Genomic DNA, 57043 nt, shown 5'->3' with positions numbered 1-57043 from the left:
GACTGAAAGGCACGTTGACGGGTGTTCCAGGATTCCCCCATCTACGACCGGCTCGTCGCCGAGCGCGGTGACGTCCCCCTCCAGGCCCGCAGCGAGGCCGAACGCGTCAGCAGGGAACTGGAGTTCGCCATGCGGCCACTGCAGTCCCACGGGCACGGGCACGGCCACGGGCACACGCCAGGCCTGGAACAGCGCCCGTCGCATCCGGGCGCGGGGTGGCAGCGCGCGGCCCTGCCTCCTGGTCCGCGGCCGCACTGACCGTCAGGGCCGCGAGGGCCGTGAGGGCCGTCAGGAAACCGCCGTGTTCGTGCCGTTGATCTGCGAGCGCCGTTCCGGACCGGGACGCGCCAGCCACTCCGCGATGCTGCGGGCGATCGGCTGACCGGTGTCCACCTCGACGAAGCCGAACTGCCCCGACTGGTTGCACTCCAGGAACCACCAGGTGCCGTCGGTGTCCTCGGCGAAGTCGAAGGCGCCGTAGGCCAGTTCCGCCTCGCGGAGGTAGAGGCGGACGGCGGCGGCGACGCGCGGCGGCACATCCGCGGGCTGCCACGGGGAGTCGGAGGGAGCGAAGCGGACATCCACCTGCTCGGGGTCGGTGTCCGCGGCCGTGACCTTGCGGGCGGCGAGCATCCGGTCGCCGACTGCCGTGAGGCGGATGTCCGCCCGCTTGGCGATACGCCGTTGCAGCAGGGTGGGGCCGAACGCGACGGCGGCGAAGTCCGTGCCCGGTGCCACCCGGCTGGTCGGCACCGCCCGCGGCGGGTCCTGCGGGTGCGCGCCGGAGACCGGCTTGACGACCAGATCGGGGTAGCGCTCGGAGAACTCGCGGGCGGCCTGCGGGAACGTCGTGATCAGGGTGGCCGGCACGGGCAGGCCGCACCGTTGGGCCAGCCGGAGCTGCCAGGGCTTGTGGCGTGCCCGGCGAGCCGCGTCCGGGTGGTTCATCCAGCGCGCTCCCGCACCGCGGAGCATGCCGTAGAGAGCCTGTGACGCCTCCTCGGTCAGCCAGGGGGACGGCACAGGGGCACGCGTGGCCGGAGCCCCCGGCCTGCGCACCCAGATCGAGCGCAGCCCCTCGATGCTCACCAGCCGCCCTCCGGCCGACAGATGGCCGCGGAACGCGCCGTGCACATACTCGCCCGACAGCGCGACCCCGCCGGTCAGATCGGCGGGGTCGATCCGGACGACCGGTATCCCGGACGCGTTGAGGTGCACCACCACCAGATCGGCCGTCACATCCGCTTCACAGGTCAGGATCAGGACGGTCATCGTCGCCGGTCCGTGTTCAGTCGTCGAAGTGAGTCTTCGAGCCCGCGGTGGACGTCGTGGTCCCCAGCTCTCTCAGCAGAGCGAGATCACGGGCGGCTATCTGGCCGTCCATGAGCACGTTCAACTGCAGCCCGGAGTCGTAGATGTACGGAATGGTGGCCTGCAACTCTGCTGCCGGACGTGCGTAGTTGAGCGCGAACGGTTGCATCGTCTCTCCCTCGTCGGTGCTGTGCCGATCAGCTGCGGTCGGCTGGCGGCAAAGCATGGTCCGCCGACTTCCTTCGCCTTCCAGAGACTTATACGAATCGAACGAGTGAATGGTTTCCTTACGCTGCGTAATCACAGCCTTTTCCCGTTCATGAGACGCGAAAAGACGTCCTGGGGTTCATGCGGGACCATTCCGGCCCTCGGCGCGCGAAGCGCCGAGGGGCGCGCGCAAGGAGCGCAGGGCGAGGAGCAGTACGCCGATGTCATCCAGGTACACCGGGTCCGGCACCAGGTCGGCGGGCAGTACGAAGTAGAGCAGGGCACCCCAGAACACCCAGCGTGGCCCGGTCGGCAGCCCGGCTCGGCGCAGTGCGCGCCGGGCCCGGACCAGCCGTACCAGCAGTGCGACGGCCACGGCGAGCAGGGCCGCCGCGAGGACCGCCGCCACGACGATCCATTCGGTGGTCGAATCCACAAGACCTCCTCGCGCCGTGCTTCTCCTTAGCGGATTTCCCGTTTGCGGTGCTTATATCGCCTGTCGGGAGCAGAACAGTCATACCTGTGGCCCACCTGAGTGGCAGGGTGCGGCGCGTGCGCCTGGAATGGTCAGCGATACGTCGCGTGTCGCGCGTCGGGGGCGCGAGAGCAACCGCACTCTTCCCAGGGAGCCGACCATGACGACCAGTTCCGCATCGCCGGGTTCGAACGGACCTGTGATACCCGTCACAGGGGCGCGGTACGGCGATCCGCTCGGCGGCCTCGTACAAGCCGCCGTCGCCGACCGGCCCCTGGAGGAGGTCGCGCACCTCATCACGCTGCTGGAGCAGTCGCCCCAGTACGCGCAGGCCACGGTGGACGCGCTCCGCGCGGTGGGAGTGACCCGGTCCGTGGAGGACGTCACCCGGCTCGTCGTCCTGCTGACCCGGCCGCCGCGCGACGCCGCCTGCGCGGACGAGGCGATCCGCGCCGCGGTGGGGTCCCGCCCGGTGGAGGAGGTGACCCGGCTGATGGACCTGATGCACAGGGCGCCCCTGGAACCCCACTGCGGGCAGGAGGCGGTACGGGCGGTCGCGACCGGGCGGCCTGTCGAGGAACTCGTGGAGCTGATCGGGCGGCTGGCGGTCGCACGCAGCGCGGAAACCGCCGACGGGCCGCCCGACGGGCCGCCGCTCGTGCAGGGGCTCGACGGCGAAGCGACCCCGGAAGCGGTCTTTCCGCCGCCCCCCGGCCGTCCGCCCACGGTGAACGGGGCTCCCCGCTGGCCGAGTCGGCTCGCCGTGGTGGCCCTCGCCGTCTGCGGCCTGCTCTGGTTCCCGCTCCAGCGCGAGGGCACCTCGCTGCGGGTGTACGGCTGCGCCCTCGGCGTGTCCGCCCTGTGCCTGGTCCTGGCCCTGCTGCTGACCATGCGGGCCGCGCCGCCGGTGCTGGCGGCGGCCGTCGTGGTCCCGGCGGTGCTGGCCGCGGCCCAGGTGTTCGAGGCGTGGCTGGACTCGGCGGGACTGTCCCAGGCACTGGATCTCACCCTCGCACCGAGCTGGGCCACCGGTCTGACCGCCGTATGCGCGGCACTGGCCGCGTTGATCGCCTTGCTGGTGAGCCTGGCGGCACAGTCACCCGGCGCGGACTCGGTGGCACGACTGATGGCGGAGGCGCAGCGTACGACGGACGCGCGCCGTACGGCGTCCGCGTACCGTACGGCGGACTGACGCCGATCCCGCTCAGCCGGCGTCGTCCTCGTCACGCCGCCGCGTCCGGGCGGTGCCCTTGAGGCGTTCGAACGTGCGCGTCAGCTGCTGGAGCGGAGAGCTGGTGTGCGCGTCGGGCGCGACGGGTTCCCGGGGAGCGGCGGCGGAGGACTCCCGGTACGCGGCCAGTGCCTCGTTGGCGCGCTCGGCCGCCTCCCGGTACAGATCCCGGGACTTGGTCATGGCGTCGAGTGCTTCGGCGTACATGGCCACCAACTTGCGCTCGCGGGCGAGTTCCTCTTCGAGCGTCAGCAGCCGCCAGTCCTCCCGGAACGCGGTGACGGCCGTTTCGGCGCCGTCCGGCAGCGGTCTGGCGGAGACGGCGTACCGCGTCAGGGTGCCGATGAGTTCCGCCGGCTCCGACCCGTCCAGGAAGACGCTGCGTACGGTCAGGTCCTGGGCCTCGTCCCGGTCGGGGGCCGGCGCCTTGGACAGCACCAGGGCACCGCCGCGCGGCACCTCCGCGCCGAACTCGCGCAGGGCCCAGTTGACCGCGCGCAGCTGGTGCGGAGCGGCGCGGTGCTCGACCACGCAGTGCCGCAGGCTCGGCGGCAGCAGCCGGGCCAGCGGCAGCAGTCCGCGCTCGTCGGGGGTCATGGCCTCGTGGACGACGACGTGGAGGCTCCAGCTGCCCCGCACGGAGTCGCGCAGGACGCGCCGCAGGGCCTTGTCGTCCGCGGGCAGGCGGTTGATGTCCCGGAAGCGCAGTCCGGTGACCGGTTCGTGGTCCCAGGCGGAATCCGGTGCCTCGGGCCAGAACATGGTGACGGGCGAGGGCCAGCCGGGGTCCCACAGCTGGTCCGCCTCAGCGACCAGGACCCACTCCCGTCCGCCCGCGGATTCGGGGGCGAACGTCAGCCGGGCCCGTACGGTCACGGCGTCGGCGACCTGCCAGCGGGCCTCGAAGATCCCCTCGGAGGCGTCCTCGGTGACCTCTAGATAGTCGTCCAGGACTCCGTTCTCCTTGCGGCGCCGGAGCGTGAGCCGGACAACTGCGTCCGCCTCGGGGCCGGCGTAGCGGCCACGGCCGAGCCACACGGTGGGCGGAATCGTGGGGTGGACGGTGGGGGAAATCGTCATGAGTCCATCTGTATGCGGGGTGAACGTACATCTGCCAGTATCGTCGCCGCAGGTCGCGCCGGAACACGCGGGGGTCCCGGACCCGCGTGGGCGCACGGGAGACGCGGCACGCACACGGGGTGTGATCGACGCGCTTCGGCCGACGGCCCTTCACTCATGGTCCGGACCCGGCCCGGCCATGACAATGACTCCCGGCGAACAGGGCCTGCCCACCATCCGCTTGGGGCGGGACCTGTTCGCCGCCCCGGCCGGCGACGGAGCGGACCATGACGGGCGGTCGACCCCGGCCGGGTCCACCAGGCGCACGGCGGCTCATCGGCACGTAGAAGACGGCATTTTGACGGTCACCGGCATGCAGACCCCGAGGAACGTTGCCGGGAGCCGGCAATGCGCCGTTGTGCTCCCGGCGTTCAGGATGGGCGTGGGGAGCACGACGGATCGGCTCCGGTGTCAGGGGCCGACAGGTGCCCGCACCGGAGCCCGGAGGGGAGCCGTGCCCCCGCGACACAGGAGCGGGGGCCGGCGGATGCGGACGATTCTCATGGCCGCCACCGGCATTCCCACCCTCTTGTTCACGGCAGCCCTCGTGGTGGTCGCCGGCTTCTGGCTGCTGGTCGTCGCGGGCGTCGCCGAACCCGGCTGCTTCGACCGGGATGTGGATCTCGGCGCCTGGGGGATGGGCGGGGTGCCGGTGGCGGTCGCGCTCTCGCTGCTGACCGTGGGGGCCTGGCTGATCGGCGTCGGTGCGGTCGTCCTGCTGGAGACGTTCGGCCCCGGCGGCGTCCCCGGCGGTCTGCTGCGCCTGGTGGTGCCGGTCGGCGCGCTGCTCGTGGCCTGGCGGCTGACCGGCCTGTCCGTACGGCCGCTGCGCCAAGGGGCCCGGGAACACAGCGACGCCGCCGACGAATCCCGCGCGACGGGAGCCGGCTGCGCGCTCGGTCTCAGCGACAGGCCGCACGCACGGCCTGTCGCTGAGACCCGGACAGCAGTCGCCGGCCGTCGGCTCGATTCGCCGACAGCGTCGCACAGCCCCCGGACCCCTTGATCACGCGCTCTGTCAGGCGCCGCTGGCCCCCAGCATGTCCTCACGCTCGACGATCTTCACGCGCTCGCGGCCCTGCGGCTCGCCCAGGGCCTTCTCCGCGGCGTCCAGCTTGTACCAGCCCTCCCAGGTGGTGAACCGGACGTTCCGCTCGGCGAGGAACGCGTCCACGGCGTCCGGATCGGGCGAAGCCGGCGTGTGCAGACGGCCGCTCGCGTGGTCGTCCAGCAGGCTGGCCACGGTCTCGTTGGCGTCGCCCTTGGTGTGGCCGATCAGACCCACCGGACCGCGCCGGATCCAGCCGGTGACATACGTCGACTGCAGGTGCTCGCCGCTCTCCTGGATGACCCGGCCGCCCTCGTCCGGGACGGTGCCCGACTCCAGGTCCCAGGGCAGCTTGGGGAGCTTGTCGGAGAGGTAGCCGACGGCGCGGTAGACCGCCGTGACGTCCCAGTCCTTGAACTCGCCGGTGCCCTTGACGTTGCCGGTGCCGTCGAGGGCGGTGCGCTCGGTGCGCAGGCCGACGACCTCGCCGTCCTCGCCGAGGATCTCCGACGGCGACTCGAAGAAGTGCAGGAACAGCTTGTGCGGCCGGTCGCCGACGTCGCGGATGGCCCAGTTCTCCAGGGTCTTGGCGACCATGTCGGCCTGCTTGTTGCCGCGCCGGGTCTCGATCGAGCCCTCGTCGTAGTCGATGTCCTCGGGATCGACGATGACCTCGATGGTGGGGGAGTGGTCCAGCTCCCGCAGCTCCATCGGGGAGAACTTCGCCTGCGCCGGGCCGCGGCGGCCGAACACATGGACCTCCACGGCCTCGTTGGCCTTCAGGCCGTCGTAGACGTTCGGCGGGATCTCCGTCGGCAGCAGTTCGTCCGCGGTCTTGGCCAGGATGCGCGCCACGTCCAGCGCGACGTTGCCGACGCCGAGGACGGCGACCTTCCTGGCGGTGAGCGGCCAGGTGCGCGGCACGTCCGGGTGGCCGTCGTACCAGGAGACGAAGTCCGCCGCGCCGTACGAGCCGTCGAGTTCGATACCGGGGATCGACAGCTCGCGGTCGGCCGTGGCGCCGGTGGAGAAGATCACGGCGTCGTAGAACGCGCGCAGGTCGTCCAGGCTGATGTCGGTCGGGTAGTCCACGTTGCCGAACAGACGGATCTGCGGCTTGTCCAGCACCTGGTGCAGGGCGGTGATGATGCCCTTGATCCTGGGGTGGTCGGGGGCGACGCCGTACCGGATCAGCCCGAACGGGGCCGGCATGCGCTCGAAGAGGTCGATGGACACACCGGGTTCGGCGGCCACGTCGGACTTGAGCAGTGCGTCGGCGGCGTAGATCCCGGCGGGGCCGGCTCCGACGATGGCTACCCGCAGGGGGCGGGGCATGATCAGGTTCCCTTCGAGCGGTGACAGACGATCTCGAACGGGAAGCTTAAACTAAGGTAACCCTAAGTCGGTACGCGGGTCCGTTCTATGAGCTCATAAGGCTACGTTATGAGGGGTACGGGCCTGGCGGCGCCCCCTGCGAGCTGCCGCCCCGCGTCCGGTGCGGCAGCCGCGCGGGCGTGCTCAGCGTGTTCAAATGTGTTCAAATGTGTTCAGCCGATGTGGTAACTGTCCCCGTACACCTTCCAGTTGAGCGGCGGATCGAGGTCCAGGTTGCCCTCACGCAGGAAGACGCGCTGGGCCGTGTCGACCCGGCTGGTGTCTCTGTGCGCCTTCTCCTGCTTCATCGCCCACACCCGGGCGTCGAGGAAGGCGTCCAGGTACGCCACCTCGTCCCCGCCCCGCGCCGGCGGCCGTGCGCTCTGCAGGGCCCGCCTGCGGATACTGCCGAAACCGGCTCTGTCGGATCCGTTGCCGTGCATGACGAGGGCGTCGTAGTACGCGAACTGGCCGAGCACGCGCAGTCCGTCCGCCTTCCCCTGCCGTACGGCCGGATCGAAGTACCCCCGGTCGCGTTCGTCGTCCTGCGCCTGCCGGAAGGCGCGGTCCTGTGCCGCCCGGCGCCAGTCCCGGGGGTAGTACGGGTCGAGACCCTCGTGCGAGTCGGAGCCGTCGACCTCGCGCAGCGCGGGCAGGTACCCGGCGAGCACATTGCCCGGACGGCGGTCGGCGTAGAGCTCCACCACGCCGAGCATGTCGCCGGTACCGGAGCAGAAGCCGACGATCCCGGCGGTGTAGCCGCGGCCGTCGCCGATGTCCTCGATGTACTGGTACTGCGCCTTCCAGTCGAGAGAGGAGTTCTCCGCGCTCGACACGAGCTTCATGGCGATCTCCTTCTTCGCCGGGTCGTCGAGGCCGGGCGCGCGGACGGTGCCGGCGTGCGGGACGTTGAGCAGGAGGATCCCGGTGGCCGACACGCCGGTCACGGCGAGCAGGACACGGCGAGTGGGGTGCCTCACGGGTGCTCCAAGGGGTGGTCGGGGGAGGCCGGTGTCACGTCAGCGGCTGCTCCGCCCAGATGACCTTGCCGTCGGGCGTGTAGCGCGTGCCCCAGCGCTCGGCGAGCTGCGCGACGAGGAACAGGCCCCGCCCGCCCTCGTCCGTCATGGCCGCGTACCGCAGATGCGGCGAGGTGCTGCTGCTGTCGAAGACCTCGCAGATCAGGGTGCGGTCGCGCACCATTCTGACGTGGATGGGGTCACCGCCGTACCGGATCGCGTTGGTCACCAGCTCGCTCAGGATCAGCTCCGTGGCGAACGTCAGCTCCTGAAGCCCCCAGCGGGCCAACTGGCGGGTGACGGAAGCCCGTACGTCCGCGACGGCCGCCGGGTCGGGCGGCACCTGCCACTCGGCGATCCGGCCGGCGTCCAGCGCCTGGGTGCGCGCCACGATCAGGGCGATGTCGTCGCTCGACCGGGCCGTGAGCCGCGAGTCCAGGACGGCTCGGCAGGTGTCCTCGGGTGAGTCGTCGGCCTGCTCCAGTGCGGCACGCAGCAGCTCCAGACCGACGTCGATGTCCCGCTCCCGGTCCTCGACGAGCCCGTCCGTGTACAGCACGATCCGGCTGCCCTCGGGCAGTTCGAGGTCGACCGTCTCGAACGGCAGACCGCCGAGGCCGAGCGGGGGACCGGCGGGGACGTCGGCGAACTCGACGCTGCCGTCGGGGTGGATGAGAGCCGGTGGCGGGTGCCCGGCGCGGGCGACGGTGCAGGTGCGGGAGACCGGGTCGTAGATCGCGTACAGGCAGGTCGCGCCGGTGACCGGAGCGCTGCCGTCCGCCGTCTCGTCCTGGTCGATGCGGCCGACCAACTCGTCCAGCAGGGAGAGGAGTTCGTCGGGCGGCAGGTCGAGGGAGGAGAAGTTGTGCACGGCCGTGCGCAGCCGTCCCATGGTGGCCGCGGCATGCAGTCCATGGCCGACGACGTCGCCCACGACGAGGGCGACCCGGGCGCCGGACAGCGGCAGTACGTCGAACCAGTCACCGCCCACGCCCGCCTGGGCGGGCAGATACCGGTAGGCGACCTCCAGGGCGTTCTGCTCGGGCAGGCTGCGGGGCAGCAGACTGCGCTGCAGCGTCACCGCCATGCCGTGCTCGCGCGTATAGCGGCGGGCGTTGTCGATGGACATGGCGGCCCGCGCCACCAGCTCCTCGGCGAGGGCGAGTTCGTCCGCGTCGAAGGGCTCCGGCTTCTCGGCCCGCCAGAAGGTGACCAGGCCCAGCACGAGGGAGCCCGCACGCAGCGGCACCGCGATCAGCGAGTGGATGCCGTACTCCACGACCTGCGCGGACCGCTCCAGGTCCTGGGCCCGCCAGCCCGGCGCCCGGCTCAGCTGCGGTTCGAGGACCGCCTGTCCGGAGCGCACGGCGCGGGCCTGGGGAGACGAGGCCACGTACCGGATCTGCTGGCCCAGCGGATAGAGCGGAGCGTCCTTGCGGATCCCGCTGACCGCCGTACGGAGCACATCGGCGCCCGCGTCCGGCTGGCCGCCGCTCAGCACGGCCTCGAACAGGTCCACGGTGGCGAAGTCCGCGAACCGCGGGACGGCCAACTCCGCCAGTTCCTCGGCGGTACGGGCCACGTCCAGGCTGGTGCCGATCTCGACCCCGGCGTCGTACAGCATGTTGAGCCGTTCGCGTGCCGTCTCCGCCCGGCCGGACAAAGCCCGCAGCTCGGTCGAGTCGCGGAGTGTGGCCACGCTGCCCGCCGGCGCTCCCTGGAGGTCGGTGGGCCGCTGGTTGACCGCGAGCAACCGGTCCCCGACCAGGTGGACTTCGTCGGTGGCGATCCGGCCGGAGGCCAGCAGGTCGGCGGTGTCGGGAGTGAGGCCGAGGTCCCGCACCTGCCGCCCCGTGGCGTCCTCGGGCAGGCCGAGGAGCCGGTGCGCCTCGTCGTTGGCGAGCAGCAGCCGTCCCTCGTCGCCGACGATCATCACGCCCTCGCGGACCGCGTGCAGCACCGCGTCGTGATGCTCGTACATGCGGGTCATCTCGTTCGGGCCCAGACCGTGGGTCTGCCGCAGCAGCCGTCTGCTGACCAGCGCCGTACCCGCCGTGGCGAGGGCGAGCCCCGCCGCCCCGGCGGCCAGTATGACCGGCAGTTGATCGTTCGCGGTCCCGCCGACGTTCTCCGTCGTGATGCCCGCCGACACGAGCCCGACGACGGACCCGTCGTCGGCCTTGACCGGTACCACGGCCTGGACCAGGGGGCCGATCGTGCCGTCGATCTCCTCGGTCACGATGCCCCCGGCCAGCGCGGGTTGGAGGGTGCCGACGAACTTCCTGCCGATGCGGTCGGGGAGGGGGTGGGTGTAGCGGGTCCCGTCGGTGTTCATGACGACGATGAAGTCGACCCCGGTCGCCTCGCGGGCCGCCTCGGCCCGGGGTTGCAGCACGTCCGTGGGATCGGGGTCGTCCAGCGCCTCGCGGGTGCCCGGCGCGTTCGCGAACGCCTCGGCGACGGCGACCGAGCGGTTGCGGGCCTCGATCGTGCTGTCGTGCCGCACCTGCAGCACCAGCGCCACCACGGCGGCCACGACCAGCAGCAGCACGATGACGACCTGCAGGACGAACACCTGCCCGGCGACGCTGCGCCCGCTCAGCGCCGACCGCAGCGCCGCGGACGGCTTCCGTCGCTGGTGCGCCGCACGCGCACGGCCCGGCGCGCGCGGGGCGCGCGGACCACTGGGGCGACGGGTCTTCCCCACCTCGGATCGACCCCCATGCCGGACCATGCGCCCATGTCTACACTGCGGGACCCCAGGAGGCGAGGGCCGTCACACAGCGTGACGGTCCCGCAGCGCGGTCACGGGCGTGGACGCCCGGGCCGACGTGTGGCCAGGGGCAGTCCGATGTCGCCCGGTCGGTCGCGGATGTGGCGGGCTCGGGTGGTGAGCCGGTCGGCGTGCGTGGCGTGGCGGGGGTGATCCGGAGTTCCGTGGTGCGGTTACGTGCGTGGGTCGGCGGGTGGTGAGGAGTAGGCGGTGTCGGCGGGGTGGTCGTGGGCGTGGTGGGCTGGGGTGGTGAGTGGGTGCGTGTCGGTGGTCGGTTGTGTGGCGTGGGTGAGGCGGTGGGGGTGATGGGCTGTTGTGTGGTGCGGGTCATGGGTGTGGGTGTGTGGGTCGGCGGGTGGCGAGGAGTAGTGCGATGTCGTCGGGGCGGTTGTGGGTGTGGCGGGCTCGGGCGGTGAGTCGGTCGGCGATGCCCGTCAGGGGGCGGCTGGTCGGTGTGCCCGACTCGGCGAGGGCCACCCGGAGTTCCGTGATGCCGTCGTCGATGTCGGCGCCGGGCCGTTCGACCAGGCCGTCCGTGTAGAGCGCGAGCACGGCGCCCGGCTCCAGCCGCAGCTCCGTCACCGGGTAGTCGGCGTGCGGGTCGACGCCGAGCACGACACCGCCGGGCAGGTGCAGGACGTGCGTGCTGCCGTCCGGGTCGCGCAGCAGCGGCGGCGGGTGTCCCGCGCGGGCCGCACGGGCGGCACCGGTCGCCGGGTCCAGCCGGATGTAGCAGCAACTCGCGAACTGTCCCGGATCGAGGTCGATCAGCAACCGGTTGACGCCGCTCATGACCTCGTCCGGCGGACGCCCGCCGAGCGCGAACGCCCGCACGGCGCTGCGCAGTTGCCCCATCGTGGCCGCCGCCTGCACCCCGTGCCCCTGGACGTCCCCGATGACCAGGGCGAGCCCGTCACCGGCCTCCACGACGTCGTACCAGTCCCCGCCCACCTCCATGCCCTGCGTACCCGGCAGATAGCGTCCCGCCGTCTCCACCCGCGGATGCGACGACAGGCGCCGGGGCAGGAGGGCCTGCTGCAGTCCGCGGGCCAGGGCCGCCTCGCTCTCGTAGCGCTGGGCCTTCTCCAGGGCGTGCGCGATCAGCCCGGCGAGCGCGGTCAGCACCGTCCGTTCCTCGGAGCTGAAGCTGCGGGGACGGTCGAAGCCGAGGATGCAGGAGCCGACGGGGCGGCCGGAGGCGATCAACGGCAGGAAGGCGCGGGCCCCTTTCGTGGCGTCGAGTGCGATGCCCGGGTACGCGGCGGCCAGATCCTGCATCGAGTCGAAGAACAGCGGCCGGCCCGAGGTCAGCGTCTCCACACCGGGCAGGCGGGTGTCCAGGCTGACTCCGTCGTACGGGGCCAGGAACCCCGGTGGGAAGCCGCTCTCCCACGCCAGATACAGGTGCCGCTCCTGCAGCAGGTAGATGGCGAGCCGTCGGCCGCCGAACGCGGGCAGCAGCTCCCGCATGACCACCGCGGACACCTGACGGGCGGTGACCGCCTCCGTCAGCGCGATGGCGAGGACGATGGGCCGGTACAGCGGAGCCATGGAGGGGCTGCCGGACGCCGGCGCCCGCTCGGCCGGTGAGTCGGTGATCCGCCCGGCCGGCTGGAGCGTGCAGGTCAGATGATCCGCGCCCGGGTACACGGACAGGGCGAGCCAGTCGCCCTCGTACTCCCCGCCGCCGTCCGCGGGCCGGCGGACGTGGCAGTGCACCGGATCCGGTGCCAGCAGGGCGCTGCGCAGATGGTCCTCGCAGGCCGGCTGGTTCAGCCAGGGCACGGTCTCCCACAGCGAACGGCCCAGCAGTTCGTCCCGCGACCGGCGCAGCAGCCGCGCCGCCCGCGGATTGACGTACACCACCAGCCCCAGCCGGTCCAGGCAGAACACGCCGTCCGGCAGGAGGTCGGCGGCCGTGTCCGCCCCGGCACCGGGATCCGGATCCAGCACCACGCCTCTCACCCGGTACGGGTCCGGGGGCCCGGCCGGCGGTGTGTCGTACGCCGTCCACAGCTCCACGAGTCGCAGCGCCCCGTCCTCGGCCCGCACGTACAGCGGCAGCGACGGAGGCTTGCCGGCGGCCGTCTCCCGCAGCGCGGCCAGGACGCGGGGTGCGTCGGCCGGTGTGGCCACCGCGTCGGCGAGGTCCCGCACGGACGGCGCGTCGTACGGCCCGCGCAGCAGGGCGTGCAGTCGCTCGTCCGCCGTCACGGCCCCGGTCGCCGGATCCCAGGCGAACCGGGCGATGCGCCCCGCGGCCGGGAGCGCGCTCGGCGGCTGGACGCACAGCGGCTCACCGTCCCAGGCGACCGGCGGGAGGGCCCCGGCCTCCAGACCCCGCAGGTCCGCCCCCAGCTCCTCGGCGAGCCGGGCCAGGCGATCGCGGACGGGCAGCAGTTCGGTGGCTTCCGGGGCAGCGGGGCGCAGGACGGTCAGGACGCCGTAGACCCCGGCCGATCCGGCCGATCCGGGCGCCGCCACGACGGGCACGTACAGCGAGCCGAACGGGAACGGCAGCCCGGCCGCGAACTGGGGGTAGCGGCGCATCGTCTCGGTGGCGTTCGGCAGGGCCACCTGCACGCCGAGCCGATAGGCGTCGGCGACGGGGAACGGACGGTCGACGTGCATCCGCCACCACGGGCGGAACAACTGCCCGGGCAGGCCGCAGAGCACCGCCAGGCGCAGCAGCCCGGGTGTGCTGGAGCGCAGATAGATACCACCGGCGCGACCGCCGGCCGCGCCGACCGCCTCCGTCGAGGCGTCGGCCAGCAGCGCGGCAAGCCGTCCGGGCATCCGGTGCGTGTCCTCGGCGCTCCGAGTCATCGGCCCTACCTCGTCCGTGTGCTGCCACTCGGGCGACACAGCAAGAATGCGCCACGACGCGCCCGGTTCGCACCTGGGCGAGGGGAACCGGACGTCCTGGTCCGCGCGGGGCGGAACGGGAGCCGGTTCCCGGACCGGTCGGCGCGCGCTGCGACGCCATCGCCGGATCACATCCATCGATACTGGAATGAATACGTCGGAAAGGGATGTGGTGGAAGACGACCGGGCTGTCCGACCCGCAACGGCCTCGGCCGACCGATTCGCCCTCGCGGAAAGGGCCGTGGCCGCCATCGGCACGACTCTCGACGAACGCAGGACGGGCGCCGAACTGGCCGCCTTTCTCGCCGAGGTGCTCTGCGACGCCGTGGCCGTCGACCTGTTCCCGCAGGACCGGGAACCGGACGACCCACCGGGTTCCCTGCGGCCCGTGGCGGCGGCGGGCCGGGGCGATCTGCTGGACGACCTGCGCCGGACTCCGCGCGGCGATGTTCTGGTCCGCGCCCTGGACGAGGGCCGCCCGCTCACCGCGTCGTTCACCCGGGCGGGCGGCAACCGGCTGGCCGCGCTGTCCGTTCCGCTCCTGGCCCGGGACCGCGCCTTCGGGGTGGTCCTCGCCGTCCGCACCGACCATGTCTTCACCGACGACGAAGCGGCCGTGGCCCACTACGCCGCCCGCCTGGCCGCCGCTCACCTCCACCACGCCGCCGAGCACCACGCGGCCCGCAAGACGGTGCTCGACCTGCAGGAGGTCCTGCTTCTCGCGCCCAGCCAGCCGCACCCGAACCTGGACGTGGCCACCCGCTACCTCCCCCTCGGCAGCGGCGCCCTCGTGGGCGGCGACTGGTACGAGACCGTGCGCCTGCACTACGGCCGCACGCTCCTCGTCATCGGCGACGTCATGGGCCACGGCCTGGACGCGGCCGTCGACATGAACGCCTACCGGTCGATGCTGCGCTACGTCGCCTCCACCGACCTGCCGCCGCACCGGATCCTGCGCCAGATGGACACCTCGATGTCCGAGGACGGCAACCGCAGGCCCGCGACCTGTCTGCTCGCCCTCCTGGACCCCGCGCGCGGGACCGTCGCCTTCTCCAGCGCGGGCCATCTGCCGCCTGCCGTCTTCCACCGGGACGGCACCGGAGAGCTGATCGGCCTGTCCGTCGGCCCGCCTCTCGGCACCGGCTTCTCCGACTACGACTCGGCCACCGTGCCGCTCACCCCCGACGACACCCTGCTGATGTTCACCGACGGTCTCGTCGAGCGCCGCGGCGAGGACATCGACGCCTCCCTGGCCCGGCTGGCCCGCCTTCATGTGCAGCCCGGCCTCGACGTCTCCCACCTTCTCGACGAGGTCCTCGACCGCCTGGGCGCCGACGCGGCGGACGACGACGTCGCCGCGCTGGCCGCACGCCTGCGACACCGAGTCGGTTGACACCGAGTCGGATGACACCGGTCCTGGCACCGGCAGGTGATCGAGTGGTGGTCCGCCGGGCGGCGGCGTACGGTCGAATGGTGGCCTGAACCGACCACTGGCTCGCCACGTCGCCACCCCGCCACCCCGTCATGACCAGCCCGCAGCCCGCACCCTCAGCACGGACCACCACTCAGCAGGAGCAAGAGGGCGGTGGCCGGGGCAGTGCGATGGCGCTTCTGGTCATCGCCTCCTGCCAGTTGATGGTGGTGCTCGACATCACCATCGTGAACATCGCGCTGCCGGAGATCCAGCGGGACCTCGACTTCTCCACCACCAGCCTGTCCTGGGTGGTCAACGCCTACACGCTGACCTTCGGCGGACTGCTGCTGCTCGGCGGGCGGGCCGGTGACATCCTCGGCAGACGGCGCGTGTTCGTCTTCGGCGTGCTGCTCTTCGTCCTCGCCTCGCTGCTGGGGGGACTGTCGCAGAATTCCGGCCAACTCCTCGCCGCGCGCGCCCTGCAGGGTGTCGGCGGCGCCATCGCCTCCCCCACCTCGCTCGCCCTGATCAGCACGACGTTCCGCGAAGGCCCTGAACGAAACCGGGCGTTCGGTGTCTTCGCCGCGGTCTCCGCGGGCGGCGGGGCGATCGGCCTGCTGGCCGGCGGGATGCTGGTGGAGTGGCTCAACTGGCGCTGGGTGCTGTTCGTCAATGTGCCGATCGGGCTGCTCATCGCGCTCGCCACCCCGCGCTGGATCCGCGAGTCCGAGCGACATCCGGGCCGCTTCGACCTGACCGGCGCGCTCACCTCGACCGTCGGCATGGTGCTGCTGGTGTACGGGTTCATCCGGGCCGCCCAGGACGGCTGGCTGGACGCACTCACCCTGGCCTCGTTCGGCGCGGCTGTGGTGGTCCTGCTGCTGTTCGTCCTCGTCGAACGCCACTCCAAGCAGCCCATCACGCCCCTGCGCATGTTCGCGGACCGCAACCGCGCGGGCACCTACGGGATGATGCTGAGCCTGGCTGCCGCGATCTTCGGCATGTTCTTCTTCCTCACGCTCTTCGTCCAGAACGTGCTGGACTTCAGCCCGCTGCTGACCGGCCTGGCCTTCCTGCCGGTGAGCGCGGTCATCGCCGTCGGCGCGGGCCTCGCCTCCCAACTCCTGCCGAAATACGGGCCGAAGCCGTTCATGGTGACGGGGGCCGTCCTGGCCGCGGCGGGACTGGCCTGGCTGACCCTCACCGACGTCCACTCCACCTACGCGGGCAGCATCCTGGGCCCGATCCTCGTCTTCAGCCTCGGCATGGGCATGGAGTTCGTGTCCCTGACCCTGATGGCCCTGTCCAATGTGCCCGTCCACGAGACCGGTGCCGCCTCCGGCCTGCTCAACGCCACCCAGCAGGTCGGCGGCTCGCTCGGACTGTCCATCCTGGTCACGATGTACGGCACGGCCAGCAACAACGAGGCCGACCAGCAGATCCCGGACTTCCTCTCCCAGGCGACCCCCGCCGAGCGGCTGCGCTTCGAACGCACCGGCCTGCTCCCCGCCCCATGGGCCGACGAGGTCCTCACCTCCGGTGTCTCCGCCGCCTTCATCATGGCCGCGATCTTCACCGGTATCGCAGCGTTGATCGCCCTCCTGGTCATCCAGGTCCGCCCCTCCGACCTGGAACGCCTCAAGGGCGGGGTCGGCCCGGTCCCCTGAGGCACCTCTCCGCGGCTCGCGGCTCGCGGCTGACGGATCCGGACGGCAGGGCTCGCTCCGCGGCCACTGCGCTGCTCCTGCACGGCGGGCGGCGCTGTCCGCCACGGCGTCCGACGTGCCCGCCGCGGCCGACGCACACCTGCCCGGCCCTCCCGCGATCCTTGACCGCCACGCGCGCGTGCACCCCGAGAACGACCGCCGCGTGAGCTGAAGCGGCGTGGCGTGCCAACCGTCCGGTCCACGCGCCACGCCGGACCGTTCACACGACGCGGTGGACGCGCTGGCTGGTCAGCTCGTAGCGGGCGCCCACGATGGCCAGTTGACCGCCGGAGACCTTCGCCGCGAGGTCGGGTTCCGCGGCGAGCCGCGCACGGACGAGCCGTACATTCGCGTCGATCGTCGCGTCGATGCGGGCGTCGCCCTCCACGGTGTGATCGATGGCCGGGTCTATCTGGTCGGCCAGGTACTGGATATGGGCGGGCAGCAGCTTCCCGGACCCGTCCGCCTCGACGGCTGCCTTGACGGCACCGCACGACTGGTGCCCGAGCACCATCACGAGCGGGATGCCGAGTTCGAGCACTCCGTACGCGATGCTGCCGAGCACCGCCTCGTCCAGTACCTCTCCGGCCGTCCGTACGGTCATCAGGTCGCCCAGACCCTGGTCGAAGACCAGCTCCGGCGGCACCCGGGAGTCGATGCAGCCGAGCACGACCGCGAAGGGATGCTGACCCGACGTCAGCGACTGCCGCACGTCGGGCGTCTCGTCCGGGTGCCGTTCACGGAAGGTGCGCCAGCGCGCATTCCCCGCGGCGAGTTCACGCAGGGCCTGTTCGGGGGTACTGGGCCGGGTTCGCGTGCTCGGGGCGGGTGTGGTCGCGGACGCGGTGGAGGCGCCGGCGGACACGGCACCGAGGACCGCGGCCCCGGTCAGCCCGGCGCGCAGGAGGTTACGTCGGGCGGGCGTCGTGGCGGGCGGCTGGACGCCGACGGAGCCGACGGATCTGTAGGGAGTGTTCACGTCGCAGAACGTATGTGCGGATCGGGGGCCGACGCCTCGCGTTGCCGAATCATGGCCGGACGTGACGCAATCATGGGCGAGCCCGGACCCGCATTTGGGGTTGGCGAGGGCTGCTCTTGGCAGACCGCGGGGCGAGCCGGTCGCCCGGCTCGCCCCGCAGATACAGGTTGTTGACCCAGGCGACGTCACTGCCGGCGAACTCCTGGACCGCGGTCCGCCGGCTGTCCGTGCCGACGGCCGGGTCGGGCCCGGTCTGGCCCCGCTGCTGGCACACGGCGGCCAGCCAGTACTGCGAGCGGACCGCGAGCACGTCGGACGAGGCGTTCGCGACCTTGGGGTCCGTCAGCGCACCCGCGGCACCTGACAACCGTCAGGACGGGGAAGGCTCCGCCGGGCAGCCCGGCGGAGCCTTGTGTCGTCGTGCGGTCAACCTTGTGTCGTCGTGCGGTCAACCCTGTGTCGTCGTGCGGATCGGCCTTGTGCCGTCCTGCTGATCAAGCGGTGTGCAGGGTCAGCCCGTAGCGGCCCAGGATCTCGTTCACGGGCTGGAACCAGGTCTCCCCGCCGCCGGAGCAGTTGCCCCAGCCGCCGGAGGTGACGCCCTGTGCCTGGTCACCGCTGATGAAGGAGCCGCCGGAGTCGCCGGGTTCGGCGCAGACGCTGGTCTTGGTCATCTGGTGCACCGCGCCCTCGCTGTAGTTGACGGTCTCGTTCATGGCCAGCACGGTGCCGCAGTGCCAGCGTGTGGTGGAGCCGGAGCGGCAGACGGAGCTGCCGACGGGCGCCACGGCCGAGCCGCGCACCAACTGGTCGGGGACCGTGCCCCAGCCGAGGACCACGGGCACCGTCCACCACCCGCTGCCGACGTTGACCCAGGCGTAGTCGTTGTCCGGGAACGAGGACCCCTGGAAGTTGCCTATGTACGAGCCGTCCCAGCCGCGCACCCCGGCCCCGGCCCCACCGCAGTGCCCGGCAGTGATGAAGCCGCCGTGGACGGAGAAGCCGATGGAGCAGCGGACGTTGCCGGTGTAGTAGGGGTCGCCGCCGACGGTGCCGGCCACGAAGGTCTCGGGCGCGTCCGGGACGGTCCGCACGGTGACCGGGCCGGTCTTGCGGGCCTGGGTGAGGAACCGCTGGACATCGTTGTCAGCGCGTTCGTCGCCGACCACGTTCACCACGACGGCGTTGCCGGCCGGATCCACGTGCCAACTGCTCACGCCCGACGGTGCGGACAGCCGGTCGATGCGTGCCTTCGCGGCGTCGAGCTGCCGCGCACTGCGCTCGACGCTGCGGACGGTGGCGCCGGTCGCCTCGACGGCGCGTACGGTCGCGGGGGCCGCGTCCGAAGTGACGGCCACGGTCAGTCGCTCGCTCTCGGCGTCGAACCATGACCCGCCGTACGCGGCTCCGGCGGCCCGGCGTGCCTCGGCCTCCAGCTCCGTGGCGGTCCGCTCGGCCTCCAGTCGCGCTTCGGCCTGGTCCTTCGACAGCCCGAAGTCCCGCTGCATCGCCTGCAGCAGGCCCGCCGAGGCGGGCGGTGCGCCGGGGGAGTCGCTCGCGGAGGCCGGCAGTGTTCCGGCGGCGGCCCAGCTGCCCAGCATCAGGAAAGCGGCCAGGCCGGCAGGCATGAGTCTGGTGCGTCTCATGGAAGTTGCCCTTCGTCGTTCCAACTAGGTGGGGGTGGAACAACCGCAACTGAGAGCGCTCTCATCGGGGTTGAGCAGAGCTTAGCCACACGGCGCTGTCAGGTCCATACCAATGCGGGGACTGTTCTGCGCGGGACGCCGCCCGACGCCGACCCCGTTTTGCGGAACCGGCAAAGAAGCTTTGCGGCGGATGCCGCTCAGGCGCAGGCTGCACTCCTGGATCGCTCAGCACCTTACGGAGGCACCATGACCGACATCCCCGCCACGGAGCCCGCCGCGTTCTGGGAGGCCCGCTACCGCGACAGCACCCGAGTGTGGAGCGGGCGCCCGAACGAACTGCTGGTCCGTGAGGCGGCGGACCTACGCCCGGGAACCGCCCTCGATCTGGGGTGCGGTGAGGGCGGGGACGCCGTGTGGCTGGCGTCGCGCGGCTGGCGCGTCACCGGCGTCGACATCTCCGCCACCGCCCTCGAACGCGCCGCCGGGCACGCCGTCGCGGCCGGTGTCGGCGACCGGGTCGTCTGGGAACGGCACGAACTGGGCGACACCTTCCCGGAGGGACGCTTCGACCTGGTGAGCGCGCACTATCTGCAGTCCCCGGTGGGACTCGACCAGGAGGGGGTGCTGCGGCGGGCCGCCGAAGCGGTCGCCGCCGACGGCACCTTGCTGCTCGTGCTGCACGCCGCCTGGCCGTCGTGGCAGACCGAACCGCCCTTCGACGCGGAGTTCCCCACACTCGACGGCGTGCTCGCCCAACTCCCTCTGCCCGAGGGGAGCTGGACCGTCGAGACCCGGGAGACGGTCCGCAGGCCGAGTGTCTCTCCCGACGGCATCGAAGGCCACCGGGACGACAACGTGTGGCGCATCCGACGCACCGGCCCCTGACCGGGGCAGCCGGCTGAGGGCTCCCGCTCGCAGTGCACGAACACGGTCTCGGCGTCCTCGACCGTCGCCGCGGCGGGCGCCATCTGCCGGGCGGGCCAGATGCATTGCCCTGTGAGGTCGGGGACGAGCCAGGCGCCGTACTCGCGGCCCGGCCCGCATCACCGGGAGCCGGCCGTCGTCACCGGCCCGAGAGGTGCGGATGCCCGGGGCGAGCAGGCTGCCGGGGCCCGCACCGGCCCGGGTGAAGTGGATCGCCGTGTGCAGCGCCCCGAAGGGGGCGCGAGGAACTGTGCGACCAGCCCCCACCGGCCCGCAGCAAGCGCATCGCACATCCGGCCAAGCGCCCGGCGTGCCCGCACCGGTTCAGCGCAGGCTTCCGAGCCGGGCGTCCTGCCACAGGTCGACGCCGCCGTCACCGGCGTACTTGTCGATCTCGGCGAGTTCCCCACCGCTGAAGTCGAGGTTCTGCAGCGCGGCGACGTTCTGTTCCAGCTGTTCGGCCCGTGAGGCGCCGATGACGAGGGAGGTGACGCGTCCGTCGCGCAGCGCCCACGCGAGAGCTATCCGGGCGAGGGTCTGCCCGCGGCGGGCGGCGATGTCGTTCAGCGCCCGCAGCCTGTGCGGCATCTCCTCGGACAGCCAGCCGGTGTCGAAGGACGTGCCCTGCGCGGCGCGCGAGTCGGCGGGAACGCCGTCGAGGTAGCGGCCGGTCAGCAGTCCCTGGGCGAGTGCCGTGAACCCGATGACCCCGAAGCCCTCCTCCTGTGCCGCGTCAAGCAGCCCGTCGGTCTCGATCCACCGGTTGACCATGCTGTACGACGGCTGGTGGATGAGCAGCGGCGTGCCCAGTTCCCGGAGGACGGCGGCCGCTTGCCGGGTGCGCTCGGCGTCGCTCGGGGGCCCGGGTGCCGCGCGTGCGGCGGCGGGCCGCTTGGGCAGGCTGAGAAGTTTCCAAGAATCCGTGAGGGGTTTGAACACGCGAGGGCCGCGTTCCGTATGGGGCGGGGGGATTCCATGCCGAGCAGACCCACACGCGTAGGAGTACTTCCTTGACACGCACTTCGCGCAGACGTCCAACGGGCAAGCGGCGCGCGACCTTTGCGGCGGTCGCGCTGATGCTGGGTGGAGGGGGACTGATAGCCGCGAACGTCTACGCGTCGGCGACCGAGGACGGCGCCACGCAGAGCGGGACCGATCAGGTCCTCGCCTCCGGAGCCGCCACGATCGACTGCCCGGACGTGGGCAGCCGGCTGACGACGGTGCCGGATCCGGCGCGGCCGGACGTCGACCGTGAACTCGCCGTCCTCGATCAGCAGATTGCCGACGCCTACCAGCGTCTGAGGGAGGCCCAGGCCGCTCAGCAGGACGGCGACTCCGTCGACGGCGCGATCATGAACCCGCTGCAGGAGGACCGGGCCGCCACGATCGAGCGCATCGCCCGGTCCATCGACGGCGCCGGGGACCGCCCCGACGGACTCGACACGCTCGCGGCCTGCGAACTGCGCGCCCCCGAGGCCCCGATCGAGAACGGGGACCAGAACGGCCAGGACCAGGCAGAAGCAGAAGACGGCGAAGGCCAAGCGGGCCAGGAACAGGAACAGCAGGAGGACCAGGGCGGGGGCGACCAGCCGGCCGGCAACGGCCCCGTGGCCGGGGACTACGCGGACATCACCGCCGTCCAGCCCGATGTGCCGAGCCCGGCCCGCCAGGCGAACGCCTCCCGCGGCACCTTCACCACCAGCTGCGGCGTCAACGAGAACGGCCTGTTCAACTCCGACAACGTGATCGTCGCCCCGGGCGTCACCAACGGCGCGCACCACTTCCACGACTACATCGGCAACCAGGCCAACGACGCCTTTGCGAGCGACGACGACCTGGCCGCCGCCGACACCAGCTGCGAGGACCAGGGCGACAAGTCCACGTACTACTGGCCCGTGCTGCGTCTGCAGAACGGTGTCCAGGAGCAGGACGCGAACGCTCCCGGTGGCGGCATCGAGGGCAACGCCGGTGAGATCGTCACGCCCAAGCAGGTCACGCTGACGTTCGTCGGCAGCCCGCAGAGCGAGGTCACGGCCATGCCGCGGTTCCTGCGCGTCATCACCGGGGACGCCAAGGCGTTCGTCAACGGAACCGCCAACGCCAACGCCTCATGGAGCTGCACCGGCTTCGAGGACCGGCAGCTGAAGGACAAGTACCCGCTCTGCCCGCAGGGCAGCGATGTCGTGCGCACGTTCAAGTTCCAGAGCTGCTGGGACGGGCAGAACATCGACAGCGCCAACCACCGCACGCACGTGGCGTTCGCCGCGGCCGACGGCAGCTGCCCGTCCGGCTTCCAGGCCATCCCGCAGCTGGTGCAGCGCATCGTCTACGACGTCGACGCGCCCAGCCTGGACGACGGCGGCCGTACGACGCCGCTGTTCGCGGTGGACTCCTTCCCCGAGCAGCTGCACAAGCCGGTCACGGACCACGGCGACTTCATCAACGTCTTCGACGAGGACCTGATGACGCAGATGGTGGACTGCATCAACGGCGGCCGGCAGTGCGGTGCGGGAGCCGACCCGGGTGCCGGTGACGGTTCGGGTGAGGAGCCCGGGCAGCCGTCCCCGCCCGCCGACGATCCCGAGGAGCCGGCGCCGCCCGCGGATGAGCCCGAGCAGCCGTCCCCGCCCGCGGATGAGCCCGAGAAGCCGTCGCCGGGCGCCGACGATCCGGCCGGCGGCGACAACGGCGGGGCCGCTCCCGGCGACCCGGGTAACGAGCAGCCCCCGGCGGAAGAGCCGGGCACCGAGCCGGAGAACGGCGCCGCGAACCCGCCGGCCGACGCCGACGAGCCCAAGGCGTACGCCACGCCGTCCCCGGAACAGTCCGACGCTGCCGCCCCCGCCGAGGCCGGCGGAGGACAGGACGAGGAGATCGGAGACGCGACCCAGCAGCCGGTGGCCAACGACGACGGATCCGAACAGCAGGCGTCGGGCCAGACCGAACCGCAGACCGTCGGCGGCGGACTCGCCGAGACCGGCGCGCAGTTGTGGCCGGCAGCGGCCGGCGCGGTCCTCGTGATCTGCGGCCTGCTGCTGTTGCGCCGTATGGCACGCGACTCGGCCTGACACCGCCCGCCCCTGCGCGCACATGAACGGCGGCCGGACCTGCGAGCCAGGCCCGGCCGCGGCCCTTCTCACAGCGAAAACCCCCGGCCGTGACGATCGGGGAGCACGTAGCGGCCGACGTCGATACGCTCGCCACCCGACTCGTCCCGCAGCGGGCCAGAGCGCCGAGCCGCACCGGCTGGGTGCGGACCGCGGCCGAGCCGAGTCGCCGACCGGCCATGACCACCGCGGGGCGACCCGTCTCTCCCCGCATGTGCAGTGTGATGCGGGCCGGCAACTGCTGGAGCCCAGGCAGAGAGGGCGGTCCACGACAACCGGCCGCGGCCGACCGCGGTGCGCGAGACGGCCCTGACCAGGAAGGGCAGGGCCGGCTGGAGCTCGTCCGGCACGACCGCGTGGACGCCGTCGCCGGAGTGCCGGCCCTGAGCTGCGGCGCCGTGGGCCCGGGGAGGATGGCGCGCACATGCGGAGAAACGCTGGGATCCTGAGGAGAAGAGCGATGCCCATGCCCTGAGGGACCGTGGGGGTGAGCGACGTGGCCGGCGCCGAGAAGCAGGGGGCGGGACCGACCAGCCCGTGTGTCGATCCGCTGGGAGATCCGTTCCTGCCCGCGAGCTTCGCCGTACCGGCGCGACCGGCCACCTTCCTGCGCAGGGACAGGTTGGTCAGCCACCTCGACCAGGCGCTGCGGACCCCGTTGACCGTGGTCAACGGAGCCGCCGGGGCGGGCAAGACCCTGCTGGCCGCCGACTGGGCGGCAGGGCTGGACCGGCCCGTCGCCTGGCTCACCACCGACGCGGTGGACCAGGGTCCCGGAATGTTCTGGGCGTACCTGATACAGGCCCTGCAAGCCTCCGGCACGCCGGTGCCCCCGTCGGTGGGCAAACCCTCGGACACGAACCGTGTGGACCACATGCTGCTCGCGCGGCTCGCCACCCATCTGAGCGGCTGCGACCCCGCTGTGGTTCTCGTACTCGACGAATACGACCGTGTGTCCGCGCCCGAGATCGCCGACCAACTGGAATTCGTCCTGCACCACGCCGGGGCGGGCCTGCACCTGATCCTTGTCTCCCGTACCGAACCGCTGCTCCCGCTGCACCGCTACCGGGCCGCCGGGGCCATGACGGAGATCCGGGGGGCGGAGCTCGCCTTCACCCCCGACGAAGCGGCGACCCTGCTGGCCCGGCACGGGTTGCGCCTCGGCGCCACCGCGGTGAGCGCGCTCGTGGCACGCACCCAGGGATGGGCCGCCGGCCTGCGCCTGTGCGCCCTGGCCGCGCTGGACAGCCCGGACCCCGCGCTCTACCTGAAGGAGTTCGAAGCGGACCGCAGCACGGTGGCCGACTTCCTGCTGGCGGAGGTGCTCAAGCGGCAGACCGCCGAGACACAGGACCTCCTGTTGCGGGTCAGCGTCCTGGAGCGCATCTGCCCCGATCTGGCGAACGCGCTGACGGGACGCGGCGATGCCGAGCCGTTACTGGCCGGGCTGCACCGCGAGAACGCGTTCATCGAGTACGACGGACACGCCTGGTACCGCCTCCACCCGCTGTTCGGGGAGATCCTCCGTGCCCACCTGCGCGTGCGTTCTCCCGGTCTCGAACCCGAACTCCACCGCCGGGCGGCACGCTGGCTGCGACAGTCCGGGTTCCTCTCGGAGATGCTCGCCCACGGCGCCGCGGCCGGCGACTGGGAGTTCACCGCCGGTGCCCTGGTCGAGGATCTCGCGATCGGCCAGCTCCTCACGGGGCTGCGCTCCGCCGAGCTGGCGGAGCTGTTCTCCCGGATGGGCCCCGAGGCCGAGAGCCCCGCGACGAACCTCGTACGCGCGGCCCGTGAACTGTCCCGGAGCGACCTCGACCGCGGCCTGGCCCATCTGCACCAAGCCGAGGAAGGCCTCGCCGAGGACGCGCCCGGAGCCGCGGCGGCCCGGCTGAGCTGTTCCCTGCTGGAAGTCCTGGCCGCCCGGCTGAGCGGATCGCCGGCCTGTGCGGAGGAGGCCGCGGCAGCGGCCGGGGACCTGCGCCGGGAGGTTCCCGCGCACCTCCTGGACAAGCATCCCGAGCTCATCGCTCTGCTGCAGACCCATCTGGGCTCGGCGCGGTTGTGGGCCGGGCGCTTCGAGGAGGCACGAGCCGCCCTGACCACGGTGGCCGGGAGATCCGGCGGAGCGGCGACGGCCCTCCCACGCGAGGAGTCCCTGGGCCACCTGGCGTTGATCGACTACCTGAACGGCTGGCCCGGCAGAGCCGAACGCAAGGCCCTGGCAGCGATGAGCGAGACGGACCGGCTCAGCCGGGACCCGCCGTCCGGCTCCGGCATCGATCGCGTGGTCCTGGCCGCCGTGGCCGTCGACCGCGATGACCTGGCGCAGGCCCAGTCCCTCCTCGATGCCGCGGCCGACTCGCCGCCCGCGCTGCGGGACCCGGTGACGGAGACGGGCCGGGCCATCGCCAGAGCGCGGCTGCTGCTGGCCCGCGGCCACACCCAGGCCGCGCTCGAAGCGGCGGAACCGGACGTCCCGGCAGCTGTCGTCTCCCCCTGGGCGGAGGGCCAGACCACGCTCGTGGCGTCGGCCGTACACCTGGCCGAAGGCCGGCCGGAAGTCGCCGCGAGAATCCTGCAGACGGCGCCCGACGACCAGCTGGTGTGCGCCGTCGCGGCCGCTCAGGCCCAGCTCGCCGCGGGAAGACCCGACGTGGCGGTCGACCTGCTCGACGGTGCCCACCCCGAAGGCCGCGCCGGCCCCGCGCTGACCGTCCGCGCCACGCTCGTGCGAGCGCGGGCCGCCGACATGACGGGGGACTCCGCCGGCGCACGCAGGCTCCTCGGGCACGCCCTCATCGAGGCCCGGCGCGAGCGGCTGCGGCGTCCCTTCCTGGAAGCCGGACCCTGGCTGCGGCCCCACCTGGTGACCGAACCCCTGCAAGGGCTTGGCGCAGGCTGGCTCACCCCCGGTCCGCCCCCGCCCGCGGCGCAGTCGGCGGCGCAGGTCGTCGAGGAGCTCAGCGGACGCGAGAGCGATGTGCTGCAACGGCTGGCCCAGATGATGTCGACCGAGGACATCGCCGCCGACCTGTACCTGTCGGTGAACACCGTCAAGACGCACCTCAAGAGCGTCTACCGCAAACTCGGGGTGAACCGGCGCAACGACGCGGTGCGCCGGGCACGCGCGCTGCGGCTGCTGTGACCCCACGCCGGCCGACGCGGAGGGGCGTGGCCCGCTGCCCCGGCTTGAGGAGGCCGCGATGTCCAGGACCGGGCACGTCCCGCAGCGCCGTGCCGAGCGCCGGGCGCGCGCCGATTACACCGGCGGCGTCTACGGTTCGATGCTCGCCGCCTCCGTGGTCGTCGGGGCCGGCACGCTGGGCCGCTTTCCCCGCCTCGAACTCGTGCTGCTGCTCTTGCTCACCGGAGTGGTGTTCTGGATCGCGCACGTGCACGCCCAGCTCTTCGGCGCGCGCCTGGCGCAGCAGCGGCTCGACCGCCGCACCGTGCTGCACGTGTGCCGGGAGGAGTGGCCGATCGTCGACGCCGCCCTCCCGCCGGCCGCCGCTGTCGCCGTCAGCCCGGTGCTCGGCCTCGATCTTCCTGGTGCCGGCTGGCTGGCGCTCTCCGTCGCCGTGGCCGGGCAGGTGGGCTGGTCGGTGGCCGCGGCACGACGGTCCGGTGCGTCCAGGCGACTCATGGGCGTCACCGCCCTGGTGAATCTGCTGCTCGGCCTGCTGATCATCTCGTTCAAGATCTACCTGACACACTGATGTGGATCGGCCGCGGCAAGGGCGACACTTCACCTGCACCGGGTGAGGGCGGGCGACGTGCCGAGGCGGAGGATCGCAGGTGAAGACGGACTCCGCTCATCCCAGGCCTCCGCGGGGGTCAGTTCATGCGCTACGAGATCCGCGTCGAAGGACATGTGTCGGAGACGCTGGCCAAGGCTTTTCCGGAGCTGGACCATGTGGTGATGTCCGGTCAGACCGTCCTGTTCGGCCCCGTCGTCGACGAGGCGCAGCTGTACGGCCTGCTGGCCCGCTGCCAGTCGCTGGGGCTGCGGGTCGTCGAGATGCGCCAGCTGCCGGAGTGACCCTCACCGGCTCTCCGCACGCACCCGCCCGGAGCGGGCCGCTGCGGCCAGCGTCTCGAAGTCGTGCTCGTTCCGGTCGGCGTAGGCCTGGGCGAAAACGGTGAGTGCGCGGTCGAAGCGGTCGCTCCCGCCGAGGTAGGCCGCGATGGCGATGGGGTCGCCGGAGCGCGCGTGGGCCCGGGCCAGACTGGCCCCGCACAACTGCCCGAACAGACGCAGCAGACCGGGGTCCATGGTGTCCGGCCGTGCGATGCCCTTCCAGTCCCGCAGCTGCCGTACGTAGAAGTCGCGGCCGTGCCCGTCGAGGCCCACGACGTGCGTCCAGCCCAGGAAGATGTCGCTGGTCGTCTGGATCAGCCGCTGTCCGGTCACCACACGGCGGCCCTGGTTGTCGTAGGGGGCACCGCCCGTGTGGGCGGCGAGCACCGACTCCTGCGCCTCCTTGGCCTGCAGCAGCAAGGGATCGTCGTCGTCCCGGCCGAGCAGGAGCAGGATCCAGCACCGGGTGCCGACACTTCCGACGCCCACCACCTTCCGGGCCATGTCGACCAGGCGGTAGTGGCGCAGCAGGCGACGGCGCTCGGAGGACAGAGTGTGCGCGTAGTCCTCCAGGAGGCCATGGAGTTCCTTCTCCTGCGCGTCGTCCGAGGGGTCGGTCAGCAGGTCCTGGAGCGGGGTGATCAGCGGCGGGTCCGGTGCGATCCGCCGGCCCTCCTCGGTGATCCGGGTGAGTTTGCCGACGGCCTGGAGGTAGGTGCGGGTACGGGCTCGCGCGGTCGCCTCGGCGGTACGGCGCCGGGCCTGCTTGCTCATGGAATGCGCCATCAGCTCCCGCGTCCGGTCGGCGTCGTCCTGCGCGTACCAGATGTCCAGAGTGCGCATCCCGGCGAACTCCCGGATGCGCTGCCGATAGGCTCGTACGCAGGTCAGGACCGCTTCGTCCTGCTCCCCGACCGAGAATCCGTTGGCCCGGCCGGCGATCGCGAAGCTGGCCGCCAGCCGCTTGACGTCCCACTCGAACGGCCCGGGCAGCGTCTCGTCGAAGTCGTTGATGTCGAAGACGAGACGGCGCTCGGGCGAGGCGAGCAGCCGGAAGTTCAGCAGGTGCGCGTCTCCGCAGAGCTGGACCGTCAGCCCGCTGTTCGGAAGGGGGCCGAGGTCCGCCGCCATGATCGCTGCCGCGCCTCGATAGAAGCGGAACGGGGATTCGAGCATGCGGCCGTACCGGATCGGGACCAACTCGGGTACGCGCGTGGCCGATTGGCGCTCGATCACCTCGATCGCGTCGGCGCGGTCCGGTCCCGTCCCGATTCGTGCCTGGCGCGCACGAGGGGCGCGCTTGCGTGCGTTCCTGCCGTACGCCGCTCTGCCGGCAGCGGACAGGGAGGCCGTGAAGTCGCTCGGTGCGGTCATGGTTCAACCTCCGGGAGGAGCAGCCGGCCCGCTGGTCGTCCGGGGCATCGTCGCGCGCATGTCCGTTCCCACCCACCTCAGCGCCCCGGTGGTGTGCCCGGATCACCCGCCGGGGGTGACCCGGCGGCCGGCGGAGGGCGGGACGCTGGGCCGGTGAGGTCTCCGCACGCCGCCCCGCCGGCGGTCCGGGAACGATCCGCCCGATCCCGCGAGGAGGAGCCATGACCGTGTCGCCTGGTCCGGCACCGCGCACCGGAGCGCAGCACCTGCCGGGCGGGGTGGCCCCCGGACCGACGGGTGACCCCGCGCAGGCGCTTGCGGCGCTCGGACGCTCCTGGACGTGGATTCTCGGCTCGGCGATCGCCACGCTCGTGCCGGGCATCCTGATCCTGGTCTGGCCGGACGGGACCCTGCACGTCCTCGCGGTCCTGATCGGCCTGTATCTGCTCGTGATGGCGGCCTTCCGGTTCGTCGAGGCCTTCGCCCGCGAGGAGCCGGGCGAACGAGTGACCCGGCTGCTCCTCGCCCTGCTGTATGTCCTGGCGGGGGTGCTGTGCCTGAGGAACCCGCTGCAGACCATCGCCGCACTGTCGCTGATCGTCGGGGTCGTCTGGCTGGTGTCCGGCATCCTCACCCTCCACACGGCCATCGCCGCCAGAGACCTGCCCCACCGGGGCTTCGTCGTCGGCGTCGCGGTGATCGGCATCGTCGCGGGGATCGTGGTGCTGGCGCTGCCGTCCGAGTCGGCGCGTGCGCTGACCCGGCTGCTCGGGCTCTGGCTCGTCCTGCTCGGCCTGGCCGAGGCGGCGGTCGCCTTCGCCTGGCGAGCCGCACTGCGCAGGGCGGGTGTCACGGGGGCCGACGGCTCCGCCGGCACTCCATAGCCCTCGGGGGGAGACAGGACCCGGGAGGATCCATGGCCCCGGACAAGACCCCCGACGCGTCCCACTCCGGCGAAACCGGCCACACCCTGAGCGCGGAGGAGCGCGCTGAGTACGAGCGACTGCGCCGGGCCGCGACGGTACGGCATCGGCGGGCGCGCAAGGCGGCCGCCACCGTCCTGTTCGTGCTGACCTTCCTTCTCGCGCCGCTGGCCGTCGTCGCGGCCTGGGTCGACGACGAGGTCTCCGACACCGGCCGGTACGTGCAGACCGTCGCCCCGCTGGCCTCCGACCCGGCCATCCAGGAGGTCGTGACCGACCGGCTGACCAAGCGCGTGGTGGACCAGGTCGACGTGGACGCGGTGACGGACGCGCTGTCGAAGGCGCTGGCCGACTCGGGGGCGCCGCCGGGGGTGGTGGACGCGTCGGAGTCCCTCGCCGGTCCGCTGCGCTCCGCGGTGACGACCGTCGTGCACAACAGCGTCGAGCGTGTGATCACCAGCGACATCTTCCAGCAGACCTGGGAGACCGCCAACCGACAGGCGCACGCCGCCGTGGTGAACGTGCTCACCGGAGAGAGCGAGGGTGCGCTGCGGGCCACGGGCGACACCATCCAGCTGGACATCGGAACCGTGGTCGACCAAGTACGGCAGCGCCTGGTCGACCAGGGCTTCGACAGGGCCGCCGCCATCCCGGACGTCGACCGCACCGTCACGCTGTTCCACACCGAGGAGCTGAGCAGGGCACAGGACGCGATGCGCCTGCTGGACATCATGGGAACCTGGCTGCCCGTGCTGACCGTCGCCCTGGCCGCCCTCGCCGTGTGGACCGCTCCCGCGCACCGGGTGATGCTGATGATCACGGCCATCGGCATCGGCGTGGCGATGGTGGTGCTGCTCGTCGCGCTGGCCGTCGTACGGCGGGTCTACCTGGACTCGGTCCCCTCGGCGACGCTGCCTCCCGACGCCGCCGCGGCGATCTTCGACACCTTCCTCCGCTTCCTGCGTGACAGCGCCCGCACGCTCCTCGTCGTCGCCGTGATCACCGCACTGGCCGCCTACATGTACGGTCCGGGCCGAGTGGCCCGCGGTGTGCGGAGCCTGGCCCGGCGGGGCGCGACAGCGGCCGGGCAGGCGCTGAGCGGCACCCGCGTGGTGCGCACCGGGGCGACGGGGCGCTGGCTCGACGCGCACCGGTCATGGACCGGTGGCGCCGTCATCGGAGCGGGCGCGCTGGCGCTCCTGCTCTGGAACCGCCCCACGATCGGCGTGGTGGTGCTCGATCTCGTCCTGGTCCTGGTGGTGCTGGCCGTGATGGAGGTGCTCGCCGCCACCGCCGTGGCCGACGGCGAACCGGGCGGTGAACCGGGCGGTGAACCGGGCCGTGCGGAGGCCGGCCCATGATCGGGCCCGGGCCACGACCCCCACGCTCACCCGCCTCGGGTGAGGCCACCCGATCCTTGCCGTGGGCACGCTGAAGCGGAACGGCTGCCGGGCGATCGCCCTGGACGGGAGCGCCCTGGACGGAGGAGAGACATGAGCGCGCAGACGTACCTCGCGTACGACTATCCGTTGTTGAGCGCCTTCTGGACCATCTTCGTGGTCTTCCTGTGGATCCTGTGGTTCGTCCTGCTCTTCCGGGTCATCGTCGACATCTTCCGTGACGGCGACCTGAGCGGCGGGGCCAAGGCCGGCTGGCTGGTGTTCTGCATCGTCCTGCCCTTCCTCGGCGTGTTCGTCTACGTGGTCGCCCGCGGCAAGGACATGGGGCGCCGTGAGGTGGCGCAGGCCCGTGCGCAGCAGGAGGCCTTCGACAGCTACGTCCGGGAGACCGCCGGCGGTGCCGGGCATCGGCCCACCAGCGCGGACGAACTCGCCAAGCTGTCCGAGATCCGTGCCCGCGGCGACATCACGGACGAGGAGTTCAGCAGGGCGAAGGACCTGGTCCTGAGCAGCTACGGTCCCCCCTCACCCACCTCCGGCCGCTGAGCGCGCCGGACCACACCGAATGGAGGCAGCAGGATGACCGCCACACATCCCGCGCAACCGCGGACAGCCGGCCAGGCATGGGCCAGCGGCCTGACACTCTTCGCGGCCGTCATGCTCATGATTGGAGGCGCACTCGACATCCTGCGAGGCATCGCGGCGATCGCCGAGGACGACGTCTTCGTCACGACCCAGAACTACGTCTTCGAGTTCGACCTCACCAGCTGGGGCTGGATCCACCTGGCCCTGGGCGTAGTCGCGGTGCTCGTCAGCTTCGGTCTGTTCCAGGCCGCGATGTGGGCGCGCGTCGTGGGCGTGGCCATCGCCGGGCTGATCATCATCGCCAACTTCCTTTCCCTGCCGTACTACCCGGTCTGGTCCGTCGTGATGATCGCGATCTCCGGCTTCATCATCTGGGCCCTGTGCGTGACTCGTGACACTGAGTCCGCCGCATCGGCCTAGGGCGCGCTGGAGGTGACCGCCGCCCGGCGGGCCGGCGGGAGCTGGAGAGGGCGTCCCGCCAGGTGCCCGCCAGGTGGTGTAGGGGATCGTGACGCCGGAACCCGCAGACCGACGGCGGTGGCCACGCCGGAGCAGGTGTCCGGGGCACCTCAGCAGAAGGCCTCGCGGGCGCTGCCGCCGCCGCGGAGACCCGCCGCGGGCCGCGAACCGGAACCCCAAGCCCTTGATCCCCTGCACCACCTCGCGGGACACGGCCGAGCTGGACGGCGCCGCTCCTGGACGCCGGCACCGACTCCGCCACTCCCTGGGCCGCCACCGGCACCGTACCGGGCCCGGATCCGCACGCCCCTACGCCGAACGCGTCGCCGGGCGGACGCCGTTCGGCACGGGGCCGCACGATGGACCAGTGGCTGCCGGCCCACCGCAAGGCCGACGGTGCCGACGGCCCGTATGTCATGGGCTATTACACGCGCGAGGACATCCCGTTCCAGTTCGCGCTCGCCGAGACCTTCACCATCTGCGACCACTACTTCTGCTCGGTGTTCGGTCCGAGCTGGCCGAACCGCCTGTACTGGATCACCGGCACCATCGACCCCGGCGGCACGCAGGGCGGCCCGATCCTGACCAACGTGGCGCCGACGCCGTACCGCTGGACGACGTATGCCGAACGCCTCCAGGCGGCCGGGATCAGCTGGAAGGTGTACCAGCAGGACGACGACTACGGCCGCAACATGCTGGAGCAGTTCGCGACGTTCAAGGACGCGCAGCCGGGCTCCGACCTGTACGAGCGGGGCGTACGGCCGCAGCCGGAGGGCACGTTCGAGGACGACGCCCGCAATGACCGTCTCCCGGCGGTGTCGTGGATCATGCCGACGAGCTACCAGTCGGAGCACCCCGACTACCTCCCGGCCGCGGGCGCCGACTTCGTCGCGTCCAAGCTGGAGGCGATCGCGTCCAACCCGAAGGTGTGGCGCAAGACCGCGTTCATCCTCAACTACGACGCGAACGACGGCCTGTTCGACCATGTGGCCGCGCCGACCCCGCCCGCGGGCACGGCGGACGAGTTCGTCCAGGGACTGCCGATCGGTGGCGGCTTCCGGGTCCCGGCCACCGTCATCTCGCCCTGGACGGTGGGAGGCTGGGTGGCCTCGGAGGCGTTCGACCACACCTCCGCGCTGCGGTTCCTGGAGCGCTTCACGGGGGTTCAGGAGCCGAACATCACCGACTGGCGGCGTGCCGCCTTCGGCGACTTCACCTCCGCGTTCCGCTTCTCGGACGCCCGCCCCCGGCCGCCCCGGCTGCCCGACGACACGGCCGAGCAACTTCAGAAGGCGAAGGAAGAGGTGGCTACCCTGCCGAAGCCGACGCTGCCGGGCGCGGACCAGACGTTCCCGCACCAGGAGCGGGGACGCCGGCCGCGGGCAGTAGCCCCGTGACCGGTCGAAACATTCGAACCAGGGTGCTGCTTCAGCCAACTCGGATTGTCTCCCGTCCCATCTGTTGACGCCTTGGGGGACCGGCCTTATCTTCTCCCGCATCATTCGGAAATCACTCCGAAACTTTCGGATTCGCGAAGAAGGGGAACAGATGGCTACCCGCACGTCCATCGCTCAGCCCCCCGTGCGCTCCCGTGCCCGCCGGGCGCTGGTCCTCGGCATGGCGAGCCTGCTCGCCGCGGCCGGGGTCTCGGCCCTGTCGGGCACGGCCGAGGCCGCCAGTACGCTCGGCGCCGCAGCCGCCGAGAAGGGCCGCTACTTCGGCACCGCGGTCGCCGCGAACCACCTGGGCGAAGCCGACTACGCCGCCACGCTCAACACCGAGTTCAACTCGGTGACACCGGAGAACGAGATGAAGTGGGACGCCGTCGAGCGTACCCGCAACACCTTCACGTACGGTGCCGCGGACCAGATCGTCAACCACGCCCAGAGCCGTGGCATGAAGGTGCGCGGCCACACCCTGGTCTGGCACTCCCAACTGCCCAGCTGGGTGGGCTCCTTGGGTACAGCCGACCTCAGAACGGCGATGAACAACCACATCACCCAGGTCATGCAGCACTGGAGGGGCGAGATCGACTCCTGGGACGTCGTCAACGAAGCCTTCCAGGACGGCTCCAGCGGTGCCCGGCGCAGCTCGCCCTTCCAGGACAAGCTCGGCAACGGCTTCATCGAGGAGGCGTTCCGCACCGCCCGCGCCGCGGACCCGTCCGCCAAGCTCTGCTACAACGACTACAACACCGACGGCATCAACGCGAAGAGCAATGCCGTCTACAACATGGTCAGGGACTTCAAGGCACGCGGCGTCCCGATCGACTGCGTGGGCTTCCAGTCCCACTTCAACAGCGCTTCCCCCGTACCGTCCGACTACCAGGCCAACCTGCAGCGCTTCGCGGACCTGGGCGTCGACGTACAGATCACCGAACTGGACATCGAGGGCTCCGGCACGGCCCAGGCGAACAGCTACAGCAACGTCGTACGGGCCTGCCTGGCCGTCTCGCGCTGCACCGGCATCACCGTCTGGGGCGTCACCGACAAGTACTCGTGGCGGGCCGGCGGAACGCCGTTGCTCTTCGACGGCAACTACAACAAGAAGCCCGCCTACAACGCCGTACTGACCGGCCTCGGCGGGTCGAGTTCCGGTGGCGGTACGGCCGCCTGCACCGTCTCCTACAGCAGGGCGGAGGAGTGGAGCGACCGCTTCAACGGCAGGGTCACCGTCACCGCGGGCAGTTCGGCGATCAGCACCTGGACCACCACGGTCACCGTGACCTCCCCGCAAAGGATCTCCGCCACCTGGAACGGCACCCCCACCTGGGACAGCAGCGGCAACGTCATGACGATGCGGCCCAACGGCAACGGCAGCCTCGCCGCCGGAGCCTCCACGAGCTTCGGCTTCACCGTCATGAAGAACGGCAACAGCGCGGCCCCGGCACTCGGTTCCTGCACGGCGTCCTGACGCACCCGAACCTGGCGCGGCGACACCGGCCGCCGCGCCAGGCCGGCCGCCGTGCTCACCTGCCGCGCAGGGTCCGCTTGGCGAGCTGGTACGCCGGGAGCATCCCCTTGTGCTCCTCGGTGTCCAGCCCGCCCAGGTGCAGCACGACCGGACCGTCCGGCGTGACGACCGCCAGGGCGCTCTCCTGCTTCGTCTCCAGGAGGTCGCTGGTGTAGAGGTACCGCACCTCGGCGCCGTCGACGCCGCCCGCGTCGAACGTCCGGTACGTCGCTTTGCTGGCACCCGCCGCGGCCTCGACGAACGCCTCCAGGACGGCACGCGCGTCGTCCTCGGCAGGTTCACCGGTCCAGACGCGGAGGAAGCCGATGTTCCCCGCGGGCTTGGCGTCGATCTCGCACCTGAGGGCGACCGGGCCCTGATGGGGGAGCGCGTCCGCGATGTCGGCCGGATCGTCGCCGGAGCCGCCCCCGTCCACGGCCTCGGCCTTCCAGTCCGTGGCGATGTCGAACGTGACGGGGAGTTCGCAGGCGGACCCCGTGGCGCCGATGGTGCCCCCCTTGACGGCAACCGCCGCCTCGGTGCTCGCCGTCGCCGTCGCCTTCTGGTCCCCTGCCGCCTTCGGCGCGGCCTCCGAACAGCCGGTCAGCACCCCCGCCAGCAATGCCGCATGCACCGCTCCACGCCCCGCGAAACCCGCCCTGACCTGCATCGAAACCCCTCCCCAGTGATCCGGGCGGGACACTCTACCGGAGCCACCGCCACGGAGCGCACAGTCGAGATGATTTGCCTAAAGCCCTTAGGTAAATGCATACTCGCTTTCGGTGAAAGGGAGGAGAGTTATGGTACGTGTGGGGCTGACGGCACAACGCCTGATCCAGGCAGGCGCGGAACTGGCCGACGAGGTCGGCTTCGAGCACGTGACCGTCTCCGAACTCGCCCGGCGGTTCGACGTCAAGGTCGCGAGCCTGTACTCGCACGTGAAGAACTCCCAGGACCTCAAGACCCGGATCGCCCTGTTCGCGCTGGAGGAACTGGCCGACCTGTCCGCCGACGCGGTCGCCGGACGGGCCGGCAAGGACGCCCTGACCGCGTTCGCGAACGTCTACCGCGACTACGCCCACCAGCACCCCGGCCGGGCCGCGGCGGCCCGGATGCGACTCGACCCCGAGACGGCGGCCGCCAGCGCCGGGGTCCGGCACGCCCGGATGATGCGGGCGATCCTGCGCGGCTACGACCTGGCGGAACCCGACGAGACCCACGCCGTGCGCCTGCTGGGCAGCGTCTTCCACGGCTACGCCGGCCTCGAAGGCGCGGGCGGTTTCAGCCACAGCGCCCCCGACAGCGAGGAGTCCTGGACACGAGTGCTGGACGCCCTCGACGCCCTGCTGCGCAACTGGCCCGCACGCCCCACCCCTTGATCGACAGGCTGAGGACATGAGCACCGAGCACCACTGGATCACCACGCCCGTCACCGCCGGACTCCTGCGCGGCGCCCTCGACGTGGAGCACACCGAACGCGGGGTGCTGCCGCACCGGCTGCCCGCCTGGGCCCGTGCCCAGAGCACCGACCCCCAGCTGGCCATGGCCGAGTCCCAGCCCTCCGGTGTACGGCTGGTCTTCCGCACCCGCGCCACCGCCGTCGAGCTGGACACGCTGCCCACCAAGCGGGCCTACGTGGGGGCGCCGCCCCGCCCGGACGGTGTGTACGACCTGATCGTCGACGGCCGCCCGGCCGGACAGGCGAGCGTCCCGGGCGGCAACACCCTGACCGTCGACATGGCCGCCGGCACCGCCGAGATACAGCCCGGCCCTCCCGGAACCCTCCGCTTCACCGGTCTGCCCGAGCACGACAAGGACGTCGAGATCTGGCTGCCGCACAACGAGACCACGGAAGTCCTGGCCCTGCGGACCAATGCCCCCGTCGAGCCCGCGCGGGACCCGGGCCGCAGGGTGTGGCTCCACCACGGCAGCTCCATCAGCCACGGCTCCGACGCGGCCGGCCCCACCACGACCTGGCCCGCGCTGGCCGCCGGCCTCGGCGGCGTGGAGCTGATCAACCTGGGCCTGGCGGGCAGCGCCCTGCTCGACCCGTTCACCGCCCGCACCCTGCGCGACACCCCCGCCGACCTGATCAGCGTCAAGATCGGCATCAACCTGGTCAACGCGGACCTGATGCGCCTGCGCGCCTTCGGTCCCGCCGTCCACGGCTTCCTCGACACCCTCCGCGAGGGCCACCCGACGGTGCCCCTGCTGGTCGTCTCGCCCATCCTGTGCCCCATCCACGAGGACACGCCGGGCCCCGCCTTTCCCGACTTCAGCGCGATCAGCGAGGGGCGGCTGCGGTTCGGGGCCATGGGCGATCCGGCGGAACGCGCGAGCGGGAAGCTGACGCTGCGCGTCATCCGCGAGGAACTGGCCCGCATCGTGTCCAGACGGTCGGCGGACGACCCCAGCCTGCACTACCTCGACGGCCGCGAACTCTACGGCGAGGCCGACTACGCCGAACTGCCGCTCCCCGACGAACTCCACCCCGACGCCGCCACCCACCGCCGTATGGGCGAACGCTTCGCGGCACGCGCCTTCACCGCCGACGGTCCCTTCGCGGACGACGGCTCCTGAACCCGGCTCCGGGCGGGGCACTCCGACGTGCCGCTGTGATCACACCGTCGTGCCATGACTTTGTCGATCTGCCGCCCGACGGAGCAGGCCGAGGCTGGGTTCCCCCACCCTCGTACCGGCCGTGACGACACCGCTGGGCGGCACGCCGAGGGTGAGAGCGGACGAAAGTGCCCCTGAGGCAGCAACCGATGCGCGGATGCGGCGTTTCCCAGGGTGGGCAGGCCGGTGGTGGTGCGGCCGGCAGGCCATGACCAGAGCCGACGGCGGATGTGAGGAAAGCCCATGGACTACTACGATCTCGGCACCCACTCCCGCCCCGTGACGACCTCGTCCGCCGAGGCCCAGCTGTGGTTCGACCGCGGCCTGGTCTGGACGTACGCCTTCCACCACGAGGAAGCCGTCCGCTGCTTCGAGACCGCGGCCGCGGCGGACCCCGGCTGTGCGATGGCCCAGTGGGGCATCGCCTACGCGCTCGGCCCCAACTACAACAAGCCGTGGGAGGCCTTCGACGGCGAGGACCTGGAACGCACCGTCGACCGGACCCACGCCGCCGTGGAACTCGCCCACGACAGGACGGCCGGCGCCACCCCCGTCGAGCAGGCCCTGATCCAAGCCCTGCGCGCCCGCTACCCGCAGTCCGAGGCGGTGGCGGACTGCTCGGTGTGGAACGTGCCGTACGCCGAGAGCATGCGCGCCGTCTACGACCTCGCCCCCGACGACCTGGACGTCGCCGCGCTGTACGCGGACGCCCTGATGAACCTCACGCCCTGGCAGCTGTGGGACCTGCCCACCGGCGAACCCGCCGAAGGCGCCCGCACGATGGAGGCCAAGGCCGTGCTGGAACGCGCACTGGCCACCGAGGAGGGGGCACGCCACCCGGGCCTGCTGCACCTGTACATCCACCTGATGGAGATGTCGCCGGCCCCGGAGACGGCCCTTCCGGTCGGCGACCGGCTGCGCGACCTGGTGCCCGACGCCGGGCATCTGCAGCACATGCCCTCGCACCTGGACGTGCTGTGCGGCGACTACCGGCGCGTCGTGTCGGACAACACCCGTGCGATCGCCGCCGACGAGAAGTTCCGCGCCCGCTCCGGCGCGATGAACTTCTACACCCTGTACCGGTCGCACAACTACCACTTCAAGATCTACGGTGCGATGTTCCTCGGCCGGTCCCGCACCGCCCTCCAGACGGCCGCCGAACTCGAAGCCTCCATCCCGGAAGAGCTGCTGCGGGTGCAGAGCCCGCCCATGGCCGACTGGCTGGAGGGCTTTCTGGCCATGCGGGTCCACGTCCTGATCCGCTTCGGCCGCTGGGCGGACATCCTCGAACTGCCCCTGCCCGCCGACCCGGAGCTCTACAGCGTGACCACCGCGATGCTGCACTACGCCCGGGGCGTGGCCCTGTCGGCGACCGGCCGCATCCCGGAGGCCGAGACCGAACGTGAGCTGTTTCGCCGGGCGCTCGCCCAAGTCCCGCCCACCCGCATGCTGTTCAACAACACCTGCGCCGACATCCTCGCCGTCGCCTCGGCGATGCTGGACGGGGAGCTGGAGTACCGCAAGGGCGATCACCTCGCCGCCTTCGCCGCCCTGGAGCAGGCCATCGCCCTGGACGACAGCCTCCCGTACGACGAGCCCTGGGGCTGGATGCAGCCCACCCGGCACGCCTACGGCGCCCTCCTCCTGGAGCAGGGCCGCGTCGCGGAGGCCGAAGCGGTCTACCGCGCCGACCTGGGCCTGGACGACACCCTCCCGCGCGCCCTGCAGCACCCCGGGAACGTCTGGTCCCTGCACGGCTTCCACGAATGCCTGCTCCGCCTCGGCAAGGTGGGGGAGGCCCGCATCGTCGCCCAGCAGCTGAAGATGGCCGCCGCGATGGCCGACGTCCCCGTCGAGGCGTCCTGCTTCTGCCGCCTGGAACGGGCGTAGCGCATCCTCACAGCTGCGTGATCCCACTTCGCGGGCCTCACCACCCCGTCAGCCGCGCGGCCGCTCCAGCGTCAGCAGCAACCCCTCCACCGCGCCGGGACCTATCCGGCCCTTGACGTCGGCGGATGTGATGGCCTTGAGCGCCCAACCGTCCTCGGCATGCTTGTTGAGGACCTTCTCCAGCTTGTCGCTGTCCAGCGCGTCGCCGATCAGCGATTCCCGGAACGTGACGACCTTGTACTCGTACGAATGAGGACTGCGAGTGCTCATGACTACGGGTCCCTCCTGCTCGTCGGTTGGCATGACCGGGGCCCACTCAAGCACGGTTCGGTGCCGCGCCGTAGCGGCGCCCCCCCGTCATCGACCCCCCACCGTCTGCGGTCGATGGTCAGCGTGCCTGCCGTAGGCCCGCGACGAGGAGTGCGACCAGTCGGCGTGCGTCGTAGCGGGGGTCGCTGTCCGCGCCGATGCAGAGGTTGCCGACGCCGCGCATGAATTCGTAGGCGTCCACGTCGGAGCGGATCTCCCCGGCGGCGGCCGCGGCTTCGAGCAACTGGGTGCAGACGGGCACGAGGCGGTCGAGGAAGTAGGCGTGCAGCGTGTCGAAGCCGGCGCTGTCGGACTGCAGTACGGCGGCGAGTCCGTGCTTGGTGACCAGGAAGCCGACGAAGAGGTCGATCCACTGGCCGAGTGCGGCATGCGGGGTCGGGCCGGCCGAGAGGAGGGCCGGGCCGGCCTCGGCACAGGCGTCGACCTGATGCCGGTAGACGGCGATGATGAGGTCCGCCCGGGTGGGGAAGTGGCGGTAGATCGTGCCCATCCCGACGCCGGCCCTGGCCGCGATGTCGCGTACCGGCGCTTCCACGCCCGCCGTGACGAAGACCGCGGCGGCCGCGTCGAGCAGCGTCTCCTTGTTGCGCCGGGCGTCCGCCCGTTTCGGCCGGGCCGGGCGTGCCGCGCCCTCGTCGTTGTCGTTCCCCACGCCACTTCCTCCGCTGGGTCGCTCGCCGTGTTGCTAAACGGAACAGTGCTCCGTATCGTTGTTCCCGTTAACGGAGCAGCGTTCCGTTTGTTGATGATATCCGCCATGGAGGCATACGGTCATGCAGTACCGCACCTTGGGCCGCACCGGTGTGCAGGTCAGCTCCCTCGCGCTCGGCGCGATGAACTTCGGCAGGATCGGACGCACCACCGAGGACGAGGTCACCGCCATCGTCGATGCCGCTCTGGAGGGCGGCATCAACGTCATCGACACCGCGGACATGTACAGCGCGGGGGAGTCGGAAGAGCTGGTCGGCAAGGCCATCGCCGGCCGCCGCGACGACATCGTGCTGGCCACCAAGGCGACCATGCCGATGAGCGACGAACGCAACCACCGGGGCAGTTCGCGCCGTTGGCTGGTGACCGCCCTGGACAACAGCCTGCGCCGCCTGGGCGTGGACCACGTCGACCTCTACCAGATCCACCGATGGGACCCCCACACCAGCGACGAGGAGACCCTGTCGGCACTGACCGACCTGCAACGCGCGGGAAAGATCCGCTACTTCGGCTCCTCGACGTTCCCCGCCCACCGCATCGTGCAAGCCCAGTGGGCCGCCCGCGAGTGTCACCTGAGCCGCTACGTCACCGAACAGCCCAGCTACTCGATCCTCCAACGCGGCATCGAGACCCATGTGCTGCCCGTGACCGAGCAGTACGGGCTCGGCGTGCTGGTGTGGAGCCCGCTGGCCTCGGGCTGGCTGTCGGGCGCGATCCGGGAGGGGCGGGACGTCACCACCAGCCGCTCCACGTTCATGCCGGACCGCTTCGACCTTTCCCTCCCCTCCAACCGGGCCAGGCTGGAGGCCGTGGAGCAGCTGGCCAAGGTCGCCGACGAGGCGGGGCTGACCATGATCCAGCTCGCCCTCGGATTCGTGACCGCGCATCCCGCCGTCACGAGCGCCCTCGTCGGCCCCCGCACACCGGACCACCTGCACGCACAACTCGCCGCCGCGGACACCGTGCTCCGCGCCGACGTTCTCGACGCGATCGACTCCATCGTCGCCCCCGGCACCGACCTCGCCCCGCACGAGAAGCACGACACTCCGCCCGCGCTGCTCGACCCGTCACTGCGGCGCCGCCGCTGACCGTCCGAAGCCGCCCTGCCTCCCGACGGGCGTGCCGGGGACGACTGCCTGTCGGGCGAGCGCCCAGGCGCGCGGGTTCAGGCCGCCGGGTTGTCCAGGGGCCGTAGTTCTTCCGCGTAGGAGACGGAGATGCGGCGCATCAGGCCGTCCTCGGTGATGACGTACTGGCCCAGGCGCCACAACGGGGGCGAGTAGGCGTGGATCGAGACCGTGTCGTCGGTGGCGCCGGTGAGGCGGTGAATGTGCTCGGGTCCGAAGCAGAACGCTCCGCCGGCGCCGATCGTGCTGGACAGGTGGCTGCCGCCGATGCGCGGATTGGACTCGTTGAGCGCGCCCTGGACGACGCGGACCGCGCCCGACGAGATGTCGTGGTCGTGCCAGCCGGTGTCGTTCTGCCGGGTCCAGCACAGCAGCCATACGTCGACGTACTCGTCCCGGTACAGGGAGGCGTAGTGCCGCTGCTCGTCCGAGAAACCGATCTGCTCGCGCCAGAGCTCGGGGCGGGCGGCGAGTTCATCGACGAGTGCCCGGAGTTCGTGCTTGTCGAGCGTGCGGTCCGGCAAGGACTCGTAGGTCACGGGGGGCTCCCTTCTTTCTGTTCGTCCGTCGGCTCGGCTCGTGTGCGGCCTCGCAGCAGGCGGTCCGGGTTGGTGGTGCGCAGGGCGTGGACGGCGGCGTCCGTGCCGCCGCCGGGGATGACGGGGGACGCGTACGGGCGGTCGCTGCCGCTGACGATCACGTCGATCCCGACGGCGCGGACGAGTGCGTCCACGGCGCGAGTGCCGTAGGAGGAGGTCTCGTAGAAGACGTCGAAGTCGATCTCGCCGCGCCCGCCGCCGCGGGCCGCCAGCCGCTCGCCGTGCAGGGGCGCCAGTCCGGCGAGGGCGGCGAAGCAGACCCGCAGGTGCGGGTGGCGAGCGCGGCCGAAGGCGCGGAACGCGAACCACGACGCGTGCATCTGGTGCAGGTAGGGGACCAGCGCCGGCCACCAAGGGGGCGTGTCCGGGGTGGCCGGGGCCGCTCCGGGGTGGATGAACAGGGGCTTGCCGAGGAGGGTGAGGACGTCCAGCAGCGGAGCGCACTCCTGCCGGCCCGCGGCGTCGAGCAGTGCCGTGGCCGGGAGTTGGAGGCCGACGCAGCCGCGGCGCAGCTCGCGTTCGACGGCCTCGGGGTCCGGCTCGGACAGACAGGGCGAGGCCCAGACGCCGAACGGGGCCGGGAGCGCGAGGGCGCCGTCGTGGAACGCGTCCAGCAGCGGGGTGGCCTCGGCGGGCGGCAGGTACTCGATGCCCAGCGGGCTGGAGAGCGAGACCAGGGCCAGGCCGAGGCCGTCCGCGGCGGCGAGGCGGGCGCGCGCGGCGATGTCGTGATCGGCGGGGTCGACCGCGAACGGCTGCTCGCCCGCCAGGTGCAGGGTCCAGCCGTCCAGACACGGCGGAGTGGTACGGGCGCGCAGCAACTCGGTGAAGGCGGGCGGCCAGATGTGCTGATGGACGTCGATGAGCACGTTGAAGTCCTCGGGAAGCGCAGGTCGACGGAGCAGGGGGCGATGCTGTTAAGCGCTTCAGTGACGCGGTTAACTTAAGCGGTTAACAAGATGTCGTGTCAAGCACGCGCCCACACTGCGGACAGGGCCCGGTAGGCTTCCCGCCATGGCCAGGCCCAACAAGCGCACCACCCTCCGCGAGGTGGCCGAGGCCACGGGCCTTTCCACCGCCGCCGTCTCCTATGCCCTGCGCGGCAAGCAGGTCTCGAAGGAGACCGAGGAGCGGGTACGCAAGGCGGCGGCCGAACTGGGCTACGAGGCCGACCCCATCGCCCGTGCCCTGGCCAGCGGTCGCACCAGCATGGTCGGAGTGCTCGCCGGCGACCTCCAGGACCTCTGGCAGCAGCAGCTGATGGCGGCCATCGGCCGGGAACTGCTGGCCAGCGACCACTACGCACTGATCCTGGACGCCGGCGGCGACCCCGAGCGGGAACTGGCGCTCGCCAAGCAACTGCGCGACCAGCGCGTCGACGCACTGCTCGTGTCTCCCGTCAATCCCTCGGAGGAGGGCTGGGCCGCGATCGCCGACGCGCTGCCGGTGGTGGCGGTCGGGGACTCGCTGAGCCGGGCCCGCACCGCCGGGCAGGTCATCTTCGACAACCGGGCCGGTATCGACGCCGTACTGGAGTATCTGCACGGACTCGGCCACCGCCGCGTGACCGTGCTGACCCCGACCCGGCCCAGCACGCCCGGCCGGCCCGCCGACGTGTACGTCCGCGAGGCGGCCGGCCGGCTGGGGCTGTGGGTCGAACTGGTGCCGTGCCCGCAGGAGTTGGGCGAGGCGACGGCGGTGGCCCGGCGCGTCCTGGACGGCGACTGGTCCGCGACCGCGGTGTTCTGCTTCTCCGACTCACTGGCCTACGGCGTGTACGGGGCGGCGGCCGAGGCATCCCTGGAAGTGGGCCGGGACGTGTCCGTGGTCGGCTTCGACGACCACCCGGTGTCGCGGGTGCTCACACCGCCGCTGACCACGGTGGACTGGGGCCTGGCCGAGATCGCCGTGGAGGCGGCGCGCTTGACGGTCGCGGCGATCGAGGGGAAGCGGGTACGCAGGAAGCGGATCCTGTGCGCGCCGCGGATGAGCGAGCGGGGATCGGCGGTACGGGTGTGACCGTACGGCCTTTTGCTCGGGCCGTCCCGCGAGGCGGCGTCCCTGAGCGGGCGGCCTCGGCCATGCTCACCTGGTTGGCCCAACGGCGGTGTGCTCATGGAGCTCGGGCGGCGTCGAGACGCCCAGCCGTGACGGTCCCCCAGGACGGCAGTGGCGTGGCAGATCAGCTGAAACGGCACAGATGATCCGAACGAAAACGGCCTAGGCTGGCCGGCATGAGCGCACACTTTGACGTGGTTGTCCTGGGCGCCGGCCCCGGGGGATATGTGGCAGCGATCAGGGCGGCCCAGCTCGGCCTGAACACGGCGATCGTCGAGGAGAAGTACTGGGGCGGCGTGTGCCTCAACGTGGGGTGCATCCCGTCGAAGGCGCTGCTGCGCAACGCGGAGCTGGCCCACATCTTCACCCAGGAGGCCAAGACCTTCGGCATCCGGGTGAACGGCGATGTGACCTTCGACTACGGTGCGGCGTTCACCCGCAGCCGCAAGGTGGCCGACGGACGCGTCAAGGGCGTCCACTACCTGATGAAGAAGAACAAGATCACCCAGTACACCGGCCGCGGCACCTTCAGCGACGACCGCACCCTCCAGGTCTCCCTCACCGACGGCGGCACGGCGACCGTCACCTTCGGCCACTGCGTCATCGCCGCCGGCGCCACCACGAAACTGCTGCCCGGCACCTCGCTCAGCGAGCGCGTGGTGACGTACGAGGAGCAGATCCTGTCCGACACGCTCCCGGAGAGCGTCATCATCGCGGGCGCCGGCGCGATCGGCGTCGAATTCGCGTACGTCCTGCACAACTACGGCGTGCAGGTCACGCTCGTCGAGTTCCTCGACCGCATCGTCCCGCTGGAGGACGAGGAGGTCTCCGCGGAACTGACCCGCCGTTACAAGCGGCTCGGCATCAATGTGCTGACCTCCACCCGGGTCGAGGCGATCAACGACTCCGGCGACTCGGTCAAGGTCATGGTGACCACGGGCGGCCAGCGGCAGACCCTTCAGGCCGGGAAGGTGCTCCAGGCCATCGGCTTCCAGCCGCGGGTGCAGGGTTATGGCCTGGAGAACACAGGCGTGAAGCTCACCGACCGCGGGGCGATCGACATCGACGCCCGCTGCCGCACGAGCGTTCCGCACATCTTCGCCATCGGCGATGTGACAGCCAAGCTGATGCTCGCCCACGCCGCAGAGTCGATGGGCATCGTGGCGGCCGAGACGATCGCCGACGCGGAGACGATGGAGCTCGACTACGTGATGATTCCGCGCGCGACCTACTGCCAGCCGCAGATCGCCAGCTTCGGCTGGACCGAGGCGCAGGCCCGCGAGCAGGGCTTCGACGTCAAGGTGGCGAAGTTCCCGTTCACCGCCAACGGCAAGTCGCACGGCCTGGGCGACACCGCGGGCTTCGTGAAGATCCTCAGCGACGCCCGGTACGGCGAACTCCTCGGCGCCCACCTGATCGGCCCCGAAGTCACCGAGCTGCTCCCGGAGTTGACCCTCGCCCAGCAGTGGGACCTGACCGTCCACGAGGTCGCCCGCAACGTGCACGGCCATCCGACGCTGGGCGAGGCGGTCAAGGAGGCCCTTCACGGGCTCGCCGGCCACATGATCAACATGTGACGCGGGCGGGACACTCCCGCGAGGCGCCCGTGCCGGCGGGCGATCCCCCAGCCCGGGTCGCCGAAGGAACCGCCGTGCAGGCTGTGACGCCCCGGGGGAGGGGCCGGCGGCGGAGCCGGGCAGCAGCCACGCCGAGCCGGGTCGGCGTCGTCACCCGGCGCCCACCCGACGAGTTCGGCCCGGCGGTCACCCGACGAGTTCGGCCCGGCGGTCACACGACGAGTTCGGCCCGGCGGTCACCGCCGAGGTCGGTGAGGCCGACGGCCTGCCCGAGGGCGGGGTTTCTGCCGGGGACGCCATGGACGTCGCCCTCGTGGGGCAGGCGGGCACCGGGTAGTGTCCCCGGTCGTGGTGTGGCCGATCACGGTCCGTCGCTTCCGCTCTGGAGCCGTCCGGTACGTGCCGCTGCCAGCCGTCGTGCGATCACCACTGGTCCCTGCCCGGCGAGCCTCAACAGGGCCTCCGGTGAGGGCGATTCGGGCCGCGACCTGGGGATTCCGCCAGCTTGATCGACTACACCACCCGGCGGGACGCCATCGGGCACCGCCGCCCGTCAATCCGCGCCGTCCGCGGCGTCCGCGCCGTCCGCCCAGGAAGGGCAGCACCTCCTCGGGCCCGCCTGCGCGTACACCTCGGCGGCGTGCGAGCCTCGGTGCCTTTTCGCCGGGCACGCCCGGGGAGCCCGGTCGAGGGTGGTGTCCGGGCCATAGCCGGGGCCGGGGCGAGCCGATGAGCACAGTGCGGTGCGCGCGCATCTGGGCCATGACGTGGCCTGCCAGTCATTGCCCTTCGCTCCACGCAGGCACAACTGGACGCTCCGGGCGTCGCGTGAGGCGTCGGCGGGGCGCGGTCGCCGGACTCTGCTCGCCGTTGAGCCTCCTCACGACTCCCCGCTGTGCGGATGTGAACGTCCCGGAGTCGGCCGGGCCGCAGACGGACACGGGCGGGCCATCGAGCCACGGGGCGTCTGACGTCGTCGTTCGGCCGTGGGCGGCGGATCCGGGAAGGGCCGGGAGACCTTGGAGGCGGGACAGCTCGCTCGCGCACCGCTGCAGGGCCACTTCCAGGACTTCGGGCATGGTCAGCGTCCCGGTGCCGTCCGGCGGGAGGATCCAGCGCAGCGCGCCCCAGCGGCAGTGCGGCGCGGGAGCGGCGATCCAGGTTCCCCTGCCGAGAAGGCGCAGTCCGGTGCCGATCCATACGGCATGCGGCTCCGGGGGCAGGAGGAAGCCCACATGACGGCGTCGGGTATCCAGCAGGCAGGGGCCGGGATTGAGCAGGGGCAGGTCTTCCAGGAGCTCGGCGACGCGCAGGCCGAGCTCTTCCGGCACGACCAGCACGTCCCAGAACCGTCCGGCGGCGAGCAGTGTGACCCCGGTGCTGCCGTTCTGCCACTCCTCCTTGCAGGCGCGGGGATCCTCCGACGACGCGGCCAGCCACTCCATTGACCTCGTCCACTGCGTGAGCGCCATCAAAGCCTCCTAGTAGTGCGCCGATGTACTGCACTGCCCGTCCGGGGCTGTTCGGGGTGACCTGAGGTGATCGTGGGTTCGCTGGGCTGGAATTACAGATGTGGCTGATCGGTTGATGCCCCAGTGCATCGGGTGCCGGGTGCCGCGAACAGACGGCCGGGGCTCAATTCCCCGTATGGGGCGAGCGCCCGCGCATCAAACCGGCAGGTATATGCACGCGCGCGCTCCGGCGCCGCCGTAGGAGACAGAAGCCGACGGCGCCGACCGCACGGGGCCTACGGGCGGTCAGTTGTCGCTGCTGCCTGGCTGGTTGCGCCGGCGCGGCGAGCTTCGGTTGCCGTCCGGATCCACCGCCTCTATACGGACACCGAACGTGTATTCCTGTGGGTCGGGCTGGTCGAAGGCCACACCGCGGTCGCGCAGTACCTTCACGAAGGGAACAGCGCCGGCGGCGCTAGGCTGCCGTGTCATGCAGGAGACACGCCTCGACACCGCTCGGATCCGGGCGGCCCGGCGGGTGATCGACCCGGTCTTTCTCGACACTCCGCTGTACCCCTGCGAGCCACTCGTGCCCCGCCTCGGATGCACCGTGAGCATCAAGCTCGAAACGGCGAACCCGGTCCGCAGCTTCAAGGCCCGTGGCACCGAGGTGGTTGCGAGCATGCTAGCCGACGACGGCTCGCGGTCCGTGGTGTGCGCCAGCGCGGGCAACCTCGGCCAGGCCCTGGCGTGGTCCGGTCGCGGCCGGGGACTCGACGTGACCGTCGTCGCATCCCGCTTCGCGACCGTGGCCAAGCTTGATCGCATCCGCGCGTTGGGTGCCAGGCTGGAACTGGTGGACGGCGACCACGAGACGGCTCGCGAGCGGGCGGCGGCCATCGCGCGGTACGAGGGCATCCGGCTGGTCGAGGACAGCCTGGACATCGAGACCTGCGAGGGCGCGGCGACCATCGGCCTGGAACTGGTGGACACGGTGCCGTCGTGCGACGCCGTGCTGATCGCTCTGGGCGGCGGGGCGCTGGCCACCGGTGTGGGGCATGTGCTGAAGGCGTCGGCGCCCGACGTCGAGGTGATATGCGTCCAGCCGCTGGGCGCACCGGCGATGACCCGGTCGTGGCGCCAACGGCGCGTGGTCACCACCGACTCGACCGACACCATCGCCGACGGGGTCGCCGGCCGGTGTCCCATCCCGGCCGTCCTGGACGACTTGCTCCTGGTCGCCGACGACGCCGTCCTCGTCCAGGAGGCGTCGATCGTCGCCGGTATGCGGATGCTCCTCGACCACGCCGGCCTCGTCGTCGAACCGTCGGCCGCGCTCGGCATCGCGGCGATCCTCGAAGACCGCGACCGCTTCGCCGGCCGGCACGTCGTCACCATCGTGTGCGGCGGCAACGTCGACGTGGACGCGTATCACCGCTGGATCGGTGCGGCTCCCAGCCGTGCGCCGTGAACGTGCGCCTGCGCCAAGACGTCCGCTCGGGACGCCGCCCACCCGCTACCCGTCCGGTGCGACGCGGACCTGGCCCCTGACCGGAGACTCCCCAGCAGCACAGAACCGGAACTGCCCCGTCCGCGCGATGCCCGGCGAGACGATCGTGCACGCGGAGGACATCCGCCGCCCGCTGGGCATCCGCTGAGGCCGGCTACTCCGTATCCCGCTCCGGCAGCGGCGCGTAGCGGGTGGGACCCGGTGTCTGGCCCTCCGGGGGGTAGTCGCAGTCGAGGCTGGAGATCTCGTAGTCGTCGCCCTCGTTCTGCTCCTGGTCGACGACCACCGCCGCGGTGCAGACACGGCCGTGCTCGTCGGTGAACGTGACGATCTCGCTGTAATCCGTCGGGGTGCCGCACCCCGTGAGCAGCAGCAGCGCCGCCGCCCCTGCGGCCACCGCCACGCCGAGCCGCCACCGCCGTTTCATCCCGTCCCCCCAAGCCCGCCGCGTCGTCCAACTCGGTTCCCGCTCTGTCAACGTAGCCGTCAGCGACCGTCGTCACCAGGCCCGTGGCGCCGGTCTCCGGGCCGCAACCTGCGGAGCGGAGAGGGGAGTTGTGCAGGCATGTGCAGTGCACCGCACGCGCGTCAGTCCGGGCCGATCGCCGCCTCGGCTGCTGACTTGATCCGCGCGCCGAAGCTGTCGGCGTCCTTGCGGGCGGCGGCGAGCGCCAGGCCGACGATGAGCTTGCCCAGTCCGTGGCCTTCCGGAGTGTTGAAGAAGCGGACCCGGGTCGTGCGGTCGGTCAGCGGCTCCAGGGCGTATCCGCCTTCGCGTGCCGTCACGCTGTTCTTCGACTGAACTGCGGATCGTTGCGTCCGTCGGCGAGGCAGGCGAAGACCTTCTCGACGGGACGATCGACCTCGATCACCGCTTCGAACGGTCCTGACATGGGCCCTCCTGACCGATCGAGCCGCATCCCACCCGGACCGCTCCTTCGGCAGGCCGTCCGCCGGACCGTCGCTCCGCCGGACCGTCGCTCCGCCGGACCGTCGCTCCGCCGGACCGTCGCTCCGCGGGGAGACCGCCTCGCGCCCGCGCGAGGAACGCGGCAGCCGTCCGGTAACGGCCCGCACCGTCGCAGCGGCACCCCGACGACCCTACGGCCACCGGGCATCCCACGAAGCGAGCGGCACTCGGTCCCACACCAGCTCTCCCAGCCGCTCTGCGGACCACGTCAAGCCCTGACTCCCGGCCCAACCACCGGGCCCCCGCAGCCGGTCGGCCTCGGACCGCGTCGGCCATGGGTCCGGCGGCGGTCCGCCGGCCGTCAGCCGGGTGCCACGTCCGAGATCAGTGTCCGGACGCGTGTCTCGATCGCGTCGCGGATGGGGCGCACGGCCTCGACGCCCTGCCCGGCAGGGTCGTCGAGCTGCCAGTCGAGGTAGCGCTTGCCGGGGAAGACGGGACACGCGTCGCCGCACCCCATGGTGATCACGACATCGGATGCCTGGACCGCCTCCGTCGTCAGGACCTTCGGGGTCTGGGCGGAGATGTCGACGCCGACCTCGCGCATCGCTTCCACCACGGCCGGGTTGACCGCGTCGGCCGGGGCGGAGCCGGCGGAGCGGACCTCGATGCGGTCGCCCGCGAGGTGGGTGAGGAAGGCGGCTGCCATCTGGGATCGGCCGGCGTTGTGGACGCAGACGAAGAGCACGGACGGACGCTGAGCTGGAGTGTGCACGGCGGATGTCTTTCGGGTGGGTCAGCGGGCGGCGGCCAGGCCGGGCTCGCCGTCGGTGAGGGCGGGCTGCGCTGCGGTGAGCGTCGGAGGGCCGAAGAGCACGGGGAGCAGGGCGAGACCGAGGGCGGCCCCGGCCAGTTGGGCGGCGACGAACGGGAGCACGGCGTCCGGGGCGATGCCGGCGAAGGAGTCGGTGAAGGTCCGGCCGATGGTGACGGCCGGGTTCGCGAACGAGGTGGACGAGGTGAACCAGTACGCGGAGCCGATGAACGCGGCCACGGCGACCGGCGTCATGCTCGCACGGCGGACGCGGGCCAGCCCGAAGATCACGAGGAGGAGCCCGGCGGTCGCGACCGCCTCGCCGAGCCACAGGTGCCCGGCGGACCGGTCGTGGGTGGAGAACGTGACCGGCGGCTCGGCGAACATGGCATTGGCCAGGACCGCGCCGCCTATGGCACCGGCGATCTGGGCAGGCACGTACGCGGCGACGTCACGCAGGCTGAGGCCGTCCGGGTCACGGCGGCCGGTGAACCAGGCGGCGAGGGTGACGACGGGGTTGAAGTGCGCGCCGGACACCGGCCCGAGCAGAACGATCAGCACGCCCAGACCGAAGACGGTGGCGAGGGAGTTGGCGAGCAACTGCACGCCGACATCGCGCGACAGCTCCGTGGCCTGGATGCCGGAGCCGACCACCACGGCGACCAGCAGCCCGGTCCCGATCACCTCGGCGGCGACCCGACGGCCGAGCGGCGCGCTCACGCGCCGGTTCCGGCGGTCTGCGAGGTGGCCAGGAACCCGGCGAGCCGGTCGAGTACGCCGGGCAGCACCCAGTAGTAGACCCAGGTCCCGCGCCGCTCGCAGTCGATGAGCCCGGCCTGCCGCAGCAGCTTGAGGTGGTGGGAGATCGTCGGCTGGGACAGGTCGAAGGCCGGCGTCAGCTCGCACACGCAGACCTCACCACCGGCCCCGCGCGAGGCGATCAGCGACATCAGACGCAGCCGGACCGGGTCACCCAGGGCCTTGAAGACCTTTGCCAGGTCGGCGGCCTGGTCCTCGTCCAGCGGCGCGGCGGACAGCCCCGGGCAGCAGGCGGCGTCCTGGCCGATCACCTCAAGCTCTTGTTTCGACATACCTCTATGTTGACGTTTTTCGATTCAAGGCGCAAGCTTGCGTCAAGAAACATCGATAGACATCAATGCAGGCCGCTCCGAGGCCGCACCGCACCCCGTCATCTGGGAGTGAGTCATGAACGAGCAGTCCACCGACCTGCGCGAAACCGTCCGTCGGCGGTACGCGGCGGCGGCCGTGCAGGTCGCCGAAGGCAGCAGCGCCTGCTGCGGCCCGCAGCCGGTCGAGGTCGACGAGAACTTCGGCTCCACCCTGTACGCCGCCGACGAGCGCGACGCGCTGCCCGCCGAGGCCGTCGCCGCCTCTCTCGGCTGCGGCAACCCCACCGCCGTCGCCGAACTGCGCGAGGGCGAGCGGGTTCTGGACCTCGGTTCCGGCGGCGGCATCGACGTCCTGCTCTCCGGCCGCCGCGTAGGGCCGACGGGCAAGGCGTACGGACTGGACATGACCGAGGAGATGCTCGCCCTCGCCCTGGCCAACGCCGAGAAGGCGGGCGCGACCAATGTCGAGTTCCTCAAAGGCACCATCGAAGCCATCCCGCTGCCCGCGAACACCATCGACGTGGTGATCTCCAACTGCGTCATCAACCTGTCCGTCGACAAGCCCGCCGTCTTCGCCGAGACCTTCCGCGTGCTCAGGCCCGGTGGCCGGATCGGTGTCTCCGACGTCGTCGCCGACGACACCCTCACCACCGGGCAGCGCGCCGAGCGCGGCGATTACGCCGGCTGCGTCGCGGGAGCCCTGTCCTTCGCCGAATACCGCGCGGGCCTGGAGGCCGCCGGCTTCACGGACATCGAGATCACCCCGACCCACTCCTTCGCCGACGGCATGCACTCCGCCATCGTCCGCGCCGCCAAGCCCGCCACCGCGACGCCCGAGGCGGACGACTCCTGCTGCGGCGTCACCGCCTGCTGCACACCGGCCGAGCAGCCGACCGACCACTCCCTCACCGTCGCCGCGGCCAAGAGCGCCACGGGATGCGCCTGCCGGAGCTGATCTCGCCCGGCACCTGCCCCACCATCGGCGGAAACCGGTGGGATTCGGACGCCGCCCCGGGCGAGCTGCGTCCACCCCACCCCACACGTCACTGCTCAAGGTCATCCGGTGACACTTAAGGTCATCCGGTGACACTTAAGGTCATCCGGTGACGAGTAGCAACGCGCCCCGTTCCCCTGTCCTCGACGGCACCCGCCCGACGCCGCCGCCCGACAACTGGCGTTGGCGCATTCGCCAGTTCGGGTACACCGGACGCCCCCGGACCGACACCCGTGAACGCCTGGTTCCGCCCTTTCCGAAGCCGTCCACTCGTCTCTGGGAATCCATGGGCCTCAGCCCGGCGCCGGCCTACCGCCTCGGGAAGGCGACAGGCTGGCTGGGGCCGGTACTCGTCGCCGTATTGGCCGGAGCGATACGTTTCTGGCAGCTCGGCCGCCCGCAGGCCTTCGTCTTCGACGAGACCTACTACGCCAAGGACGCCTGGTCCCTGCTGCAGTCCGGCTACGAGGGCACCTGGCCGGACCGCAAGGTCTCCGACCCGCAGATACTCGCGGACCCCCAGGCGATCCCGCTCTCCGACACCGGAGCCTTCGTCGCACACCCGCCCGTGGGCAAGTGGATGATCGCCCTCGGCGAGTGGATGTTCGGCCTCGATCCGTTCGGCTGGCGCTTCATGACGGCGGTCCTGGGCACGCTGTCGGTGCTGATGCTGTGCCGAATAGGCCGCCGCCTGTTCCGCTCGACGATGCTGGGCTGCCTGGCGGGCGCGCTGCTGGCGGTGGACGGTCTGCACGTGGTGATGAGCCGTACCGCCCTGCTGGACCTCGTCGTCATGTTCTTCGCCCTGGCGGCGTTCGGATGCCTGCTGATCGACCGGGACCGGGCACGGGCCCGGCTCGCGGCGGCGTTGCCGGTCGGTGAGGACGGCCGTGTGCGACCGGACGCGCACACCGGTGACCATGCCGGGACGGGAGTGCGTGCGTCCCTGGCGGCTCGCGGCCGGCCTCTTCCTGGGACTCGCGGCCTCCAGCAAATGGAGCGGCCCGTATTTCCTGGCCTTCTTCGTGGTCCTGACCCTGCTGTGGGACGTCGGCTCCCGCCGCGTGGCGGGCGCCCGCCACCCCTACCGGGCGGTGTTGCGCAAGGAACTCGGCTGGTCGGCGCTGTCCCTCGTGGTGGTCGCTGGGGCGACGTATCTGGTGACATGGACCGGCTGGTTCCTGTCCGACGACGGCTACGGACGCCACTGGGCGGACGGCCGCGGCGGCACATGGTCGTGGATCCCGGCTCCGCTGCGCAGCCTGTGGCACTACGAGTACGGGGTGTACCAGTTCAACGTGGGGCTGCACACTCCCCACAAGTACGAGTCCAACCCCTGGAGTTGGCTGGTCCTCGGCCGCCCCGTGCTCTTCCACTACGAGTCGCCGGCACCCGGCAAGGACGGCTGCGGCACGACGACCGACTGCGCACAGACCATCCTCGCACTCGGCACGCCACTGCTGTGGTGGTCGGCCTGCTGCGCCCTCGTATACCTGCTCTATCGGTGGGCACTGCGCCGCGACTGGCGTGCCGGCGCCATCCTGTGCGCGGTGAGCGCCGGTTATCTGCCCTGGTTCCTGTACCAGGACCGCACGATCTTCTCCTTCTACGCCGTCGTCTTCGTGCCGTATCTGTGCCTGGCCGTGACGATGATGCTGGGAGCGGTGCTGGGGCCGCCGGGGGCGGCCCGCAAGCGCCGCATACAGGGCGGGGTGGCGGCCGGTGTGCTCGTGCTGCTCATCGCCTGGAACTTCATCTACTTCTTCCCGGTCTACACGGGGCAGACCATCCCGTACGCCGACTGGCGGGCCAGGATGTGGCTCGACACGTGGATCTGAAGCTCCCGGGACCAGCCGGCCACAGCCCGGGTCCGCCCCCCGGCCGCCGCTGGGCGGGTGGGTCAGGGCTTGCGGGCCACCCCGCCGTAGACGTCGGTGGGCTCGGGCGTGGTGCCGGGCTCGGGGTGCCACAGGGGGCAGGAGACGATGCCGGGTTCGAGCAGTTCCAGGCCCTCGTAGTACGCGGCGAGCTGCTCAGGGCTGCGCAGGACGTACGGGATGGCGCCGGTGTCGTCGTAGCCCTGCTGGGCCCGCTTGAGTTCCTCGTCCGTGTCCGTGCTGTCGTAGTGCACGAAGTAGCTGCCGGGACACAGGGCCGCCTGGAGGCGGTGGACGATGGACTTGGCTTCCTCGTAGTCCTGGATGTGGCCGAGGATGCCCATGAGCATGAGGGCGACCGGCTGGTCGAAGTCCAGGATCCGGCCTGCCGCTTCCAGGATCTTCTCCGGTTCGTGCAGGTCCGCGTCGACGTACTCGGTGACGCCGTCGGGGGTGCTGGTGAGCAGGGCCTGGGCGTGCCGGAGGACCAGCGGGTCGTTGTCGGCGTAGACGATGCGGGACTCGGGCGCCATCCGCTGCGCGACCTGGTGGGTGTTGTCGTACGTGGGCAGGCCGGTGCCGATGTCGAGGAACTGCCGGATGCCGAGTTCGCCCGCCACGAAGGTCACGGAGCGGATCAGGTACTGGCGGGAGGCGCGGGCCATGGTCTCGATGTTCGGGGCGGTCTCGCGGTAGGCGTCGCCCGCGATCCGGTCGACTTCGTAGTTGTCCTTGCCTCCCATCCAGTAGTTCCAGATGCGGGCGGAATGCGGCACCGTGGTGTCGATCTTGGACAGTGCTTCCTGGTCGGGGGCGGGCCGGCCGTCTGCCATGGGAGTTCTCCTGCCGTGCGTCACGAGGTCGATTACCAACGTACCGTCAACTGCTGCTTGTTCCGCCCGAGTTCGCGGTGTGCGCAGCCGTCCTGGCGGGGCGGGTGAGCGAGTTCGGCCGCGTCGAGGCCGACGACGGGGACGTGCTGGGCGAGGGTTCGCATCGCCCGCGCGTAGGCGCCGGCCGCCTCGGCGAAGTCCGTGGGGGCGGGCCGGGGGACGTGCCCGGGCGCGGTGAGGTGGATGAGGGCGCCGTCGCGTTCGGCCACGGACTCGGCGAAGTCGAGTGCCTGGATCCAGGTCACCCGGGAGTGTGAACCGCCCCGAGTTCGATAGAGATCTCAGATGGTTGTTGTGACCTGGTGTTTCGTGGTTCCCAGGTAGTAGTTGGTCTCGTATTCGACGGGCGGGATGTGGCCTATTTCACCGTGGAGTCGGCGGTGGCAGTACCAGTCAACCCATTCGGCGGTAGCCAGCTCGACCTCGCTCAGGGTCTTCCAGGGGCGGCGGGGCTTGATGATCTCGGTCTTGTACAGGCCGATCGTCGACTCCATCAGCGCGTTGTCGTAGGCGTCGCCGACCGAGCCGATCGAGGCCGCGATGCCGGCGGCGTCGAGGTGTTCGGCGAGCTTGAACGACGTGTACTGGCTGCCCGCATCTGAGTGATGAATCAGCTCGCCAGGGATGTGGGGGCGGCCTTCACGGTCGCGCTGCCAAAGCCCCATCTCCAATGCATCCAGGACGAGTTGGGTCTCTTTGGAGGTGGAGGCGGACCAGCCGACGATGCGGCGGGAGAAGGTGTCCACGACGAAGGCGACGTAGACGACCCCCGCCCACGTGGCCACATGCGTGAAGTCGGCGACCCAGCAGCGGTTCGGTGCGTCGGCGACGAACTTGCGGTCCACCCGGTCCGGTGCCCGGTCGGCCGTTTCGTCGGGGATCGTGGTGATCACTCTCTTGCCCCGCACGGCGCCGGCGATGCCCATCTCGCGCATCAGCCGCTCGACGGTGCAGCGGGCCACCCGGTGGCCCTGGCGGTTCAGCTCGCGCCAGATCTTCCTTGCCCCGTAGACACGGAAGTTGGACGTGTAGACCTCCTGGATCAGCTCCTTGAGTTCCTCGTCCCGCACGGTTCGCGCGGACGGGTTCTGGAGTCGTTTCTTGTGGGCGTAGTAGGTGGATGGGGCGATCTTGCAATCGTGCTCGGACAGCACGCGGCAGATCGGCTCGACACCGCCGAAGCGGTCCCGGTGCTCGTCGATGAACGCTACGAGCGCAGGTGTGGCCGGTCGAGCTCGGCCGCGAAGAAACTCGCCGCAGCCTTCAGGATCTCGTTCGCCCGCTTGAGTTCAGCGTTCTCCCTCTTCAACGCCTTGATCTGCGCGGACTCCTCCGTCGTCGTCCCCGGCCGCTGCCCGGAGTCGACCTGGTCCTGCCGCACCCACTTGCGCAGCGTCTCATTCGAGCCGATGCCCAGTTTCTCGGCCACGGCCTTGATCGCGGCGGACTCGGTCGGGTAGTCGCCGCGAACTTCGGCGACCATGCGCACCGCGCGACGGCGCAGCTCAAGCGGATAGGAGGAAGGTCGTGCCATGACTCGATCCTTTCACGAAATCGAGTCTCCATTCGAGCCGGGGCGGTTCA

The 57043-nt window shown here is 71.4% G+C and carries 49 protein-coding genes and 4 pseudogenes; 25 read left to right on the top strand and 28 right to left on the bottom strand.

Annotation, left to right across the window (positions count from 1 at the left end; translation table 11 throughout):
* Window positions 1–21 precede the first annotated feature (21 nt).
* Window positions 22–258: a hypothetical protein gene (locus GFH49_RS14920; RefSeq protein ID WP_155056353.1), complete on the top strand. Its 237-nt coding sequence runs from the start codon at window positions 22–24 to the stop codon at window positions 256–258.
* Between the two features lie 30 nt (window positions 259–288).
* On the opposite strand, the gene tgmB is transcribed toward GFH49_RS14920, so the two are convergent.
* The 3 genes from tgmB to GFH49_RS14905 all read right to left on the bottom strand — a co-directional run bounded on the left by tgmB (window position 289) and on the right by GFH49_RS14905 (window position 1954).
* Window positions 289–1272, bottom strand: a complete 984-nt coding sequence (gene tgmB / locus GFH49_RS14915; protein ID WP_155056352.1) for an ATP-grasp ribosomal peptide maturase — start codon at window positions 1270–1272, stop codon at window positions 289–291.
* A 16-nt stretch (window positions 1273–1288) separates the two neighbouring features.
* Complete coding sequence (gene tgmA / locus GFH49_RS14910) at window positions 1289–1480, bottom strand: putative ATP-grasp-modified RiPP (RefSeq protein ID WP_155056351.1); 192 nt, start codon at window positions 1478–1480, stop codon at window positions 1289–1291.
* Between the two features lie 177 nt (window positions 1481–1657).
* Complete coding sequence (locus tag GFH49_RS14905; RefSeq protein WP_155056350.1) at window positions 1658–1954, bottom strand: DUF1232 domain-containing protein; 297 nt, start codon at window positions 1952–1954, stop codon at window positions 1658–1660.
* A 199-nt stretch (window positions 1955–2153) separates the two neighbouring features.
* On the opposite strand from GFH49_RS14905, the gene GFH49_RS14900 reads away from it, so the two are divergent.
* On the top strand, window positions 2154–3185 hold the full coding sequence (locus GFH49_RS14900; protein ID WP_196217990.1) for a hypothetical protein: 1032 nt from the start codon (window positions 2154–2156) through the stop codon (window positions 3183–3185).
* A gap of 12 nt (window positions 3186–3197) precedes the next feature.
* Here the strand turns inward: GFH49_RS14900 and GFH49_RS14895 are convergent, their stop codons facing one another.
* On the bottom strand, window positions 3198–4304 hold the full coding sequence (locus GFH49_RS14895) for a hypothetical protein (RefSeq protein ID WP_155056349.1): 1107 nt from the start codon (window positions 4302–4304) through the stop codon (window positions 3198–3200).
* 526 nt (window positions 4305–4830) lie between these two features.
* Between GFH49_RS14895 and GFH49_RS14890 the strand changes: the two genes are divergently transcribed.
* Complete coding sequence (locus GFH49_RS14890) at window positions 4831–5349, top strand: hypothetical protein (protein WP_196217989.1); 519 nt, start codon at window positions 4831–4833, stop codon at window positions 5347–5349.
* Between the two features lie 12 nt (window positions 5350–5361).
* Here GFH49_RS14890 and GFH49_RS14885 read toward each other — a convergent pair whose 3' ends face one another.
* The 4 genes from GFH49_RS14885 to GFH49_RS14870 all read right to left on the bottom strand — a co-directional run bounded on the left by GFH49_RS14885 (window position 5362) and on the right by GFH49_RS14870 (window position 13383).
* Window positions 5362–6726, bottom strand: coding sequence for an FAD-dependent oxidoreductase (locus GFH49_RS14885; RefSeq protein ID WP_155056348.1), 1365 nt, complete (start codon window positions 6724–6726; stop codon window positions 5362–5364).
* A gap of 212 nt (window positions 6727–6938) precedes the next feature.
* The gene (locus tag GFH49_RS14880; RefSeq protein WP_328288278.1) at window positions 6939–7745 is read right to left on the bottom strand and encodes a chitosanase; all 807 of its coding nucleotides are present in this window, start codon (window positions 7743–7745) and stop codon (window positions 6939–6941) included.
* Between the two features lie 34 nt (window positions 7746–7779).
* Window positions 7780–10518, bottom strand: coding sequence for a SpoIIE family protein phosphatase (locus GFH49_RS14875; protein WP_155056347.1), 2739 nt, complete (start codon window positions 10516–10518; stop codon window positions 7780–7782).
* A gap of 366 nt (window positions 10519–10884) precedes the next feature.
* Entirely contained in the window at window positions 10885–13383 is a 2499-nt protein-coding gene (locus GFH49_RS14870; protein ID WP_155056346.1) for a SpoIIE family protein phosphatase, read from the bottom strand.
* 280 nt (window positions 13384–13663) lie between these two features.
* On the opposite strand from GFH49_RS14870, the gene GFH49_RS14865 reads away from it, so the two are divergent.
* On the top strand, window positions 13664–14815 hold the full coding sequence (locus tag GFH49_RS14865; protein ID WP_328288277.1) for a PP2C family protein-serine/threonine phosphatase: 1152 nt from the start codon (window positions 13664–13666) through the stop codon (window positions 14813–14815).
* Between the two features lie 209 nt (window positions 14816–15024).
* The gene (locus GFH49_RS14860) at window positions 15025–16503 is read left to right on the top strand and encodes an MFS transporter (RefSeq protein WP_155056399.1); all 1479 of its coding nucleotides are present in this window, start codon (window positions 15025–15027) and stop codon (window positions 16501–16503) included.
* Window positions 16504–16762: 259 nt separating this feature from the next.
* On the opposite strand, the gene GFH49_RS14855 is transcribed toward GFH49_RS14860, so the two are convergent.
* The 3 genes from GFH49_RS14855 to GFH49_RS14845 all read right to left on the bottom strand — a co-directional run bounded on the left by GFH49_RS14855 (window position 16763) and on the right by GFH49_RS14845 (window position 19167).
* Window positions 16763–17521 carry a carbonic anhydrase gene (locus GFH49_RS14855; RefSeq protein ID WP_155056344.1) on the bottom strand — a complete coding sequence of 253 codons (759 nt, stop codon included), beginning with the start codon at window positions 17519–17521 and terminating at the stop codon, window positions 16763–16765.
* Window positions 17522–17591: 70 nt separating this feature from the next.
* Entirely contained in the window at window positions 17592–17888 is a 297-nt protein-coding gene (locus GFH49_RS14850; protein ID WP_196217988.1) for a hypothetical protein, read from the bottom strand.
* A 127-nt stretch (window positions 17889–18015) separates the two neighbouring features.
* On the bottom strand, window positions 18016–19167 hold the full coding sequence (locus tag GFH49_RS14845; protein ID WP_155056343.1) for a S1 family peptidase: 1152 nt from the start codon (window positions 19165–19167) through the stop codon (window positions 18016–18018).
* A gap of 246 nt (window positions 19168–19413) precedes the next feature.
* Here GFH49_RS14845 and GFH49_RS14840 point away from each other — a divergent pair, with 246 nt between their 5' ends.
* A complete protein-coding gene (locus GFH49_RS14840; protein WP_155056342.1) occupies window positions 19414–20052 on the top strand; it encodes a class I SAM-dependent methyltransferase in 639 nt (212 codons plus the stop codon).
* A 363-nt stretch (window positions 20053–20415) separates the two neighbouring features.
* Here the strand turns inward: GFH49_RS14840 and GFH49_RS14835 are convergent.
* Window positions 20416–20946, bottom strand: a pseudogene (locus GFH49_RS14835) (aldo/keto reductase); the annotation flags it as partial.
* A 221-nt stretch (window positions 20947–21167) separates the two neighbouring features.
* Here GFH49_RS14835 and GFH49_RS14830 point away from each other — a divergent pair.
* The 4 genes from GFH49_RS14830 (at window position 21168) to GFH49_RS14815 (ending at window position 27240) form a co-directional block, all read left to right on the top strand.
* Entirely contained in the window at window positions 21168–23159 is a 1992-nt protein-coding gene (locus tag GFH49_RS14830; protein WP_155056398.1) for a DUF1996 domain-containing protein, read from the top strand.
* 526 nt (window positions 23160–23685) lie between these two features.
* Complete coding sequence (locus GFH49_RS14825) at window positions 23686–26346, top strand: winged helix-turn-helix domain-containing protein (protein WP_230396300.1); 2661 nt, start codon at window positions 23686–23688, stop codon at window positions 26344–26346.
* A gap of 58 nt (window positions 26347–26404) precedes the next feature.
* Window positions 26405–26917, top strand: coding sequence for a hypothetical protein (locus GFH49_RS14820; protein ID WP_155056340.1), 513 nt, complete (start codon window positions 26405–26407; stop codon window positions 26915–26917).
* A gap of 125 nt (window positions 26918–27042) precedes the next feature.
* Window positions 27043–27240: a DUF8691 family protein gene (locus tag GFH49_RS14815; RefSeq protein ID WP_155056339.1), complete on the top strand. Its 198-nt coding sequence runs from the start codon at window positions 27043–27045 to the stop codon at window positions 27238–27240.
* Between the two features lie 3 nt (window positions 27241–27243).
* Here the strand turns inward: GFH49_RS14815 and GFH49_RS14810 are convergent, their stop codons facing one another.
* Entirely contained in the window at window positions 27244–28653 is a 1410-nt protein-coding gene (locus GFH49_RS14810; protein ID WP_155056338.1) for a DUF2252 domain-containing protein, read from the bottom strand.
* A gap of 221 nt (window positions 28654–28874) precedes the next feature.
* Between GFH49_RS14810 and GFH49_RS14805 the strand changes: the two genes are divergently transcribed.
* From GFH49_RS14805 to GFH49_RS14780, 6 genes and pseudogenes are all read left to right on the top strand, one after another.
* Entirely contained in the window at window positions 28875–29537 is a 663-nt protein-coding gene (locus GFH49_RS14805) for an HdeD family acid-resistance protein (protein ID WP_155056337.1), read from the top strand.
* 32 nt (window positions 29538–29569) lie between these two features.
* The gene (locus GFH49_RS14800) at window positions 29570–30937 is read left to right on the top strand and encodes a hypothetical protein (RefSeq protein ID WP_230396299.1); all 1368 of its coding nucleotides are present in this window, start codon (window positions 29570–29572) and stop codon (window positions 30935–30937) included.
* Window positions 30938–31069: 132 nt separating this feature from the next.
* Complete coding sequence (locus GFH49_RS14795) at window positions 31070–31522, top strand: SHOCT domain-containing protein (protein ID WP_155056336.1); 453 nt, start codon at window positions 31070–31072, stop codon at window positions 31520–31522.
* Window positions 31523–31555: 33 nt separating this feature from the next.
* A complete protein-coding gene (locus GFH49_RS14790) occupies window positions 31556–31981 on the top strand; it encodes a DUF7144 family membrane protein (RefSeq protein ID WP_155056335.1) in 426 nt (141 codons plus the stop codon).
* A gap of 398 nt (window positions 31982–32379) precedes the next feature.
* Window positions 32380–33417, top strand: a pseudogene (locus GFH49_RS14785) (phospholipase C); the annotation flags it as partial.
* A gap of 151 nt (window positions 33418–33568) precedes the next feature.
* Entirely contained in the window at window positions 33569–34933 is a 1365-nt protein-coding gene (locus GFH49_RS14780; RefSeq protein WP_196217987.1) for a glycoside hydrolase family 10 protein, read from the top strand.
* Window positions 34934–34988: 55 nt separating this feature from the next.
* Here GFH49_RS14780 and GFH49_RS14775 read toward each other — a convergent pair whose 3' ends face one another.
* Entirely contained in the window at window positions 34989–35642 is a 654-nt protein-coding gene (locus GFH49_RS14775) for a lipoprotein (protein ID WP_155056334.1), read from the bottom strand.
* 130 nt (window positions 35643–35772) lie between these two features.
* Between GFH49_RS14775 and GFH49_RS14770 the strand changes: the two genes are divergently transcribed.
* The 3 genes from GFH49_RS14770 (at window position 35773) to GFH49_RS14760 (ending at window position 39481) form a co-directional block, all read left to right on the top strand.
* Complete coding sequence (locus GFH49_RS14770) at window positions 35773–36351, top strand: TetR/AcrR family transcriptional regulator (RefSeq protein WP_155056333.1); 579 nt, start codon at window positions 35773–35775, stop codon at window positions 36349–36351.
* A gap of 16 nt (window positions 36352–36367) precedes the next feature.
* Window positions 36368–37552 (top strand): GDSL-type esterase/lipase family protein, encoded by a 1185-nt coding sequence (locus tag GFH49_RS14765; protein WP_155056332.1) that lies wholly within the window; start codon window positions 36368–36370, stop codon window positions 37550–37552.
* 282 nt (window positions 37553–37834) lie between these two features.
* Complete coding sequence (locus tag GFH49_RS14760; RefSeq protein ID WP_155056331.1) at window positions 37835–39481, top strand: tetratricopeptide repeat protein; 1647 nt, start codon at window positions 37835–37837, stop codon at window positions 39479–39481.
* Window positions 39482–39529: 48 nt separating this feature from the next.
* Here the strand turns inward: GFH49_RS14760 and GFH49_RS14755 are convergent, their stop codons facing one another.
* Window positions 39530–39751: a DUF4177 domain-containing protein gene (locus tag GFH49_RS14755; protein ID WP_155056330.1), complete on the bottom strand. Its 222-nt coding sequence runs from the start codon at window positions 39749–39751 to the stop codon at window positions 39530–39532.
* Between the two features lie 118 nt (window positions 39752–39869).
* Complete coding sequence (locus GFH49_RS14750) at window positions 39870–40463, bottom strand: TetR/AcrR family transcriptional regulator (RefSeq protein ID WP_155056329.1); 594 nt, start codon at window positions 40461–40463, stop codon at window positions 39870–39872.
* A gap of 121 nt (window positions 40464–40584) precedes the next feature.
* On the opposite strand from GFH49_RS14750, the gene GFH49_RS14745 reads away from it, so the two are divergent.
* Complete coding sequence (locus tag GFH49_RS14745) at window positions 40585–41607, top strand: aldo/keto reductase (RefSeq protein WP_155056328.1); 1023 nt, start codon at window positions 40585–40587, stop codon at window positions 41605–41607.
* 77 nt (window positions 41608–41684) lie between these two features.
* On the opposite strand, the gene GFH49_RS14740 is transcribed toward GFH49_RS14745, so the two are convergent.
* Together GFH49_RS14740 and GFH49_RS14735 are read right to left on the bottom strand one after the other, a co-directional pair.
* A complete protein-coding gene (locus GFH49_RS14740) occupies window positions 41685–42185 on the bottom strand; it encodes a cysteine dioxygenase (RefSeq protein ID WP_155056327.1) in 501 nt (166 codons plus the stop codon).
* Entirely contained in the window at window positions 42182–43114 is a 933-nt protein-coding gene (locus GFH49_RS14735) for an amidohydrolase family protein (protein ID WP_155056326.1), read from the bottom strand. Before GFH49_RS14735 ends, GFH49_RS14740 begins: the two co-directional genes overlap by 4 nt.
* A gap of 145 nt (window positions 43115–43259) precedes the next feature.
* Here GFH49_RS14735 and GFH49_RS14730 point away from each other — a divergent pair, with 145 nt between their 5' ends.
* Both GFH49_RS14730 and lpdA read left to right on the top strand, forming a co-directional pair.
* Window positions 43260–44264, top strand: coding sequence for a LacI family DNA-binding transcriptional regulator (locus tag GFH49_RS14730; RefSeq protein WP_155056325.1), 1005 nt, complete (start codon window positions 43260–43262; stop codon window positions 44262–44264).
* Between the two features lie 215 nt (window positions 44265–44479).
* Window positions 44480–45880 (top strand): dihydrolipoyl dehydrogenase, encoded by a 1401-nt coding sequence (lpdA, locus tag GFH49_RS14725; protein ID WP_155056324.1) that lies wholly within the window; start codon window positions 44480–44482, stop codon window positions 45878–45880.
* A gap of 779 nt (window positions 45881–46659) precedes the next feature.
* On the opposite strand, the gene GFH49_RS14720 is transcribed toward lpdA, so the two are convergent.
* The gene (locus GFH49_RS14720; RefSeq protein WP_230396298.1) at window positions 46660–47352 is read right to left on the bottom strand and encodes a hypothetical protein; all 693 of its coding nucleotides are present in this window, start codon (window positions 47350–47352) and stop codon (window positions 46660–46662) included.
* 285 nt (window positions 47353–47637) lie between these two features.
* Entirely contained in the window at window positions 47638–47823 is a 186-nt protein-coding gene (locus GFH49_RS14715; RefSeq protein WP_155056323.1) for a hypothetical protein, read from the bottom strand.
* Between GFH49_RS14715 and GFH49_RS14710 the strand changes: the two genes are divergently transcribed.
* A complete protein-coding gene (locus GFH49_RS14710) occupies window positions 47822–48802 on the top strand; it encodes a threonine ammonia-lyase (RefSeq protein WP_155056322.1) in 981 nt (326 codons plus the stop codon). The genes GFH49_RS14715 and GFH49_RS14710 overlap by 2 nt on opposite strands.
* Before the next feature lie 193 nt (window positions 48803–48995).
* On the opposite strand, the gene GFH49_RS14705 is transcribed toward GFH49_RS14710, so the two are convergent.
* The 5 genes and pseudogenes from GFH49_RS14705 to GFH49_RS14685 form a co-directional block, all read right to left on the bottom strand.
* Complete coding sequence (locus tag GFH49_RS14705) at window positions 48996–49268, bottom strand: hypothetical protein (RefSeq protein WP_196217986.1); 273 nt, start codon at window positions 49266–49268, stop codon at window positions 48996–48998.
* A gap of 161 nt (window positions 49269–49429) precedes the next feature.
* Window positions 49430–49734 (bottom strand): annotated as a pseudogene (locus GFH49_RS14700) (SRPBCC family protein).
* A gap of 378 nt (window positions 49735–50112) precedes the next feature.
* Window positions 50113–50460, bottom strand: coding sequence for an arsenate reductase ArsC (locus GFH49_RS14695; RefSeq protein WP_230396302.1), 348 nt, complete (start codon window positions 50458–50460; stop codon window positions 50113–50115).
* A gap of 87 nt (window positions 50461–50547) precedes the next feature.
* On the bottom strand, window positions 50548–51285 hold the full coding sequence (locus GFH49_RS14690) for an aquaporin (protein WP_196217985.1): 738 nt from the start codon (window positions 51283–51285) through the stop codon (window positions 50548–50550).
* Window positions 51282–51656 (bottom strand): ArsR/SmtB family transcription factor, encoded by a 375-nt coding sequence (locus GFH49_RS14685; RefSeq protein ID WP_196217984.1) that lies wholly within the window; start codon window positions 51654–51656, stop codon window positions 51282–51284. The genes GFH49_RS14690 and GFH49_RS14685 overlap by 4 nt, the downstream gene beginning before the upstream one ends.
* A 115-nt stretch (window positions 51657–51771) precedes the next feature.
* On the opposite strand from GFH49_RS14685, the gene arsM reads away from it, so the two are divergent.
* Both arsM and GFH49_RS14675 read left to right on the top strand, forming a co-directional pair.
* Entirely contained in the window at window positions 51772–52650 is an 879-nt protein-coding gene (gene arsM, locus GFH49_RS14680) for an arsenite methyltransferase (RefSeq protein WP_155056320.1), read from the top strand.
* A gap of 148 nt (window positions 52651–52798) precedes the next feature.
* Window positions 52799–54527, top strand: a pseudogene (locus GFH49_RS14675) (dolichyl-phosphate-mannose--protein mannosyltransferase).
* 62 nt (window positions 54528–54589) lie between these two features.
* On the opposite strand, the gene GFH49_RS14670 reads toward GFH49_RS14675, so the two are convergent.
* From GFH49_RS14670 to GFH49_RS14660, 3 genes are all read right to left on the bottom strand, one after another.
* Window positions 54590–55399 carry an SAM-dependent methyltransferase gene (locus tag GFH49_RS14670; protein ID WP_155056319.1) on the bottom strand — a complete coding sequence of 270 codons (810 nt, stop codon included), beginning with the start codon at window positions 55397–55399 and terminating at the stop codon, window positions 54590–54592.
* 32 nt (window positions 55400–55431) lie between these two features.
* Window positions 55432–55704 (bottom strand): hypothetical protein, encoded by a 273-nt coding sequence (locus GFH49_RS14665; protein WP_230396297.1) that lies wholly within the window; start codon window positions 55702–55704, stop codon window positions 55432–55434.
* A 36-nt stretch (window positions 55705–55740) separates the two neighbouring features.
* A protein-coding gene (locus tag GFH49_RS14660; RefSeq protein ID WP_230396121.1) for an IS3 family transposase occupies window positions 55741–56993 on the bottom strand; the annotation gives its coding sequence in 2 pieces (ribosomal slippage) (window positions 55741–56711 and window positions 56711–56993; 1254 coding nt in all).
* Window positions 56994–57043: the final 50 nt, after the last annotated feature.

The organism is Streptomyces blattellae (genome assembly GCF_009709555.1).
Taxonomy (GTDB): domain Bacteria; phylum Actinomycetota; class Actinomycetes; order Streptomycetales; family Streptomycetaceae; genus Streptomyces; species Streptomyces blattellae.
Note: the sequence above shows the minus strand (reverse complement) of the source record. Positions and strands in the feature narration are given on the sequence as shown.

Excerpts from the sequence above, each read along its gene's own strand:
- GFH49_RS14885 (WP_155056348.1), bottom strand. The coding sequence starts at position 6,726 with ATGCCCCGCCCCCTGCGGGTAGCCATCGTCGGAGCCGGCCCCGCCGGG.
- GFH49_RS14820 (WP_155056340.1), top strand. The coding sequence starts at position 26,405 with ATGTCCAGGACCGGGCACGTCCCGCAGCGCCGTGCCGAGCGCCGGGCG.
- GFH49_RS14845 (WP_155056343.1), bottom strand. The coding sequence starts at position 19,167 with ATGAGACGCACCAGACTCATGCCTGCCGGCCTGGCCGCTTTCCTGATG.
- lpdA (WP_155056324.1), top strand. The coding sequence starts at position 44,480 with ATGAGCGCACACTTTGACGTGGTTGTCCTGGGCGCCGGCCCCGGGGGA.
- GFH49_RS14860 (WP_155056399.1), top strand. The coding sequence starts at position 15,025 with ATGGCGCTTCTGGTCATCGCCTCCTGCCAGTTGATGGTGGTGCTCGAC.
- GFH49_RS14800 (WP_230396299.1), top strand. The coding sequence starts at position 29,570 with ATGGCCCCGGACAAGACCCCCGACGCGTCCCACTCCGGCGAAACCGGC.
- GFH49_RS14705 (WP_196217986.1), bottom strand. The coding sequence starts at position 49,268 with ATGAAACGGCGGTGGCGGCTCGGCGTGGCGGTGGCCGCAGGGGCGGCG.
- GFH49_RS14895 (WP_155056349.1), bottom strand. The coding sequence starts at position 4,304 with ATGACGATTTCCCCCACCGTCCACCCCACGATTCCGCCCACCGTGTGG.
- GFH49_RS14815 (WP_155056339.1), top strand. The coding sequence starts at position 27,043 with ATGCGCTACGAGATCCGCGTCGAAGGACATGTGTCGGAGACGCTGGCC.
- tgmA (WP_155056351.1), bottom strand. The coding sequence starts at position 1,480 with ATGCAACCGTTCGCGCTCAACTACGCACGTCCGGCAGCAGAGTTGCAG.
- GFH49_RS14755 (WP_155056330.1), bottom strand. The coding sequence starts at position 39,751 with ATGAGCACTCGCAGTCCTCATTCGTACGAGTACAAGGTCGTCACGTTC.
- GFH49_RS14685 (WP_196217984.1), bottom strand. The coding sequence starts at position 51,656 with ATGTCGAAACAAGAGCTTGAGGTGATCGGCCAGGACGCCGCCTGCTGC.
- GFH49_RS14775 (WP_155056334.1), bottom strand. The coding sequence starts at position 35,642 with ATGCAGGTCAGGGCGGGTTTCGCGGGGCGTGGAGCGGTGCATGCGGCA.
- GFH49_RS14760 (WP_155056331.1), top strand. The coding sequence starts at position 37,835 with ATGGACTACTACGATCTCGGCACCCACTCCCGCCCCGTGACGACCTCG.
- GFH49_RS14715 (WP_155056323.1), bottom strand. The coding sequence starts at position 47,823 with ATGACACGGCAGCCTAGCGCCGCCGGCGCTGTTCCCTTCGTGAAGGTA.
- arsM (WP_155056320.1), top strand. The coding sequence starts at position 51,772 with ATGAACGAGCAGTCCACCGACCTGCGCGAAACCGTCCGTCGGCGGTAC.
- GFH49_RS14870 (WP_155056346.1), bottom strand. The coding sequence starts at position 13,383 with ATGACTCGGAGCGCCGAGGACACGCACCGGATGCCCGGACGGCTTGCC.
- tgmB (WP_155056352.1), bottom strand. The coding sequence starts at position 1,272 with ATGACCGTCCTGATCCTGACCTGTGAAGCGGATGTGACGGCCGATCTG.
- GFH49_RS14765 (WP_155056332.1), top strand. The coding sequence starts at position 36,368 with ATGAGCACCGAGCACCACTGGATCACCACGCCCGTCACCGCCGGACTC.
- GFH49_RS14875 (WP_155056347.1), bottom strand. The coding sequence starts at position 10,518 with ATGGTCCGGCATGGGGGTCGATCCGAGGTGGGGAAGACCCGTCGCCCC.
- GFH49_RS14790 (WP_155056335.1), top strand. The coding sequence starts at position 31,556 with ATGACCGCCACACATCCCGCGCAACCGCGGACAGCCGGCCAGGCATGG.
- GFH49_RS14710 (WP_155056322.1), top strand. The coding sequence starts at position 47,822 with ATGCAGGAGACACGCCTCGACACCGCTCGGATCCGGGCGGCCCGGCGG.
- GFH49_RS14720 (WP_230396298.1), bottom strand. The coding sequence starts at position 47,352 with ATGGCGCTCACGCAGTGGACGAGGTCAATGGAGTGGCTGGCCGCGTCG.
- GFH49_RS14695 (WP_230396302.1), bottom strand. The coding sequence starts at position 50,460 with ATGGCAGCCGCCTTCCTCACCCACCTCGCGGGCGACCGCATCGAGGTC.
- GFH49_RS14780 (WP_196217987.1), top strand. The coding sequence starts at position 33,569 with ATGGCTACCCGCACGTCCATCGCTCAGCCCCCCGTGCGCTCCCGTGCC.
- GFH49_RS14890 (WP_196217989.1), top strand. The coding sequence starts at position 4,831 with ATGCGGACGATTCTCATGGCCGCCACCGGCATTCCCACCCTCTTGTTC.
- GFH49_RS14805 (WP_155056337.1), top strand. The coding sequence starts at position 28,875 with ATGACCGTGTCGCCTGGTCCGGCACCGCGCACCGGAGCGCAGCACCTG.
- GFH49_RS14830 (WP_155056398.1), top strand. The coding sequence starts at position 21,168 with ATGCTGGGTGGAGGGGGACTGATAGCCGCGAACGTCTACGCGTCGGCG.
- GFH49_RS14670 (WP_155056319.1), bottom strand. The coding sequence starts at position 55,399 with ATGGCAGACGGCCGGCCCGCCCCCGACCAGGAAGCACTGTCCAAGATC.
- GFH49_RS14840 (WP_155056342.1), top strand. The coding sequence starts at position 19,414 with ATGACCGACATCCCCGCCACGGAGCCCGCCGCGTTCTGGGAGGCCCGC.
- GFH49_RS14795 (WP_155056336.1), top strand. The coding sequence starts at position 31,070 with ATGAGCGCGCAGACGTACCTCGCGTACGACTATCCGTTGTTGAGCGCC.
- GFH49_RS14900 (WP_196217990.1), top strand. The coding sequence starts at position 2,154 with ATGACGACCAGTTCCGCATCGCCGGGTTCGAACGGACCTGTGATACCC.
- GFH49_RS14810 (WP_155056338.1), bottom strand. The coding sequence starts at position 28,653 with ATGACCGCACCGAGCGACTTCACGGCCTCCCTGTCCGCTGCCGGCAGA.
- GFH49_RS14730 (WP_155056325.1), top strand. The coding sequence starts at position 43,260 with ATGGCCAGGCCCAACAAGCGCACCACCCTCCGCGAGGTGGCCGAGGCC.
- GFH49_RS14745 (WP_155056328.1), top strand. The coding sequence starts at position 40,585 with ATGCAGTACCGCACCTTGGGCCGCACCGGTGTGCAGGTCAGCTCCCTC.
- GFH49_RS14770 (WP_155056333.1), top strand. The coding sequence starts at position 35,773 with ATGGTACGTGTGGGGCTGACGGCACAACGCCTGATCCAGGCAGGCGCG.